This is a genomic window from Clostridium sp. AM42-4 (genome assembly GCF_003480105.1).
Classification (GTDB): Bacteria; Bacillota; Clostridia; order Lachnospirales; family Lachnospiraceae; genus Brotaphodocola.
This window is the reverse complement of record NZ_QUIK01000017.1, coordinates 8,950-66,620: the sequence shown is the minus strand read 5'-3', so window position 1 is coordinate 66,620 and position 57,671 is coordinate 8,950. Positions and strand designations below refer to the sequence as shown.

Sequence of the window (57,671 nt, the reverse complement as noted above, 5' to 3'; positions counted from 1 at the left end):
TATGCGTACCGATTGTCCTTTGCATTGCAGAACTTTGTAATATGCCACGTGCAATGTGGGCTGGTATTGCGGCCATGTCCACGATTTTGCCGTTTATGGAAGATATGCACTACAGAGTCCGTAAAAGGATTGTCGGAAATATTGCAGGTGTTATATGTTTTACCGTATTATATTTTCTGCTTCCTTCGTCAATCTATGCATATATAGGAATTCTTGGTGGAATCGGTGTAGGATTTTCAGCACAATATGGCTGGCAGGCAGTATTTAACACATTTGGTGCTTTAGCCATTGCTGCAGAGACTTATGGACTACAAGGAGCGGTTAGTCTTAGAGTGATTCAAAATGTTTTTGGTGTTGTGTTTGCTTTAGCATTTTGTGTTATATTTTATTGGTTTATGTCTAAAAAAAACGGTTCATGCGGGACTCAATGTACGCTTTAATGAAGAAAAACAGATTACTTCTGATAACGAAATTCAAAAGTGGGCGAAACAGATTGTAAAATAGTACTCTTAGCAGAACTAATCAGGTGATAGGTAACATTTACTTCAGGATCAGTTAAGGGAATCCGTTTCCGTCCTTTCAGAGTCTGCTCTGAGCCGGGTGCTTTACTGCTGGAAAAACATAATAATGTGGAAGTCCTGACCAATTCTTCAAACTCAAATTCATCTGTCTGTATCAGAAAGCGGGATGCTGGCATTTTGCTTTTTACCAGATTTGTCCAGAAACCGATTTCATCACGAAGAAGGCAGTTAAAACCGTTAAGCTGTGAAAGACTCAGCTGTGAATGTTCTGCCAGTTTGTGTTCTTTCGGGATACAGACATAGAGCTGCTCCTTAAGATAAGGGATGCAGAGAAGATTTTTATCTGAACAGGCCTGTGGCAGAATACCGATATCAGCATTGCCGGAACTGGCATTTTGAAGGATTTCATCCATATTTGTCAGTTTTGAGGAAATAATATTATCAGGAAATCTGCGTGACAGTTCAGGCAATAATGACCATAGAGGTACGGGAGCGCAGGAATGAATGGTAATCGTATGCTGATTGCGTTCAAATGTCTGTACGGTCTGAACTGCTTTTTCAGACTCGGAAAGCAGAGACCTGGCCTGCTCTACCGCAACTTTACCGGTGGCAGTTAATTCGATACGGTTTTTACCACGATGAAAGAGTGGAACCCCAAAAGCATCTTCCACATCATGCATGGTTCTGGTAAGTGTCGGCTGGGAAATATGAAGTTTATCTGCAGCAGCAGATAAGGTACCACAGTCTGCGTAGGTTACAAACTGGTAAAGATCGGATAAATCTAACATTTAGATACTCCTTTTAAAGCAGGCAAGGCACGTGCAATCGGCGTTTCAAACTTCTATCCGGATCGTTATATCGACATTGCACATTTCGCAGAAGTTGTTCCTGCGGTAAATCAGGTGGAAACACATGTGTTCCAGCAGCAAAAAGTGGCTCGTGAATATCTTGCAAAACATAATACACAGATTATGAGTTGGGGACCGTTTGCAGAAGGAAAAAATGATTTCTTCAATACTCCGGTACTGAAAGAAATCGGAGCAAAATATGGAAAGAGTGTAGCTCAGGTGGCACTTCGTTTCTTGCTTCAGAATGGCATTGTTGTGATTCCAAAATCAACGCACGAAGAACGAATGCAGGAGAATTTCAATGTATTTGATTTTGTGCTGACAGATGAGGAAATGAAGCAGATGGAAGTGCTTGATACTGGAAAGAGTTTGTTCTTTTCTCATTATTCACCAGAAACGGTGGAATGGTTTATGAGTATTGTGTAACAAAGTAGCTTCATAAAGGCAAAAGCGTATTGTGGTTTATACGACCGGCAATACGCTTTTGCCGTATAATAGGATAAGAAAATTGTTATACGGAAAGGATAAGAAAATGAAGGAACAGAATCATCCGAATGTGATTAAAATTCGAAATGCACATGTTCATAACCTGAAACATATTAATGTGGATATTCCGCTAAATAAGGCGGAGCATATATCCCGCACTGGTATAAACATCAATGCTGTTGCATTGTGGATTGTATTCTGCAAATATTGTTCTCATCGTATCCCATCTCCTTATCATTTAATCAATCATTAGTAGCAAAAATTAAGAAGCATTTCAATCAGTCCACCATGTCACTTTTATTTTATGTTATACTGTTTTATATAATTTTTTGCCCTTGTATTTGCCCTTATCAGAGTTCATAAACACTGATGGGACGATATAACACAAGGGAAACAATAAGGGAAAGCTCACCTGTGACAAATCCAGTGTTTTCAAGGGTTTACAGAGAATTTAATAACAAAATATAACAGTTATTAAATCTCTTAAAACAGGTGAAATCTCAATCGGAATTTATGGAGGTAAAATAAAATGATGAAACTTGATAATTTTATTGGTATGATGACGGGACATTTTGATAACAAAGAGCAGTTTAATATGATGCAGGCAACAGGAAAAATATATCCTTATGCTAAGCATGTAAATACAGTCTGCAATGACAAAATAAATAATATTCCTCAAGATTTCAATGGAAAATTTGTTGTTGAAGAAAGTTACTATGAGACCAATGGTAACCGTCATGCATCACCGCACCTTTTCCTTATTACAGAAAATGAAGATGGAATTTTACTTTCCTCCTATGAGATTCCGGAAGGAGAAGACAAAAATACATTCTCATATGATTCTATGAAAAATGTTGATTATAGTGAACTGAAAAAATCTAAAAAGTTTACTCCTGCACTTTATCATGAAAATGATGGCATCTGGGAGGGAGGCAGCACAAGTCAGTTTTCACCAGTAATGACATTTAAGCTTTGGGAAAAGTTTTCTGATAGTTGTTTGGAAGTATCTGAAATTATAGAAGTTAACGGAAAGCGGACTTTTGGATACGATGATCCCATTATTTACAAACGTGTATAAATAAGTGATGAACATGGTGACAACTTCAAGTTTTTGAAACTGAGAAATCGGAATTCACTTCTACTTAGACATACAAACTGTTGACAGTAAAACTCCTATATAGTATTATTTGATAAAATACTATATAGGAGTTTTTGCGTGAAAATGAATGGCGGATTTCTTGTTACCAAAATAAAACAACTTGGAGATCGAATCTTTGAGAAGATTCTCAGCGAAAAGAATATTGATGCGTTTAACGGAGCCCAAGGGCGTATTCTTTATGTACTGTGGCAGGAAGATGGAATCTCAATCAGGTCACTCTCGATTAAATGTGGATTAGCGATAACTTCTCTTACTACGATGCTGGAAAGAATGGAAAATCAAGGGCTGATAAGACGTGTTCAGTCTGAAACGGACAAAAGGAAAACACTCCTGTTTCTGACTGAAAAAGCACATGCCTTAAAGGACAAATACGATTCTGTATCTGATAAAATGGGCAGTATTTACTACAAAGGTTTTTCGGAGGAAGAAATTACCCAGTTTGAGGAATGCCTCGACCGTATCAGAAAGAATCTTGAGGAGTGGCAGAAATCATGAGTATTTGTATCAAAGATCAGATTCAAAACATGAATATCGTCATCGGATGTACAGTGGGGTGTGCATATTGCTATGCCCGCAATAATGTGAAACGCTGGCATATGATTGATGACTTTGCTGACCCTGAATTCTTTCCGGGTAAGCTCAAGATGATGGAAAAGAAACGTCCGCAGAACTTTCTTCTTACCGGCATGAGCGATCTTTCCGGCTGGAAGTCAGAATGGAGAGACGAGGTATTTGAAAAAATCCGTGAAAATCCACAGCATCAGTTCCTGTTCCTTACAAAGCGACCAGATCTGCTGGATTTTGATACAGATTTGGAAAACGCATGGTTTGGTGTTACGGTGACGAGAAAAGCAGAACTGTGGCGTATTGACGCACTACGGGAAAATGTCAGAGCAAAACACTATCATGTTACCTTTGAGCCGTTATTCGACAATCCAGGTTCAGTTGATCTTTCCGGGATCAACTGGATCGTTGTCGGCACCATGACTGGAGTTCAGAGCAGGAAGGTTCATACGGAGCCGGAGTGGGCATGGTCTCTGACAGATCAGGCGCATGTGCTTGACATTCCGGTATTTATGAAGGAAGATCTTGTCCCTATCATAGGGACTGAAAATATGATTCAGGAAATGCCGGATGAATTCAATAAAGTGTTGGAGGTACAGAGATCATGGCAGAAGTAATAAATGGAATCCTCATTAATGAGGCGGAAACAAAGAACATCATGACCAAGTCCAGTCTGCCTGTAGGCGGTTACTCGGTCAATCCATATGTAGGCTGTACACACGCCTGCAAGTATTGCTATGCTTCTTTTATGAAGCGCTTTACCGGACACAAGGAGGAATGGGGCACTTTCCTTGATGTGAAGCATTGGCCGGAAATTAAGAATCCGAAGAAATATGCCGGACAGCGGGTGGTCATCGGTTCTGTGACAGATGGCTACAATCCACAGGAGGAGCAATTCGGGAATACCAGAAAACTTCTGGAGCAGCTGATCGGCAGTGACGCAGATATTCTGATCTGCACAAAGTCGGATCTTGTGGTACGAGATATTGATCTGCTGAAGAAGCTTGGACGAGTAACCGTTTCATGGTCGATCAACACACTAGATGAAAATTTCAAGAACGATATGGACTCTGCTTCTAGCATTGAGCGCCGTATCGCTGCTATGAAGCAGGTATATGAAGCAGGTATCCGTACAGTCTGTTTCGTATCTCCGGTATTCCCCGGTATCACGAATTTTGAAGCAATCTTTGAGCGGGTAAAGGATCAGTGCGATCTGTTCTGGCTTGAAAATCTCAATCTTCGAGGCGGTTTCAAAAAGACAATTATGGCTTATATCGCCGGAAATTATCCTGATCTTGTACCACTTTATGACGAGATCTATAACAAGCATAACCGCAGCTACTTTGAAGCACTTGAAGTAAAAGCTGAGGAAATGGCTAAGAAGTATGATTGTCCCTTTGTGGATAATGAAATGCCTTATGGCAGAGTCCCGCAGGGACATCCGGTGATCGTAGATTATTTCTATCATGAGGAAATCCGAGGGACAGAGAATACAGGAAAAAGAAATCGTTAATCTAAACGAAAATTAAACTGATGATGGTGGAGAGATTTATTTATCGCCATTTGAAATCGAGAAGTTCTTGTTTGAAAAATAGAGAAATTGTAAAATTAAAGAAAAAAGAAATGCACAGTTCTTAGCTTATCGGGAACTGTGCATTTTTGTAAATAAATACTTTTAATTAGCCGATTACGGCGTCCTCTGCTGTAAAATGTTCCAGAGAATTTTCTTTTACCTGTATGCAGATATAAGTAATTCCGGAAATATCGGATGCAAAAAACTGACGCTTTGCAGCAGGTGCGATTTTTAGCCAGTCTCCAGTTGAAAGGCTGATTTCTTCTCCATCAATTATGGCTTTGCCGTTACCTGAAAGAATTCCATAGATTTCCTCATTTTCTTTATGAGAATGAACAAATGGGACATTTGCTCCTGCAGGTAGTTCGTTTAAACTGATTTCTGCACCTGTTAAAGACAACTTTTCATGCAGTTCAATTCGGTTTTCCTTTCCAATAGTTGTTTTTGTGTAATTTGTCATAATAATACCTCCATAGTTGATTTGTAGTTTCTGGCTGCTTGGTATTAGTATAGTGTGAGACACATACAAAAACAAGTACGCACCTTTTTGTAACTGTACACTCAAAATTGAATGTGTTACAATAGACTCGGAGGTGAGAATTATGCGAGCAAAAGAAGAATTACCGGAATGCCCAGTTGCAACAGCGGTATCTCTCATCGGAGGAAAATGGAAACTGCTGATTTTGCGTAACTTGAAAGAGCGTCCATGGAGATTCAATGAGCTACAACGAAGTATAGATGGTATTTCACAAAAGGTTTTGACAGATAGTTTAAGACAAATGATGAGTGATGGACTGGCATATCGCCACGATTACCATGAGCAGCCACCGAGAGTCGAATACGGATTAACGGAACTCGGAACAAAAATGCTTCCAATTGTTAATTCACTTGCTGACTTTGGTAACTACTATAAATCACTTATTGAACAGAATTAAGTACGTTAGTATTTGAAAAGTTCGAACAATCGGAAGTTGTAGGAGAAAATTTTTAATGAATATAACAGTTTATCTTGGGGCAAACGAAGGAAATGACCCATGCTTACGAAAAGCAGTTGAGGAATTGGGGGCATGGATTGGAAACAGTGGAAATGCACTTGTTTACGGTGGTTCTAAAGGTGGTTTAATGGGAGCATTGGCAGACAGTGTATTGAAGGCAGGCGGTGATGTTACGGGTGTTGAGCCGAATTTTTTTATTGAAAATGAGTTTCAACATGATGGACTGACAAAACTGATTGTGACTAAGGATATGTCTGAGAGAAAAAACAAAATGATTGAGTTAGGAGAAGCCTTTATTGCCTTCCCGGGCGGCACGGGAACATTGGAGGAAATTACAGAGGTAATGTCGAAGGTGTCTTTGAAACATCTGGAGGCACCTTGCATTCTCTACAACCTGAACGGTTACTACGATGATTTGAAAGCACTTCTAAATCATATGATTGAAAAAGGATTATCTTCTAACGAGCGACAGGAGGGAATCTTTTTTGTTGAAAATCTGGATGATATAAAGCGAATCTTGAGACGGGCATAACTTATGTTTGCACAGTAAAATGGAGTTGCATTAGCGAAAGACAGAGCACGATCAATTTCCAGTTTTTGAAACGAAAGAATAGGTAGATTAGGAGATAGAAAATTGGTAAGACAATACAGCAATGGTGATATAGACGCAGTGATGCAGATCTGGCTTGATACGAATATTCGAGCACATCATTTCATACCGTCCGATTACTGGCGTACCAACTGCGACATGGTGAGAGAACTGCTTTCTCATGCAGAAATATATGTGCATGAAGATGAATGTGCAAAGCAGATAGATGGATTCATTGGATTGAATGATGATTATATTGAAGGTATTTTTGTAAAAGAAACAATGCAATCAAAAGGGATTGGGAAACAACTGCTAAATCATGTAAAGAAAGTCAAGCCTACATTAAAATTAAACGTCTATCAGAAAAATGAGAAAGCAATTAAATTTTATCTACGGGAGAAATTTAACATCAGATCCGAAAATATAGATGACAACACAGGAGAAAAAGAATTTGTAATGGTATGGAATTAGTAACTTCAAGGTTTGTGGAATTTATATGGTGCAAAGGATAATCTGACTTCAGGAGAAACCATGTATGCATTTGCAGAACAAACCGGAGCAATTCTTACAGTAATGAATGACGGAGACCACTGGTTTCATACAGATAAGCAGATGGAGTTCCTTGATGATTGGATTCGGAAATCAATATAACAACTTCCTAATGTACCTGGCAGTTCAAGACTTCCATCCGATCTTAAGCAGACAAAGGATACAGGCGAAATCTCAATTCCAATTTACGGATAAAATCGACTGGTTTACGCAGGCGTAGGCACCGGAGGTGGATAAAAAAGAAAAATAAGCAGATACTATACCATGGAGGGATTTTCCATGAAAAAGTATAGGATCTGTTTATTTTTGTTTTTGGGAGTGAGTGTGATCTGCATTCTAATCGCGTTTTTTGTCCGGCGCAGTCAGGAAGGTGCAGGTCTGGAAAATAGAAACGAGACCGGAATCGAACAGCTGGAAACAGAAGAGACACAGGAAACGGTCGTAGAGGATCAGATGGCGGCAAACCAGGAGCGGGTACAGGCGCATCCTGTCCAGGAAGAGTATTATCTGGTGGCGGAGGATGGGATGCTTCTGATCTTTTTAAAGGATCAGAAAACGATCTGTCTTTATACACATATGCCGCTCATGGATTTTCCACCAAAGGAGCGGACAAAGCTGCGGGAAGGGATCTGGTTTTCGTCTATGGCAGAAGTGTTTCATTATCTGGAATCGTATACTAGCTGATATGTTATAAAATCTGCTTGAAAAGAGCGTGCAAACTGGATACAATAGAACGCAAATGGTTACTGCATACGTATGAACGGTAGCCACAAATGGGAACTGGGCAGATACAGCTATCTGTGAACCGTTCCTAAAATGATCTTGAGAAACAGCGGAGGAACAACGTGGAAAACGTGAAGAGAAAAGTACTGATCATCGGAGGCGGGGCTTCCGGTCTGATGGCGGCCATCATGGCGGCCCGGGAAGGCGCAGAGGTAACCATTCTGGAGCATATGGACCGGGTGGGGAAAAAGATATTATCTACAGGAAACGGGCGCTGCAACCTGACGAACCTGTCTCTGAAGCCGGAGCATTACCGGAGCAGCCAGAAGCTGTTTCCCATGAAGGTGCTGGACCGCTTTTCTGTCTGGGATACGTTAAGTTTTTTTGACGGAATCGGGATCATCACCAGAAACCGGAATGGTTACATTTATCCAAACTCGGACCAGGCGGCATCGGTGTTGGATGCGCTGCGCTTTGAGACGGAGCATCTGGGTATCAAAACGGTTTTGTCCTGTCAGATCCGTTCCGCGAAGAAGACAAAAAATGGAAGATTTCTTGTGGAGAGTGACCAGGGAACTTATCAGGGTGACTGCCTGATCCTGGCGACCGGTTCCAAGGCGGCTTCGGTGTCCGGTTCGGACGGTAGCGGCTATGAGCTTGCAAAGGCGTTCGGTCACACGATCATCAAACCGCTTCCGGCGCTGGTACAGCTAAGATGCAAGGGAACGTTTTTCAAACAGCTGGCGGGAGTTCGCTGTGAGGCTGTGGTACGGCTTGTGAGTGACGGAAAAACACTGGCAGCAGATGAGGGCGAGGTCCAGCTGACGGATTATGGTATCTCCGGTATCCCGACCTTTCAGGTAAGCCGGTATGCTTCCCAGGCACTGGACGCAGGCAGGCGTGTAAACGCGGTGCTGGACTTCTTCCCGTCTAAGAGCATGGAAGATACCAGGGCAATGTTAAAACAGAGAAAATCGATGCTTGGTTACCGTCCATCCGGCGAGTTCTTAAATGGCGTTTTGAATAAAAAATTAGCAGCAGTGCTGTTAAAACAGGCAGGAATCCAGCCGGATCGTTCCTGTGCCCAGATCAAGGACAGCCAGCTGGAGGCACTGACAATGCAGATCAAGAAATTTGAAGTCCCGGTCACCGCGACCAACAGCTTTGAGCAGGCACAGGTCTGCTGCGGTGGTGTCGATACCAGGGAACTTCGTCCGGACACCATGGAATCGAAGCTGGTGAAGCATCTGTTTCTGGTGGGAGAGCTGACCGATGTGGATGGCATCTGCGGCGGGTATAACCTGCAGTGGGCCTGGAGCACCGGGGCAGTGGCCGGAACAACAGCAGGGAGAATATAGATTATGATACGATTAACACAGATCAAGCTTCCGGCAGACCATACACCGGAGGCACTGAAGAAGAAAATAGCAAAGCTTTTGCGGATAGCGCCGGAGGAAATCCTAAAGCTTCACATTCGGAAACGTTCCCTGGACGCGCGCAAAAAGCCAGAGCTTTTTTACAGTTACACCGTGGATGTTTCCGCCAGCAGGGAAAAGGAACTGTTACATAAAGGAAAAAATCCACAGATTAGCCTCTGCAAGGAGGAGCATTACCACTTCCCGGAGGCAGGAGAGGAGCGCTTAAGGGAGCGGCCACTCATCATCGGAACCGGTCCGGCGGGACTATTTTGTGGTCTGATGCTGGCCCGCCACGGTTATCGTCCGATTCTTCTGGAACGGGGCAGCTCGGTCGAAGAGCGCCAGAAAAAGGTGAATGCCTTCTGGCAGGGCGGAACCCTGGATCTCCAGACGAATGTACAGTTTGGAGAAGGCGGAGCAGGAACATTTTCCGACGGAAAGCTGAATACACTGGTGAAGGACCCGTTGAAGCGTGGACAGCTGGTGCTGGAACTTTTCACGGAATTTGGCGCAGATCCGTCGATCCTTTACGACCACAAGCCGCATATCGGCACGGATGTGCTCGCAGAGGTGGTAAAAGCCATGCGCCAGGAAATCATACGTCTGGGCGGTACCGTCCGTTTTGATACCCAGGTGACGGATCTTCTGGTGGAGCAGCAAAATGTAAGCGGTGTGAAGGTTTCGTTTGCGGATTCACAGACCGGGGTACAAACAGAAGAAACCATAAAGAGTAGCATTGTTGTTCTGGCGATCGGACACAGCGCGCGGGATACTTTTTCGATGCTGCTTGCGCATCAGGTTCCGATGGAAGAAAAGGCATTTGCGGTTGGACTGCGTATCCAGCATCCGCAGAATATGATCAATCTGTCCCAGTATGGCAGAGAAGATGCCGTGGCGCTTGGTGCAGCTAATTATAAGCTTACCAGGCAGACGAAGAGCGGTCGCGGCGTGTACACCTTCTGTATGTGTCCGGGCGGCTATGTGGTCAATGCTTCTTCCGAAGCAGGAAGGCTGGCAGTCAACGGCATGAGCTATCATGACCGGGCGGGAGAAAACGCAAACAGTGCCCTGATCGTCACCGTCACACCGGAGGATTTCCCGGAACGCGGAGCACTGGGCGGTGTGGCATTCCAGAGAAAGCTGGAGGAGGCTGCATACCAGGCTGGAGGAGGAAAAATCCCGGTACAGCTTTACGGGGATTTCTGCCAGAACAAGATCAGCAGCCAGCTTGGCGGCGTAAATCCGCAGATGCGCGGAGAATGGGCATTTGGAGATGTCCGTTCCATTATGCCGGAACCGTTAAACCTGGCCCTGATCGAGGCGATGGAGGGCTTTGGACATATGATCCATGGCTTCGACCGCCCGGATGCACTGCTTGCCGGAATCGAAAGCCGCACCTCTTCGCCGGTGCGCATCTGGCGCGATGAGCAGTTTGAAAGTGAAGTGCGGGGGCTGTACCCTTGTGGGGAAGGTGCCGGTTATGCAGGTGGAATTACCTCTGCGGCCATGGATGGCATAAAGGTGGCAGAAGCCATTGCAAAGCGTTATGCACCATGTCCGGCAGATCAGGAATAAATAGGAAATCGCTTTTGGGCTTGTCCGGGCAGACTGTATCGGAAACAGGTTTGCCGTAGCGGCATTCAGATAAGGAGGCTAAGAAGGATGAATAGCTTCAGGGAAAAACTGAAAGAGAAAAAGCGGATCGTCATCAAGATCGGTTCCTCTTCCCTGACCCACGAAAAGACAGGGGAGCTGAATTTATATAAGATCGAAAAGCTCATCCGCGTGATCTGTGACCTGAAGGGAGAGGGAAAGGACGTAGTCCTGGTTTCTTCCGGCGCGATCGCAGCGGGAAGACAGGCGCTTGGCGGTCAGAAGCGTCCGCAGACTATTTCAGAAAAACAGGCATATGCGGCTGTGGGCCAGGCCCGGCTGATGATGGTGTATCAGCGCATATTTTCCGAGTATAACCACATCACGGCACAGGTGCTTTTAACCAAGGATACCATGACCAATGAGACCTCCCGGATTAATGCGCAGAACACGTTTGAGGAGCTGCTGCGTTTAGGCGCAGTGCCGGTTGTCAATGAAAATGACACAGTGTCCACCCATGAGATCCAGTTTGGTGATAACGACCGCCTGTCTGCAATCGTAGCAGCGCTGATCGGTGCGGATCTTCTGATCTTAATGTCTGATATTGACGGACTGTATTCAGAGGACCCACATAAAAATCCGGATGCACGTTTTATTAGTCTGGTAGAGGAAATCACGCCGGAGCTGATCGGTATGGGCGGTGGTTCGAGAAGTGATGTCGGCACTGGCGGCATGGCAGCAAAGCTGGCAGCAGCACGCATCGCGACAGACAGCGGATCGGACATGATCATTGCCAACGCGGACGATGTGAATGTGATCCACGATCTGGTGAACGGAGAAGAAAAAGGAACCTTGTTCCTGGCACATCCGAACCGGGATTTTGATCTGATGGATTACATCAACACAAAATACGGGGACGTATAAAGAAAAGATAACATCGCTGGTGCGAAAGCCAGCAGGAAAACAAGAAACGGATACAAAACAGATAGAAACAAAAATAGATAGAAACAAAAACAAGTAGAAACAAAAACTGATAGAAACAGGACAACAAGAAAAAGGAGAATTTGTATGGACCAGAGCAGCATCGACAGAATCAACACCCTGTATCATAAATCACAGTCTGTAGGACTGACAGAGGAAGAGAAAGAGGAGCAGGCAAGACTGCGCAAGGAATATGTGGCTGCGATCAAAAACAACATGCGGGCACACTTAAACAATATTTCAATCAAGGAAAAAGACGGCAGCATTACCGATCTTGGCAAAAAATATGGCGGAATCAAAGACACTCAGTCATAAGGGACTTTGTTGCAAGGAACTCAGTCATGAGGAACCGGTTCATCAGACACTCGGTTCAAAAAAAGAAATCCGCAGTCAGATCCGGGCGCTGCGGGCAGAACTTGTAAAACCGGAGCATGCCGCGGAGAAAGCGGCAATGGATGAGAGAATCCGGGAAGCGGTACTGCAACTGTTACATACGCTGAAGGCAGAAGAAAGCATCCCGCAGACGGTGTACTGCTATGCTTCATTTGGCGGTGAGGTGGACACATTTGGGCTGATGGATGCCTTATGGCAGCAGGGCTTTTCGTTGGCACTGCCGCGGGTAACCGGAAACTGCATGGATTTTTATCTGGTGGAGGGAAAAAACGACCTGGTGCCGGGCTTTCGGAATATCCCGGAACCGGCAGAACATTGTAAGACAGTGCATTGTCCCAGCGCTGTGGTGATCACGCCGGGGACGGCATTTACCAGAGCTGGAGACCGGATGGGGTATGGAGGCGGCTTTTACGACCGGTTCTTTTCGGAGGAGCCGGAACACAGAAAAGTTGCGGTCTGTTACCCATTCCAGATTTTTTCAGAGCTTCCCACCGAGGAACACGACAGACAGATGGATGATATCATAACAGGAGAAGGCTGAGGTGCGATTCCGGCCAGACATGCAGGTGTGACTGGCAGAATTTAGGAGAACCACCAGGCCACACGACAGGAGGACACGGCATGGATTTAAGAGTGATCGGTGCCCGCGCAAAGGAAGCGGCATCCTATTTAAACAATCTTGGTGTCAACGAAAAAAATGAGGGACTGCGCCAGGCAGCTAAGGCGCTGTTAGACGGAGAGGAAGATATCCTGACGGCCAATCAGGAGGATGTGATCCGGGCAGCACAAAACGGCATGAGTCCGGCACTGATCGACCGGTTAGAATTGACCCCGGACCGGCTGGAAGCGATGGCAGACGGTCTGTTAAAAATTGCAGAGCTTCCGGATCCGGTCGGCGAAGTGCTTTCCATGAAGCCAAGGCCAAACGGACTTCTCATCGGGGAAAAGCGGGTGCCGCTGGGCGTGGTTGGCATGATCTATGAGGCACGTCCCAATGTTACCTCCGATGCCTTCGGTCTGTGCTTTAAGACGGGAAATGCAGTGATCTTAAAAGGCGGCAGCGATGCCATTGAATCCAACAAGGAGATCGTAAAGTGGCTGCAAACAGGGCTTTCCCGCGCAGGACTCCCGGAGTCTTCCCTGCAGCTTATCACGGATACAGACCGGGCGGTGACGCAGGAGCTGATGCGCTTAAATGAGTTTGTGGATGTGCTGATCCCGCGCGGCGGCGCAGGGCTGATCCGCAGTGTGGTACAAAACAGCACCGTGCCGGTCATTGAGACCGGAACCGGAAACTGCCATATCTATGTGGATGAGACCGCGGATTTTGACATGGCGTTAGATATCATCATGAATGCCAAAACCCAGCGGATCGGAGTCTGCAATGCCTGTGAATCCCTGGTAGTACATAGAAGCATTGCAGGGGAGTTCCTGCCGCTTCTGGCTGCGCGCCTGGCAGAAAAGTCTGTGGAGGTGCGTGCCGATGAGGCAGCGAAGCAGATCGTGCCGGAGTTTTCGGAAGCCTCCGAGGAGGACTGGGGAACCGAGTATCTGGATTACATCCTCTCCTTAAAGCTGGTGGACTCTTTGGACGAGGCAATCCGCCATATCAACCGCTACAATACCGGGCATTCCGAGGCCATTATCACGCAGGATTATAACCATGCGCAGGAGTTTTTAAACCGCATTGATGCAGCGGCAGTCTATGTCAACGCATCTACCCGCTTTACAGACGGCGGTGAATTCGGTTTTGGCGCAGAGATCGGCATCAGCACCCAGAAGCTTCACGCAAGGGGTCCGATGGGGTTAAAGGCTCTGACAACGACGAAATACATTATTTACGGAAACGGGCAGGTGAGACCATAATGCAGCTTTATATCATCCGCCACGGGGAGACACCGTGGAATGCAGAGGGACGTCTGCAGGGGCAGACCGATATCCCGTTAAATGAAAATGGCATCCGGCTTGCGAAGATTACCGGGGAGGCTTTAAAGGACGTTCCATTTGACTTTGCCATATCCAGTCCCTTAAAACGTGCCAGACAGACGGCAGAGCTGGTGCTTGCAGGGCGTGATATCCCGATCTTGGAAGATGCGCGGATCGAGGAGCTGGGGTTTGGTTCCTGGGAGGGACTCGGCTGCCGCAAGGCAAACTTTGAGATCCCTTCGGAGCACTTCCAGGACTTTTACAAAGACCCGTTCCATTTCCAGACAGCGGCAGACGGAGAGACCATTGAGCAGCTCTGCGCCCGCACAAAAGCTTTCTGGGAGGACCTGGTAGGGAATCCTGACTGGCAGGAGAAAACCATTCTTATCGCCAGTCATGGCTGCGCGTGCCGTGGAATCCTTCACAATGTTTATGAAGATAAAACCGATTTCTGGCATGGATGCGTGCCGCCAAACTGTGCGGTAAACATTGTTTCCGTGACAGACGGAAAGGCATTGCTCGAGGCAGCTGACCGGATCTACTATGACGCGTCGGAGTGTGTGGATTTCCGCACCGGGAAAAAGATCAATTCACATTGACGATATGCAGGCACAAACTGTAATAAAATTGATAAAAAAGGTTGGGCTGAAAGTGCCAGACGCGTTTGCGTGAACCGTAACAAAATTGACAAAAAGGCTGGAAATCGGAGCGTTTTGCTCTTTGCATCCCGGCCTTTTTATGTTATAATTTTTTATTTGTAACATCAAACGCAGATAACGAGGTAAGAATGAATACAAACATGAAAACATACACACAGAACGAAACACCAGATTTTGAAATGATCCGTGCTGCGGCGCCGGAAGAAGAGGGCGCACGCCAGTACTATTTTATAGAGCAGGCGAAAAAACTGTGGAAACAGCAGTTTGAACGTCTGGAAGACAGTGGGGAGGCAAAGGAGCGTTACGGCGAAGCAATGCTCTCTGAACTTCAGGCAGAAAACAAATATGGAACCTTTCATATTGCAACCTTTGGCTGCCAGATGAACGCCAGGGACTCCGAGAAGCTCTGCGGCATTCTGGAGCAGGTTGGTTTAAAAGAGGTCGAGTCTGAGAATGCGGACATCGTCCTTTACAATACCTGTACCGTGCGCGATAACGCAAACCAGAAGGTTTACGGCCGTCTTGGCTATCTGCAGACCTTAAAAAAGAAACGTCCGGGCATGATGATCTCTCTTTGTGGCTGCATGATGCAGGAGCCGTCTGTCATTGAGAAGATCCAGAAGAGCTACTCTTATGTCGATCTGATCTTTGGTACCCACAATATTTTCAAGCTGGCGGAGCTGCTGTGCTGCCGCATGATGAGCAAAAACCGCATGGTTGTGGATATCTGGAAGGATACCGACAAGATCGTGGAGGAGCTTCCGGTAGACCGCAAATATTCCTTTAAGTCCGGTGTCAACATTATGTTTGGCTGCAACAACTTCTGCAGCTACTGCATCGTGCCGTACGTGCGCGGACGGGAGCGCAGCAGAAAACCGGAAGATATCGTAAATGAGATTAAGAGACTGGTAGCAGACGGCGTTGTGGAGGTCATGCTGCTGGGACAGAACGTCAACTCCTACGGAAAGAACCTGGAGGAGCCGATGACATTTGCAGAGCTTCTCCGCGAGGTTAATAAGATTGAGGGACTGGAGCGCATCCGTTTCATGACATCCCACCCGAAGGATCTGTCCGATGACCTGATCGAGGCGATGCGTGACTGTGAGAAGGTCTGCGCACATCTGCACCTTCCGTTACAGTCCGGCAGCAGCCGTATCTTAAAGCTGATGAACCGTCATTATGACAAAGAGGGCTATTTGAAGCTGGTGGATAAGATCCGCGCAGCAATCCCGGATATCGCCCTGACGACCGATATTATCGTCGGATTCCCGGGAGAGACAGAAGAGGACTTTGAGGAAACCATGGATGTGGTGCGCCGTGTCCGCTATGACAGTGCATTTACCTTTATCTATTCCAAGCGTACCGGTACCCCGGCAGCAGCGATGGAGCAGGTTCCGGAGGACGTTGTGAAGGAGCGCTTCGACCGCCTGTTAAAAGAGGTCCAGAAGATTTCCTCTGAGGTTTGCGGACGTGACCTGCATACGACCCAGAAGGTTCTGGTGGAAACCCTCGATGACCACAAGGAAGGCTATGTGACCGGCCGTTTAAGCAACAATACCGTGGTACATTTTCCGGGAGACGAAAGCCTCATCGGAAAGATCGTGGATGTATGGCTGGAGGAGTCCAAGGGATTTTATTACATGGGAAAGCAAGTGGAAGGACAGGAGAAGTAAGACGTGGCTGGATTATCACCAATGATGGCCCAATACATGGAGACCAAAAAACAATATCATGACTGTATTTTATTCTATCGTCTGGGTGACTTTTATGAGATGTTTTTCGATGATGCGCTGACGGCATCCAAGGAATTAGAGATCACCCTGACCGGAAAGGAATGCGGACTGGAGGAACGCGCACCGATGTGTGGCGTTCCTTATCATGCTGTAGACAGCTATTTAAGCCGCCTGGTGCAGAAAGGTTATAAGGTAGCGATCGCGGAGCAGATGGAGGACCCGAAGCTTGCCAAGGGACTGGTAAAGCGTGAGGTCATCCGCGTGGTAACACCTGGTACGATTACCAGCGCCCAGGCTTTGGATGAGACAAAGAACAATTACCTGATGGGCATTGTGTACCTGGCAGATAAAATGGGTGTTTCCGTTGTAGACAATACCACCGGAGACTTTCTGGTAACCGAGGTTTCCACCGACCGTGCCCTGTTCGATGAGATCAATAAATTTTCCCCGGCGGAGGTCATCTGCAACGATGCCTTTTCCATGTCCGGGATCAGCCTGGAGGATTTAAAGGACCGGTATCACTTTACCGTTTCTACGCTGGATTCCCATTTCTTCCAGGATGAGAGCTGCAGAAAGCTTCTTCGGGAGCATTTCAAGGTAGGAAGCCTGGAGGGCTTAGGACTGGGAGATTATGACTGCGGCGTGATCGCGGCAGGTGCCGTGCTGCAGTATCTTTACGAGACCCAGAAGAGCACACTGGATCATCTGACGACCATTGTGCCTTATGCGACCGGAAACTATATGGTGCTGGATTCTTCTACCAGAAGAAATTTGGAGCTTTTGGAAACCATGCGCGAGAAGCAGAAGCGCGGAAGTCTTCTGTGGGTGCTTGACAAGACCAGAACGGCCATGGGTGCCAGACTCTTGCGTGCCTGGATCGAGCAGCCGCTGATTCGCAAAGAAGAAATCTTAAAGCGCCAGAACGCCATTGAAGAACTGAATTTAAACTATATCAGCCGGGAAGAACTCGGGGAGTATTTAAACCCCGTCTATGACCTGGAGCGCCTGATCGGCCGCATCAGCTACAAGACCGCAAACCCGAGAGATCTTCTGGCATTCCGCAATTCCATTGCCATGGTGCCGCACATCAAGCAGCTGCTTGGCGAGTTTACCTCGGACGCGTTAAAAGAACTGACGAAGGAACTGGATCCGCTGGAGGACTTAAATGACCTGATCAGCCGGGCAATCGTGGAAGAACCGCCGATCACCGTGCGTGAGGGCGGCATGATCAAAGACGGCTACAACGAAGAGGCAGACCGTCTGCGCCATGCCAAGACCGAGGGCAAGACCTGGCTGGCAGAGCTGGAGGCGAGAGAGCGCGACAGCACCGGGATCAAGAATTTAAAAGTCAAATACAACAAGGTGTTTGGCTATTATTTTGAGGTAACCAATTCCTTTAAGGATCTGGTGCCGGAATATTTCATCCGCAAACAGACGCTGACAAACGCCGAACGCTACACGACTGACGAACTGAAAAACCTAGAAGATGTGATCATGGGGGCAGAGGACAAGCTTTTCTCACTGGAATACGACTTATTCTGTGAAGTGCGCGATGCGATCGCGGCTGAGGTGGTGCGCATCCAGAAAACCGCCCGCGCGATTGCAGCGGTGGATGTATTTGTATCTCTGTCTACGGTAGCGACCAGAAACAACTATGTGAAGCCGCAGATCAATGAGAAGGGAAGCATCCAGATCAAGGGCGGCCGTCATCCGGTTGTCGAGAAGATGATGCGGGACGACATGTTTGTCTCAAACGATACGACGCTGGATAATTCCAAAAATCGCATTTCCATTATTACCGGACCGAACATGGCCGGAAAGTCCACCTATATGCGCCAGACCGCGCTGATTGTTTTGATGGCACAGATTGGAAGTTTTGTCCCGGCAGACCAGGCAAACATCGGTATCTGCGACCGGATCTTTACCCGTGTGGGCGCATCCGATGACCTCGCAAGCGGTCAGAGTACCTTCATGGTGGAGATGACGGAGGTTGCCAACATCCTCAGAAATGCCACCCGAAACAGCCTGCTGATCTTAGATGAGATTGGCCGCGGTACCAGTACCTTTGACGGACTGAGCATCGCCTGGGCGGTGGTAGAACACATCAGCAATACCCGTCTGCTTGGTGCGAAGACTCTGTTTGCGACCCATTACCATGAGCTGACAGAGCTGGAGGGCCTGATGAGCGGTGTCACGAATTACTGCATCGCCGTAAAAGAGCAGGGCGATGACATCGTGTTCCTTAGAAAGATCGTAAAGGGCGGAGCCGACAAGAGTTACGGCATTCAGGTGGCAAAGCTGGCCGGAGTGCCGGATTCCGTCATCAACCGTGCAAAAGAGCTGGTGGAGCAGCTGGTGGATTCTGACCTGGCAGCCAGAACCCGCGAGATCGCGGAGGGAAGCGCACCGGCAGGTCACAAGCCGGTCCCGAAGCCGGACGATGTGGAAATGAGCCAGCTGACCTTATTTGATACGGTCCGCGAGGATGATATCATCGAAGAATTAAAGAATCTGGAGCTGGGAAATATGACGCCAATCGACGCCTTAAATACCCTGTACCGGATGCAGACAAAGTTAAAGAACCGCTGGAGCGGGGAGGAAAAATAAAACATGCCAAACATTCATGTACTGGATCAGAATACGATCAACAAGATCGCGGCCGGTGAGGTGATCGAGCGGCCGGCATCGGTGGTGAAGGAACTTTTGGAGAATGCCATCGACGCAAAGGCAACTGCGGTCACTGTAGAGATCCGCGAGGGCGGAATCTCGTTTATCCGGGTGACGGACAATGGCTGCGGAATCGAAAAGGACGAGATCCCGCTTGCTTTTCTGCGCCATTCCACCAGCAAGATCCAGTCCGTGGAGGATCTGTTTACGGTGTCTTCCCTGGGCTTTCGCGGGGAGGCGCTTTCCAGTATCGCGGCGGTCGGGCAGGTGGAGCTGATCACCAAGACCGGTCGTTCCTTAACCGGAAATCGTTATCAGATCGAGGGCGGTGTGGAGCGCGGCATGGAAGAGATCGGAGCGCCGGACGGAACCACGTTTATCGTGCGCAATCTCTTTTACAACACACCGGTCCGCCGGAAATTTTTGAAAACGCCGATGACTGAGGGTGCTCATGTGGCGGACCTGGTCGAAAAAATCGCCCTGTCTCATCCGGAGATTTCAATCCGGTTTATTCAGAACAACCAGAATAAGCTGCACACATCCGGAAACCATAATTTAAAGGACATCATCTACACGGTGTATGGACGGGAGATCACGGCAAATCTGCTCCCGGTTTCCGTGGCTGGGGAAGCGTTCAGCGTAGAAGGCTTTATTGGGAAGCCGACGATCGCCCGAAGCAACCGGAATTTTGAAAACTACTATATTAATGGAAGATACATCAAAAGCAATATCATCAATAAGGCCATCGAGGAGGCTTATAAGCCGTTTATGATGCAGCACAAATATCCGTTCACCATGCTGCATTTTAAAATCGAACCGGAATTTCTGGATGTCAATGTCCACCCGACTAAGATGGAACTGCGTTTCCAGAACGGCGAGCAGGTATTCCGTATGGTACGGGATACCGTGGCAGAGGCACTGCGCCACAAGGAGCTGATCCCAAAGGTGGCGTTGGAGGAAGAACGGGAGCGAAAACCGGTTCTGGAAAAGAAGATCCCGATCCCGGAGCCTTTCGAGCAGAAGCGCATGATGCAGGAACGGGCGGGACTTTTTGACACAAAATCCGCTGCGCAGGGAAATGACGGAAATTTTGTGCTGCGGGAGACGCCGGAGGAATACCGGTTAAAAAACCGCCCGGGAGAGCGTCCGGCCTTAAAGAATACCTCCCAGATCCGTAAAGAACGGGAAGAACTGCTTTCCACGCAGCAGCGGGTGGAAGCACTTAAGCGGGAGACGGAAGGACAGCAGACAGGGGCGAGAACTGGACAAAGCATCGGGACAGGAACATTGCGCCAGACCATAGACAGGGCTGGAAAATGTCTGGACGAATCCGGGCAACAGGCAGCGAAAGCATCCGACCAGAGGGGGGCAGCAACAGCCGGGCAGCCAGCGACAACCGTGTTTAGCCAGTCAGCAGTGGCATCCGAACAGCATTTCCAGGTCAACCAGGCTTTGACGGAGCTTCTCATGCGGGCACCGGGGACAACACCTGCGGATGAACTGGAAAAAATCGAAGAAGCAGGGAAAGCGGAAGAAGCAAAGTACACAGAAGCAACAACGAATATAGAAGCAACAAGGCATATGCCGGACCTGACTGAGGAAGCATCTGCAGCGCAGCAGGAAACAAATGTGCAGCGAAACGCGGAGCAATCGGAAGCAGTCCCGAATGCGTCTGGGACTGCCATGGAAAAGACCGCAACCGCCGTGCAGATGGACCTCTTCGAGGAAAAACTGTTAGAACCGCAGTCCCGCAGCCGCCACAAGCTGATCGGCCAGCTTTTTGCCACATACTGGCTGGTGGAGTTCAATGACCAGCTTTACATCATCGACCAGCATGCGGCGCACGAGAAGGTGTTGTATGAGAAAACCATGAATTCCTTAAAAACCAGGGAATACACCTGCCAGCAGATCCATCCGCCGATCATTTTAACTCTGGGAAGCCGCGAGGCACTGATGCTGGAGAAAAATATGCAGATCTTTACCGATATCGGTTTTGAGATCGAACCGTTTGGCGGAAAGGAATATGCGGTGCGCGGAGTGCCGGATAACCTGTTTTCCATCGCGAAGAGGGATCTTTTGATGGAAATGCTGGATACGCTTTCCGAGGATACGCAGGCACGCGGGGCAGACCTGATCTATGAAAAAGTTGCTTCCATGTCCTGTAAGGCTGCGGTAAAAGGCCATGATGTCTTAAGTGCCGCGGAAGCGGATGCACTGATCGACCAGCTTTTGGGTCTGGAAAACCCGTATGCCTGCCCGCATGGAAGACCAACCATCATTTCCATGAGCAAATATGAGCTGGAGAAGAAGTTTAAACGAATTGTATGATGAGGGGAGAAGCTATGAAACAGCCACTGATCGTGCTTACCGGTCCGACCGCGGTGGGAAAAACCGCGCTGTCGATCGAGCTTGCAAAGGCGCTGAACGGAGAGATCATCAGCGCAGATTCCATGCAGGTGTACCGGCACATGGATATTGGGTCAGCCAAGATCACAAAGAAAGAGATGGATGGTGTCCCGCATCACCTGATCGATGTGCTGGAGCCGTGGGAAGAATTTAATGTGACCCGGTTTCAGTCGATGGCGAAGGAAGCCATGAAAGGAATCTACAGCCGCGGACACGTTCCGATCGTGACGGGCGGTACCGGGTTTTACATCCAGGCACTGGCTTACGATATTGATTTTACGGAAAATGAAGACCATAGCGGGCTCCGGGCAGAACTGGAGCAGCTGGCAGAGGAAAAGGGCGAAGCTTTCCTGCACCAGATGTTAGCAGAAATTGACCCGGAGTCTGCAGAGGCGATCCATGCAAACAATGCAAAGCGGGTGATCCGCGCGATCGAGTATTACCGCCTTACCGGTGAAAAGATTTCCGAGCATAACAAGAGGGAGCGCGAAAAGCAATCCCCGTATGATCTGTATTATTATGTGTTAAACCGTGACCGCAAGACGCTTTATGAGCGGATCGACCAGCGTGTGGATATCATGATGGAGCAGGGACTGCCGGATGAGGTGAACCGCTTAAAAGCCATGGGCTGCACCCGGGACATGGTAGCCATGCAGGGGCTTGGTTATAAAGAAATGCTGGATTACCTGGATGGGAAGATCAGCCTGGAAGAGGCGGTCTACATCATCAAGCGTGATACCAGGCATTTTGCAAAACGCCAGCTGACTTGGTTTAAGCGGGAAAAAGAAGTCTGCTTTATTGAAATCGAACAGTTTGGGGCAGATCAGAAAAAAATCTTAAACTGGATCTGCAACGATTACTTTGGAGGAAGAAACGAACATGGAACTGAATGAAATGTACAAGGAACTGGGCATCAGCCAGAAGGTTCTGGAATTTGGAGAAGAGATTGAAAAAAGTTTAAAGGAACGCTTTGCAGGTATTGACCAGACTGCAGAATACAACCAGATGAAGGTGTTAAAGGCGATGCAGGAGTCCAGAGTCAGCGATATCCATTTCGCTGCAACGACCGGGTACGGTTACAACGATCTGGGCCGTGATACCCTGGAAGAGGTATACGCGAAAGCGTTCCACGGCGAGGATGCCCTGGTACGTCCGCAGCTGATCTCCGGTACCCATGCGCTGCACGTGGCATTATCCAGCAACCTGCGCCCGGGAGATGAGCTCCTTTCCCCGGTTGGAAAACCGTATGATACCTTAGAGGAAGTGATCGGCATCCGCGAATCTGCCGGCTCTTTAAAGGAATATGGTGTGGTATACCGTCAGGTGGACCTGTTAGAGGACGGAACTTTCGATTATGAAAATATCCGCAAGGCCATCAATGAGAAAACAAAACTGATCACGATCCAGCGTTCCAAGGGCTATGCGACACGCCCGACCTTTTCCGTGAGCCAGATTGGTGAGCTGATCGCATTCTGCAAGAGCGTGAAGCCGGATGTGATCTGCATGGTAGACAACTGCTACGGTGAGTTCGTAGAGCGGATCGAGCCGACGGATGTAGGCGCGGACATGATCGTCGGCTCCCTGATCAAGAACCCGGGCGGCGGCCTGGCACCGATCGGCGGCTATATCGTCGGAAAGAAATCCTGCATTGAGCAGGCTTCCTACCGTTTAAGCGCACCGGGACTTGGCAAAGAGGTCGGCGCAAGCCTGGGCTTAAACCAGTCCTTCTTCCAGGGATTGTTTTTATCCCCGACAGTCGTTGCTGGCGCATTAAAGGGTGCGATCTTTGCAGCAAATGTTTATGAGAAGCTTGGCTTTGCAGTCGTTCCGAACAGTACCGAATCCCGCCACGACATCATCCAGGCAGTTACCTTTGGCACGGCAGAGGGCATGATCGCATTCTGCCAGGGCATTCAGGCGGCGGCACCGGTAGACAGCTTCGTCTCCCCGGAACCGTGGGATATGCCGGGCTACGATGCGCCGGTCATCATGGCAGCAGGCGCTTTCGTCCAGGGCTCTTCGATCGAACTGAGCGCAGATGGCCCGATCAAGCCGCCGTATGCCGTGTATTTCCAGGGCGGACTGACCTGGTACCATGCAAAACTTGGTATTTTGATGTCCCTGCAGAAACTGGTTGAGGCAGGGATCGTAACCCTGTAATACCGAAGGAATACTTGGATTTTCATAGCCGAAAATCTTAACCATTTCTAAAGTTTTCCATTTTTTGTATACACGAAAATTAATTTGTGGTAAACTAAAATGCGGTGGTGTCACCTTCTGCTTCGTACTTGGAGAGAGAATGGAGGGTGAACAATATGATACACACTAAGATGAAAGAACTGCCCTGTGAGGAGCGGCCATATGAACGCTGCGTAAAATCCGGCCCGGAGCATTTAAGCGATGCACAGCTTCTTGCTGTGATCCTCCGGACCGGTAGTGCGCAGGAGAGCGTACTGGAGCTGGCAACCCGGATCCTGGAGCTTGGAGGTCCCGGAGAAGGAATTCTGGGACTTTTGCATTTGTCCCTTCCGGAGCTGATGGGCATCAAGGGCATCGGGCAGGTAAAGGCCATCCAGCTGCAGTGCATCGGAGAACTTTCCAGACGCATCTGGAAACGCAAAGCCATGAAAAGCCCGGTCCGTTATAACGAGCCGGCGCAGGTGGCAGAATACTATCAGGAAGATTTGCGTCATAAGGAACAGGAAGAGTTCCACATGATGCTTTTTAATACCAAACAGAACATGATCGGAGACGTAGCACTGTCGAAAGGGACGGTGAATGCGTCTCTTGCCACACCGAGGGAAATCTTTATCCAGGCACTCCGGTTTCAGGCAGTCAGCCTGATCCTGGTGCACAATCACCCGAGCGGCGACCCGGAACCAAGCAGGGAGGATATCCTGCTTACCAGACGGGTGGAGGAAGCCGGAAAGGTGATCGGGATCGCGGTGTTAGATCATATCATCATAGGTGACGGCACTTATGTCAGCATAAAAGAACGGGGATTATAACAGATGGAATCAAAACGCAGCAAATACATTCTGATCGGATTGTCGGTTTTCTGCATTCTGCTGATCGGCATTACTTCCTTTAAGGACGGGTTCTTGAACCCGCTCAGAAGCGGAGTCGGGTATGTGTTAAGCCCGATCCAGTCCGGGGTAAACCGGGTGGGAACCTCTTTGTATAACGGAATTAGCAATTACAGTACCCTGCACAGCGCTATGGCAGAAAAGCAGGCCCTGCAGGACCGCATCGATGCCCTGGTGGAGGAGAACAGCCGCCTGCAGTCAGAGCAGTTTGAACTACAGAGACTGCGTGAGCTGTACCAGCTGGACCAGGACTATATGCAGTATGAGAAGATCGGTGCCAGAGTCATTGCAAAAGATTCCGGTGACTGGTTCCAGGTATTCCGGATCAACAAGGGCTCCGCAGATGGCGTGCAGGTAGATGCCAACGTCATTGCCGGGGGCGGTCTGGTCGGCATTGTTACCGATGTGGGAGCGCATTATGCCACAGTCCGTTCCATCATAGACGATGTGAGCCGTGTCAGCGGCATGGCGCAGCAGTCCGGCGATACCTGCATCGTCTCCGGTGACCTGACCCTGTTTGGGGAAGGACGCCTGCGGATCAGCAATGTTGCCCAGAACGCAGATTTCAAAGACGGAGACCGGATCGTGACTTCGAACATCAGTTCCAAATTCCTTCCGGGAATCCTGATCGGTTATGCTGCGGATATCACCACAGATGAGACCCGGCTGACGAAATCCGGGTATCTGATCCCGGCAGCCCAGTTTGACAGCCTTCAGGAGGTCCTGGTCATAACTTCCCTGAAGGACGAAGCACAGCAGGAGAGTACAGAAGAAACAGAGGGGGCACAGACAGGCGCATGAAAAGGATCTTACTGAATGTCGTACTGATGATGCTGGCCTTTACGGTCCAGAACTGTGTATTTCCGCTGATCCCGTTTCTTACCGCAACGCCAAACCTGCTTTTAATCCTGACCTTTTCCTTTGGCTTTATTTATGGAAAAGGGGCGGGGCTTTTGTACGGCCTGTTTGCTGGTATCCTGCTGGATCTTTTTTATAGCGGGCCATTTGGCTTTTATACCCTGCTGTTTATCAATATCGGCTATTTCAATGGAATCTGTACCCAGTATTATTATGAGGATTACATCAACCTGCCGCTGTTGATGAGCCTGGTCAATGAGCTGGTCTATAACCTGTATATTTACGTTTTCCGCTTTCTGATCCGCAACCGTCTGGACTTCCTTTATTATGCAAAGGAGATCATCATCCCGGAGCTGATCTTTACCGTGGTGACGACACTTTTGATCTATCGCTTCTTCCTGTCGGCAAACCGCAGGCTGGATGAGCTGGATAACCGGCGGGACCGGGAACGCTAAAACGTAATACCATGACGTAATAGGAGTGACAAAACGCGTGCTGAACGATTACTTCCATAAAATATACGACTTTTTTAAGCGGGTCTTAAGCTCCCGCATCTTTGCACTGGCGCTGGTGTTTACCGGAATGTTTCTTGTACTTGCTGCGAAACTGTTTGAACTTCAGATCGTAAACGGGGAAGCTTATCTTGAGGATTATGTTCAGATGATCGAGAAGACGGTGACAACACCGGGTACCCGCGGCAATATTTATGACAGAAACGGAAATCTTCTGGCTTACAATGAGCTGGCTTACGCAGTGACTGTGCAGGATACCGGCGATTACCCGAGAAGTGCCGGCATGAACGACATGCTGCTGCGGCTGGTCCGTATTTTAAATAAGCACGGGTATGAGGCACAGGGAAAGCTGGAGATCGCGCTAAACGACGACGGCGAGATGATATACACCTCGTCCTCGGAGGCAGCGAGAAAACGTTTCCTGCGCGACTTTTACGGACGCAAGTCTGTGGATGAGCTGGACGATGAAAAGGGAAAATACCCGACAGCCGTCACAGCCAGGGAGCTGATTGAAAAGAAAAAATCCTCCTATGGTCTGGACAAAATGAAGGATGAAAAGGGCAATCCACTGATCCTTTCCGATGCAGAGCTGGTACAGCTTGTTAATATCCGGTATACGATGTCTCTTGTCGCATATAAAAAATATGAGGCAACAACCATCTGCGACCGCGTGGACGATGAGACTGTGGCAGACCTGATGGAGCATACGGCAGAGCTAAAGGGCGTGGAGGTGGCAGAGACTACCATCCGGCGCTATAACGATGCCGAGTATTTTGCACCGATCATCGGTTATACCGGAAAAGTGCAGGAGGACCAGCTCGAGGAATTAAAAAAGACAAATCCGGAGTATGAGCTCAGTGACATTGTCGGGCGTACCGGTATTGAGGCATCCATGGAGCTGGAGCTTCAGGGTCACAAGGGGTATAAGAATCTGGTGGTGAACAATGTGGGAAATGTCATGCAGGTGGTATCGGAAACACAGGCATCCACCGGAAACGACATTTACTTAACCATTGACCGGGACCTGCAGATCGGTATTTACCATCTGATCGAGCAGCAGCTGGCAGGTATCGTAGCCAAGGCGCTGGTAAACCAGGACGTAGATACCTCCACGATCACGGATTCTTCTAAGATCAGCATTCCGGTAAAGGATGCCTATTACCAGCTGGTCAACAACAATGTACTTTCCTTAAGCCATATGGCATCGGAGGATGCCACGGATATTGAACGCCAGATCCAGTCTGTCTACACCTCCTCCAGGGAGCAGATCTTAGAGCGCCTGCGTTATGAGCTGATGAGTGACCATGCCACGGTCATGAAGGACCTGCCGCAGGATATGATGGCGTACATGGCTTATATTTACAACTGGTTGTCCGATGCGACTGTTGGCATTGTACAGAAGGACCGAATCGACCAGAACGGTGAGAGCTACCAGGCCTGGAAAAACGATGAGATCAGCCTGCGCGATTATATTTACGCCGGAATCTCCGAAAACTGGATTGACACGACAAAGCTGGATGTGACCAGCAAATACTCCAGCGCAGATGATATTTACCAGGTTCTGGTGGATTATGTCTTAGACCAGCTAAAGGACGATGCGAAATTTACCAAGCGTATTTACCGTTACCTGATCAACGACCAGGTGATCACCGGCCGCCAGCTTTGCCTTGCTCTCTATGCACAGGGAGTCCTTCCCTACGATGCTAACGAGGTCCAGCTTCTGACGGCAAATGGTGAGGAATATGCATTCCAGTTTATCCGCCGCAAGATCCAGAATATTGAGCTGACACCAGCCCAGCTGGCCCTCGATCCCTGCACGGGAGGTGCCGTGATCACGGACGTCAATACGGGCGAGGTGCGGGCGCTGGTTACGTACCCGAGCTATGATAACAACCGCCTGTCGGGCAGCGCGGATCCGGCATACATGAGACAGCTTCAGGAGGATCTTTCCCTGCCGCTTTACAACAATGCCACACAGGCGAAAAAAGCACCGGGCTCCACCTTTAAGCCGATCACGGCGATTGCCGGCCTGGAGGAGAAGGTGATCGGTCTTTATGAGACGATCGACTGTACCGGTGAGTACAAGGAGGTAGACCCGTCCATCAAATGCTGGATCTATCCGGGACACCACGGACCATTAAATGTAGTGGGAGGAATCCAGAACTCCTGTAACTATTTCTTTGCAGAGGTAGCGCACCGCCTGTCCACGAACCGTGACACGCTGGTTTATTCTACCGACATGGGAGTCGAAACGATCCGCCGCTACGCAAGTATGTTTGGCCTGAATCGCCCATCTGGGATTGAGATCCCGGAGACAACACCAGAGCTTACCACAGAGGACCCGGAGCGTTCTGCCATGGGACAGGGAACCAATTCCTACTCCAATGTGCAGCTTTCCCGCTACGTTGCGGCGATCGCAAACAGCGGAACCGTGTTCGATTTAAGTCTTCTGGATAAGATGACGGATTCGGAAGGAAATCTGATCGAGGATTATACGCCGAAGGTAACCGGACATGTAGACATTGCAGATTCTACCTGGGATGCAGTGCACCAGGGCATGCGTGCCGTGGTCACCGATGGTTCGGTAAAGGCTATTTTCAGGGATCTTGAGGTAGAGATCGCCGGAAAAACCGGTACCGCACAGGAGTCAAAAAGCCGTGGTAACCATGCATTCTTTATTTCCTACGGACCGTATACCAACCCGGAGATCTGCGTGACCGTCAATATCCCGTACGGATATTCTTCCTCCAACGCAGCAGCAGTTGCAAAAAATATTTACCGCTTTTACTACGGATATACCGATCTGGATTCCATTCTCGGCAATGGAGCACTGGAAGTTTCCAATGTACGGGTCGGAGACTGATAAAAAAGGGAGCGGATGAAAGCTATGAAAAACAGGATTGTGATCAAAAGCAGCAAGGCTGGCATGACGGTGATCCTGGATCCGGAGTGCAGCTTTGAAGACCTGATCGGGGAGCTTGCTGCAAAATTTAAGGATTCAGCCAGGTTCTGGGGAAATGCCCAGATGGCCCTGCTTCTGCAGGGCCGTGAACTGACAGCGGCACAGGAAATGCAGATCGTCAATACCATTACGGAAAATTCCGGGATCGAAGTGCTCTGCCTTCTGGACCAGGATTTAGACCGCGTGGAGCGGTGCGAGAAGGCACTCAACCAGAAGCTGATGGAGCTTTCCGAACGGACCGGCCAGTTTTACCGTGGGGATCTGCACCGCGGGGAGTCCATAGAGTCGGAAGCCAGCATCGTCATCATCGGGGATGTGCGCCATGGGGCCCGGGTAACGGCAAAGGGCAATATCATTGTGCTTGGGGAGCTGCGCGGGTCGGTGCATGCCGGGGCAGCCGGAAACCAGGAAGCAGTGGTAGCTGCCATGGAAATGGCCCCGCTTCAGATCCGTATTGCGGATGTTTCCTGCCATTATGGGGATAAAGGGCGGAAGCTTGGCAAGGGTCCCATGCTTGCTACTGTAGAAAATTGTAGTATTTGTACGAAAGTAATAAAAAAATCCTTCTTAAATATGTTAAATTTCAATTAATACTGGAAATATTTAAGAATATAGGTTAAAATAGAATTTGTAAAATTTTTCAGGAGGCGTTTCTATGAGCGAGGTCATGGTAATTACTTCTGGAAAAGGCGGGGTCGGCAAAACCACTACCACCGCAAACATCGGAACAGGTCTGGCACTGTTAGGCTACAGCGTTGTGCTGATCGATACAGACATCGGCCTGCGGAACTTAGATGTTGTGATGGGACTGGAAAACCGGATCATTTATAATCTGGTTGACGTGGTGGAAGGCAATTGCCGTATGAAGCAGGCCCTGATAAGAGACAAAAGATACCCAAACCTTTACCTGCTCCCATCAGCCCAGACCCGGGACAAGTCCTCTGTGAATCCCGGCCAGATGGTAAAGCTGGTGGATGAGCTGCGAGGAGAGTTTGACTATATCCTGCTAGACTGTCCTGCGGGGATTGAGCAGGGATTCCAGAACGCCATTGCGGGTGCTGACCGGGCACTTGTGGTCACCACACCGGAGGTATCTGCCATCCGGGATGCCGACCGCATCATTGGTCTGTTAGAGGCGGCCCGCATGGAGGACATTCATCTGATCGTGAACCGTATCCGCATGGATATGGTACGCCGGGGTGACATGATGTCCGTGGACGATGTGGCAGATATCCTGGCTGTTCCCGTGATTGGTGTAGTCCCGGACGATGAAGATATTGTTGTATCCGCAAACCAGGGAGAACCGCTGGTGGACACCAGCTCTCTGGCGGGAGAAGCATACTTGAATATCTGCAGGAGGATTTCCGGGGAATCTGTTCCGTTTATGGATCTGGACCCGCACAAGGGAATTCTGGTCCGTATTTCCGGCTTTTTAAAGAGGGCATAGGAGGTGATCGGATGAGAATACCGGGAAGATCCACAAGGAGCAATTCCGGGAAGATCGCAAGGAGCAGGTTAAAGCTGCTTCTTGTTTCGGACCAGTCTGGCATAAGCCCTGGGACCATCGGAATGATCCGCGATGACCTGGCCAGTATCTTATCCAGATATGTCCAGATCGATGCAGGATCTGTGGAAGTAAAGCTGGTCCGGCCGGATGCGGAAAGCCTGCAGACAGCCTGGATCACAGCGGCATTTCCAATCCGGAATGCTATTACCGCAAAGAATAAAGCGTTACTGTTTACACAATGTGTGAACAGTAGCAGTAAAACCGTTTCATGATGAGGAATGAAGAATGCTTCTAGATTATAACTTCAGAAATTACAATTACCGTTTATTCCTTTATGTGTTGCTATTAAATATTACCGGCGTCCTGATCATACGGAGCGCCTCAAACCAGGATATCTCCATGGTCGTAAAGCAGATCGTGGGAATCCTGGCCGGACTGACAGCAGTTATTATCCTGTCTCTTGTAGATTACCACAAAGTGGTTTCCTTTGCACCGCTTATCTATGGTGCCAGCCTGGCCTTCCTTCTGGCTGTGCTGGTATTTGGCGTAAGCAGAGGTGTGGCACGGCGCTGGCTGGTGCTTCCGGTGATCGGACAGATCCAGCCATCCGAGTTTGTAAAGATCGGCCTCATTGTATTTTTTGCCTGGTATTTATCCAAGTACCAGGAGCGGGTGAACCAGTTTAGAATCCTGTTTTTTGCAGGACTTTTATTTCTGGCAGCCTTTGGCCTTATCTTTTTACAGCCGAACCTGTCCACCAGTCTGGTCACCATGGTAATCTTTCTCTGTATGCTGTTTGCAGCCGGGTTAAGCTACCGCTGGATCCTAGGGGCGCTTGCAGTTGTGGTTCCGTGCGGGGCATTGTTTATTTATCTGCTCCAGTATAACATGGTACCGTTTCTGCAGGATTATCAGGTGCGCCGTATCATGGCATTCATCGATCCTGCGAACTATGCAGAAGCCAACCTCCAGCAGAATAACTCCATTATGGCGATCGGCTCTGGCATGCTGCAGGGAAAAGGACTCAATAACAATACTCTGGCATCCGTGAAGAACGGAAATTTCCTGTCCGAGGAGCAGACAGATTTTATCTTCGCTGTTATCGGGGAGGAGCTTGGCTTTATTGGCTGCATGGCCGTGATCTTTCTGATCGCTCTGACTGTCTATGAGTGTCTGATCATGGCAGCGCGGGCAAAGGATCTGATGGGAAGCCTGCTCTGTGTGGGGCTGGCATCCCTTCTGGCATTCCAGAGTTTTGCTAATATAGCTGTTGCTACAGGAATCCTGCCGAATACAGGCCTGCCGCTTCCCTTCATCAGCTACGGCGTAAGCTCGCTGCTGAGTGTTTATCTGGGAGTCGGCGTAGTGATGAATGTAGGACTTCAGAGAAAAGTAAGTAACTAATAAAGGAGGGTTCTGTTATGAACATCGGTTTAATCGCACATGATTCCAAAAAGAAGCTGATGCAGAATTTCTGCATTGCATACAGAGGGATTTTGAATAAACATGAGCTGTATGCAACCGGCACTACCGGACGCCTCATTGAAGAGGTGACGAACTTAAATGTACACAAATACCTGGCTGGCCATCTTGGGGGACAGCAGCAGCTGGCATCCCAGATCGAACACAATGATATGGATATGGTGATCTATCTGCGTGATCCCCTGCATCCGAAAAAGCATGAGCCGGATGTAAACGATGTAGTCCGCCTCTGTGATATCTATAATATTCCGTTCGCGACCAATCTGGCAACGGCAGAGCTTCTGATCAAGGCATTAGACCGTGGCGACCTGGAGTGGCGCGAGGTATATCGCTAGAGGTGCATGGTTTGAGAAGGATAAAAAGCTTAGCAGCAGTCTGTCTGCTTACCGGCCTGATCCTTACGGGCTGCGGCGGACAGACACAGATCACATACGATGGCTCCCGTCTGGAAAGCATGACAGCAGATCTTTCAGAGCACGCACAGGCAGATTCTTTCGCAAAGAACCTGTGTGTGGTAACGGGAACCGAAAACGAGGCGGATGCTTCTGTTACGGCGGAAGCAGCGGCTGTTTTTGGTGTGGATACAAAAGACGTGGTCTTCCAGAAAAACCCGTTTGAACGTCTCTATCCGGCCAGTATCACTAAGATCATGACAGCCCTCATTGCGATCAGGGATGGCGATTTAAACGACACAGTCACGGTAGGACCGGAGGCAGTCATCACGGAGACGGGTGCTTCTCTGGCCCATATAAATCCCGGTGACACCCTCACGATGGAGCAGCTTTTATATGGCCTTATGCTTCCCTCTGGAAACGATGCGGGAGCAGCCATTGCAGTCCACATGGCAGGAAGCACGGAGGCCTTTGCGGAAAAAATGAATGAGACTGCGCATGCCCTCGGGGCAACTGACACGCATTTTGTAAATCCGCATGGCCTGAGTGATGAAAACCATTATACGACAGCCTACGATCTTTACCTGATCTTTCAGGAGGCCATGAAATACGAGGAGTTCCGGAAAATCGTTGGAACGGTATCCTATCAGGCAGAGTATACCGATGCAGCTGGCCAGACAAAAACCCAGGAATGGAAAAACAGCAACCAGTATTTAAACGGCAAGAGCAAGGCCCCGGACGGGATTACGGTTCTGGGCGGAAAGACCGGCACTACCAGGGCGGCAGGATCCTGCCTGATCCTGGGGTGTGAGGATGAAAACAGCAACGAATATGTATCCGTAGTACTGAAAGCGCAAAGCCGGGATGTCCTCTACGAGAATATGACAAATATTATTGGTAAAATTGTCAATTAGTGATTGCACATTCCATATATTTGTACTATAATTACTTTAATAATAAAAGAATTTTTATACAGATTCAATAAACCCAAGGAGGACACGACTATGGTTCAGATCATTGCAGGCAGAAAAGGCAAAGGAAAAACAAAACATCTGTTGGATATGGCAAACAACGGTATTAAGGCAGCTACCGGTTCCATCGTCTATCTCGACAAGAGTTCCAAACACATGTATGAGCTCAATAACCGGATCCGTCTCATCAACGTAAACGAATACCCGGTTGCAAGCAGCCAGGGCTTCATCGGCTTTATCTGCGGTATCATTTCCCAGGATCACGACATTGAGACAATGTTTTTAGACAGCTTTTTGAAGCTTGCAGGTTTAGAGGGAGAAGACATCAGCGAAACAATCACCACATTAGAGGGCATTAGCGAAAAATACAATGTGAACTTTGTATTAAGCATTTCCATGGATGCAGCAGAAATGCCGGAGAATGCACAGAAGGACGTAGTGGTTTCCCTGTAATACATAATCAAAAACATCTTTACAGCCGGGGCGGCAGGTTCTCCCCGGCTGTTTGTGTGACATGATAACAAACACTGCCAGGAGGAATAAAGGCATTGGCAAAAAAGAAAAAATCAAAGAAGATTATAAGATTCCCAAGATTATATCATATCAATGTAGGCATGATCGTTTTTGCGGTCATCTTCCTTTATCTGGCGTTCAGTGTTTATACTTATTTGAAGAAGGATAAGGTGCAGTTTTACGAGGTTGTAGAAGGAAATATCGTAAATGACCGCCAGTATACAGGAATCATCCTGCGGGATGAGCGGGTGGAAAATACAGACCGGGCCGGTTATATCAACTATTATATCCGTGAGGGAAAACGCGCAGCAATCGGCACCCGCATTTATTCGATCGACGAGACCGGCAATATGGCAGAGCTGATGCAGGAAAATCCCGATGCAAATGTCGGGCTGACGGACGCAAACTTAAGCGATGTAAAACGCCAGCTTTCTTCCTTTTCCATGAGCTACCGGGACCAGAAATTTGAGAACACCTATGACCTGCAGTATTCGCTGGAGGCGGCTGTGCTGGAGTATGCGAATTTTAATGCGCTCGGAAACCTGGACAGCATCATGCAGCAGGCAGGAGCTTCCTTTGTTCAGGTAACCGCCCCGGTATCCGGGGTTGTGTCCTACGCGGTCGACGGCTTTGAGGGCCTGACGGCAGACCAGGTGACGGAAGGCACCTTTGACCGTTCGGGCTATTCCAAGGCAATCACAAAGGCCGGACAGCTGATCGAGCAGTCTGCTCCGGTCTATAAGCTGATCACCTCCGATAACTGGAGCATTGTATTTCCGCTTGGGGATGAGGAAAAGGAGGAATACAAGGATCAGACACAGCTTCATGTTACATTTTCGGCCAACGACCTGGATGCGACCGGTAACTTTTCAGAAATTACCGGGGCAGACGGGGCCACCTATGGAAAGCTGGACTTTAACCAGTATATGGTACAGTTCGCTTCGGACCGTTATATCACCTTCGAGGTAGACAGTGAGAAGGCGGACGGCCTGAAGATCCCGGTTACGGCGGTAACGGAAAAGAACTTCTACCTGATCCCATTAGAGTATATGGCTCAGGGTGGGGACAGCAGTGACACCGGGTTTATGAAAGAGGTTTATTCGGAAAACGGCACTTCGGCGGAATTCGTCCCGGTTACGATCTATTACGCGAATGAGGAATACTACTATATTGAAACAGGAGACGATGCGCCTTTGAAGGCGGGAGACTATGTGGTGAAGCCGGATTCCCAGGACCGCTACCAGATCGGACAGACTGCATCCTTACAGGGTGTATATAATATCAATAAAGGCTATGCTGTCTTTAAGCAGATTGAGATCATAAAATCAAACGATGAATACTATTCGATCAAAAAGGGCACGAATTATGGACTGTCTGTGTATGACCACATTGTGCTGGATGCCAATACGGTCTATGAAGGACAGCTGATCTACCAGTAACCCCGCTCCACGGCTGGAAGGCGACGAAAGCAGTTATCTGGATTCTTAAGAACAGGAGGCGCAAGCTATGAATATCATACAGGAAAATTTAGAAGAGGTAAGGGAAAATATCCGGAAAGCCTGCGAAAAAGCAGGCCGTTCCCAAAAGGATGTTACCCTGATCGCAGTCAGCAAAACAAAGCCGCTGTTTATGCTGGAGGAGGCATACGAGGCGGGTGCCCGCGACTTTGGCGAGAACAAGGTTCAGGAAATCCTTGAAAAATGCCCAAAGATGCCGGAGGATGCGCGTTTTCATATGATCGGCCACCTGCAGCGCAATAAGGTGAAGCAGGTGCTTCCACATGCAGTGCTGATCCATTCGGTGGATTCCCTCCGCCTGGCAGAGCAGATCGACCAGGATGCACAAAAGCTTGGGATCACGGCAGATATCCTGCTGGAGGTGAACGTGGCAAAAGAGGAAAGCAAGTTCGGGATGATGCCGGAGAAGGTGCCGGAAATGGTAGAGCAAATTGCGGCATTTTCCCATCTTAGGATCAAAGGTCTCATGACGATTGCTCCTTTCGTGGATGATCCTGAAAAAAATCGTCCGGTTTTTCAAAAATTATATCAATTATCTGTTGACATCAAAAAGAAAAACATTGATAATGTTAGCATGAGTGTCCTTTCTATGGGTATGACCGGAGATTATCAGGTAGCTGTGGAGGAAGGGGCAACCATGATAAGAGTCGGCACCGGAATATTTGGTGCCAGATAAGATTGGAGAGAGAATAGGTTATGAGCATTTTGAGCAAACTGATGGATACCATGCGCTTTAGTCCGGAAGAGGACGAAGAATACTTTGGTCCGGATGACGATTATGAGGCAGAAAAGCCTGCCAAAAGGGGACGTTTCCCGGCACGTGATGATTCAGAAGGTTACGATGACGGGGGCGATGAAAAACCTAGATTTTTCTCTCGTTCTTCTAAAGTAGTTCCAATGAAGCGCGGCATGGAAGTATCCATGGTAAAGCCTACCTCCATTGAGGACGCAAGAGAAATTTGTGATTATCTGCTGGCCGGCAAGGCAGTAGTTCTGAATATGGAAGGAATCCACACAGAGGTTGCACAGCGTATCATCGATTTTACGTCCGGTGCAACTTACTCTATGAACGGAAACCTCCAGAAGATTTCCAGCTATATCTTTATTGCTACACCGGAATCCGTAGAGCTTTCCGGCGATTTCCAGGAAATAATCGGAAACGGCGCGCTGGATGTATCAGGACTGAATATCCGTTTATAACAAGCAGACAAGAGCAGGTTACATACCTTTTGAGAAGAAGGAACAGGGGTACAGACAATTTTCCGACGGACTGGAAGGAAAATTGTCTGTATTTCTTTATATAAATTCTATATTACAGATTCAACAATGTGAAGAGGAGTACAGACACCATGAGCGATCGTATGACAGTACACCGGGATGGAAAGCCCATTTATGATATTGTAATGGAAGAAAATTATGACAAGCTGGGGAAGGAGGTTGCAGCTCTTTCCGTGCAGGAGAGAAGACTCTGTGTGGTGACAGACAGCACTGTGGCAGAGCTTTACAGTGAGACGGTGATCCGCCAGCTGGAGCCGGTCTGCAAGGAGGTGCATCTCTTTGTGTTTGAGGCCGGGGAAAAGAACAAGAACCTGGATACCGTGCGCAAGCTGTATGAGTTCCTGATCCAGAATCATTATGACCGGAATGATATGCTGGTGGCACTCGGCGGTGGTGTGGTAGGAGACCTTTGCGGCTTTACGGCTGCCACTTATTTAAGAGGAATCCGCTTTATCCAGGTGCCGACCACGCTGCTCTCCCAGGTGGATTCCAGCATTGGCGGAAAAACAGGGGTAGATTTTGATGCCTACAAAAATATGGTAGGGGCCTTCCATATGCCGCAGCTTGTATACACGGCGGCAGCCAGTCTTTTGACGCTGACAGAGGAGCAGTTTGCCTGCGGTATGGGCGAGGTCATCAAGCACGGTCTGATCATGGATGCCGGTTACTACGAATGGCTGCAGGAGCACCGGGAAGAAATTCTTGCAAGAGACCTGTCGATCTGCGAGCAGATGATCCTCATCAGCTGCCGGATCAAGCGCGATGTGGTTGAGCAGGATCCGACCGAGCAGGGAATCCGCGGAATCTTAAACTTTGGGCATACGCTGGGACATGCCATCGAAAAGCTGATGGATTTTAAACTGCTTCATGGACAATGTGTAGCTCTTGGCAGTATAGCTGCAGCGTATCTTTCTGCCGGGCGTGGAGAGATCACCATGGATGAGGCAGTACAGATCCGGAATGTATTTGAAGAATTCGGGCTTCCGGTTTCTATCAAGGATTTCGGACTTGCAAAAGAGGCGGTGATCGCTGCAACAAAGAACGATAAAAAGATGGATTCCGGAAAAATCAAGTTTATCCTGCTCCACCGGATCGGTGAAGCGTTCATTGACCGCACGGTAACCGATGAGCAGATGGAACAGAGTCTGGATCTTCTGATGGGAGGAGCTTTATGAAGACAAAGGGATTTAACCTGCTTTCCTGGGCAGCACTAAGCCTGGCATTGGTGCTTTTAGACCAGTATACCAAGCTTCTGGCGGTGGCTCACTTAAAAGGCAAGACTCCTTTCGTGATCCTGGACGGAGTCTTCGAGCTTTTGTATTCGGAAAACCGCGGCGCTGCGTTCGGCATGCTGCAGGGAAAGCAGGGCTTCTTCTTCCTGATCGGGGCAGTTGTGCTGGCTGCCGCTATTTATGTGATGTGGCGCATGCCGGGCTGGAGTAATCTGCGCTATACTGCTCTTAGGATCTGTACGATCCTGATCACAGCAGGGGCACTGGGAAACATGGTAGACCGCACAAGCCAGGGGTATGTCGTGGACTTTTTGTATTTTAAGCTGATCGATTTCCCGATCTTTAATGTGGCAGATATCTATGTGACCACAGCAACCGCAGCTTTGCTGGTTTTCCTTTGCTTCTATTATAAAGAGGAGGATCTGGCAATCTTTGAGTGGAAGAAAGGGGAACGCCGGTGACCTACGAACTGACAGTGCAGTCCGGTGCAGGACAGCGGATCGATAAATATTTAAGTGAACAGCTTGCAGACCTGACTCGTTCCTATCTCCAGAAGCTTTTAAAAGATGGCGGCGTTACGGTGAATGGAAAAACAGTCAAGAGTAACTATAAGCTTTCTGAAAATGACCAGATTTTCCTGGAGGTTCCGGACGCAGTAGAGCCGGAGATCGAGGCAGAGCCTATGGATCTGGATATCCTGTACGAGGATAAAGACATTATTCTGGTCAATAAGCCAAAAGGGATGGTAGTGCACCCGGCAGCCGGCCACTATACCGGAACTTTGGTAAATGGGTTGATGTATCACTGCAAAGATGAGCTTTCCGGGATCAACGGCGTGATGCGTCCGGGAATTGTTCACCGCATCGATATGGACACCACCGGCGTCCTGATCGTCTGCAAAAATGACAAAGCGCACAATGCGATCGCCGAACAGCTGAAGGTACACTCCATTACCCGCAAATATTATGCGATCGTCCATGGTGTGATCAAAGAGGACGAGGGTACGGTCAATGCCCCGATCGGACGTCACCCAGTGGACCGCAAGAAGATGAGCATTAACCAGAAAAACGGAAAAGAGGCAGTCACGCACTACCATGTGCTGAAGCGTTTCCGGCGTTTTACGTTTGTGGAATGTCAGCTGGAGACGGGACGGACGCATCAGATCCGGGTACACATGGCGAGTATCGGGCATCCGCTTCTTGGCGATCAGGTGTATGGACCGGCGAAGGTACCATTTTCCGGACTTCAGGGCCAGACACTGCATGCAGGAGTTCTTGGAATCATTCATCCGTCCACAGGAGAATACATGGAATTTCAGGCACCGCTTCCGGAATACTTTGAAAAGCTTTTGCGGAAGCTGGAAAATGATTAAAAAATATTCTGAAAATAGACAAAAAGCCTCAAAATGTTCCTATACTATTTACGATTTTTGTGCTATAATCTAATTAATGAAAAGAATTACATCATGTGTATGATGAAAGGAGAAGATCGTATGAAGGGAAATCTTGTTATTACAATCGGAAGACAGTGTGGAAGCGGCGGTAAAATGATCGGTCAGAAAATTGCCGAGAAGCTTGGTGTAAAGTGCTACGATAAAGAACTTCTGACCAGAGCGGCAAAGGAAAGCGGTTTATGTGAGGAACTGTTCGAGACACATGACGAAAAACCGACCAGCAGCTTTTTATATTCCCTGGTCATGGATACATACTCTCTCGGGTATACGACTTCATCGTATATGGATATGCCGATCAATCACAAAATCTTTCTGGCGCAGTTTGAAACGATCAAGAAGCTGGCGAAGGAAGAATCCTGTGTTATTGTAGGCCGGTGTGCCGATTATGCATTGGCAGACGATCCGAACACCGTATCTGTTTTTATCACCGGAAACGATGAAGACAAATTAAAGAGCATCAAGGAGCTGTACAACGTGGACGATGCAAAGGCAAAGGACATCATGGTGAAGACCGATAAAAAGCGTTCCAGCTATTACAATTACTATTCCAGTAAAAAATGGGGCGATTCCAGAAGCTACGATATGTGCATCAACAGCTCCGTACTTGGACCAGACGCTACAGCTGACATGATCATCACATTTGCGAAGGCGAAAGCAGCACAGAACGAGGCTGATTCCTAAAGCTGTAACAGATATGGTAACAACTGTGATAGAAAATTAATACTTTTTTCACATCTATCACTTAAAATATCAGGCAAGGTATGTTATACTGAAATACAGTTTAAATGAGGAGAAATACCATGTCTGAAGAAAAGAAAGACTATAACCAGATCTTAAAAAGAGCCAGAATGCGCAGAAAGAGAGCGAAGTACCTGCATTATGCAGGCATCGGGGTTCTCCTGCTCCTTCTGGCTTTGTGTATCGTAATCTTCGCAAAGAAAGGGGGCTTTCCGGTTCCGGCCGGAAATTCCGGTGATGCGGCAGCGGGTGCCACTGCATCCAATGCAAGGCAGGCGGATGCCGGTGGGGAAGAGGCGCTGTCCATTGACGCAGAAGCACAGGCAGCCAGTGAAGAGCTGGCCCAGAAGCAAGCAGTTGTGGATTCCTACCAGAATCTTGGGCTGGTGCAGGTTTCTGGCTATTTAAATGTCCGTGAAACGCCGGGCTCCGATGGCAATATCATTGGAAAACTGGAGCAGAACAGTGCCTGCGAGATCTTAGGTACGGAAGGTGACTGGGACCATATCACATCCGGCGGCATTGAGGGTTATATTCATAACCAGTATGTGATCAGCGGGGAGGAAGCCCGCACGAAGGCACTGGATTACGTTACGAAAATGGCCATCATCCAGACCGATAAGCTGAATATCCGCCAGGAGCCAGTGTTAGATCCGGCTAATGTAGTAGGACAGGCACTTGTGGATGAACGCTATCCGGTTGAAGACGAGCAGGATGGCTGGGTGAAAATTGAGGAAGGCTATATTTCCGCAGATTATGTCACCGTGGAATATGCCTTAAATGAAGCCCGCAAGCTGGACTTAAAGACAATGGCACTGAACCAGTACGACAATCTGGTCATTTCTAAGGTCAATAACTACTTAAACATCCGCAAGGAACCGAGTACCGATTCCTCTGCAAACATTATCGGTAAATTCCCGGGGCAGGCAGCAGGTGAAATCCTGGAGACGCTGGATGGCTGGTACAAGATCAAGTCCGGCTCCATTACTGGCTATATCACGGCAGATCCGCAGTATGTAGCAGTAGGGCAGGAGGCAAAGGACCTGGCAGTCGGGGCAGCTTCCTTAATGGCGATCGTAACCACTGACCGCTTAAATGTCCGGGCAGAGCCGAACACCGATGCGAAGATCTGGACCCAGATTTCCAAGGAAGAGCGCTACAATGTAGTTTCCCAGCTGGACGGCTGGGTCGAAATCGAGCTGGACACCGGCGACGGTGATAGCGGCGAGTCAGCCGATAATGCGTATATTTCCACACGCGATAATAACGTCGAGGTGCGTTATGCGTTAAACGAAGCGATCAAATTCTCACCGCTTGAGGAAAAAGCAAACCAGTCTGCATCCCTGCGCAGCCAGGTAGTCAACTATGCACTGCAGTTTGTGGGCGGACGGTACGTCTGGGGCGGCAATGACCCGCATACCGGTGCAGACTGTTCTGGATTTGTGAAGTATGTGCTGAGCCATGTGGCAGGCGTGGGCCTTCCGCGGACCTCCAGGGAGCAGGCAAAGACAGGCCGCTCCGTTAAGTCCAGCGAGATGCGCCCGGGAGACCTGATCTTCTATACCAACAGCAAAGGAACCGTCAATCATGTAGCCATGTATATCGGAAACGGCCAGATCGTTCATGCGGCAAGCCGCCGGAGCGGAATCAAGATTTCCACCTGGAACTACCGTACACCGAAGACCATCCGGTCCTTCCTGGATTAAAATAAAAAGAATTCTTCCCAATGGCAGGATATAATGGGAAGAATTCTTTTTTTGATTTACAAAATTCACTTGGTATCAGAAAACACAGTTCCATGCAGGAATGGTTTTTCTACTTCGGTCAGAATATGGATGAAATCGCGCATATATTTTGTGAGATATAAGTCTTTCCGGTGGCAAAGGTAAAAGCTCCGCTGGTTCTCAATGCCCTTGATCGGGTAAACGGTACAGTACGGATACAGCTCCGGGGACATTTTGATGTAGTTGATCGGACAGATCATCACAGCGTCACAGGCGATGGCGGTACGTTTACCGACTTCAATGCTTGTAGTTTTTAAGAGGATTTTGGGCTGTATGTCGTAGGTGGCGAAAAGTTGCTTTTGGACTGTGCTGACATTATGTCCTTCCTTGCTGGAGATAAAATTCTCATTTTTTGCTTCGCTGATCTCAATCGGAGTTCCGGAGGGAATTCGCTTAGCTAGGTCGGTATTACGGCTGGTCAGAAGAACCAGGTCTTCATCCTCGATCAGGATATAATTCAATTCTTCATGTTTGGGATAAGTAGTAATGCAGGCAAGATCAATAGCGCCTTCCAGAAGCATGGATTCTGTGATGGAAGAGCCGTGTTCGTGCAGATCGATGTCCACATAAGGGTACCGTTTCATGAAGCGGGGCAATACATAAGGAAGTACCTGCATGGCACGCTGCACCGGAATTCCAAGCTTTAAGGAACCATGATCTTCGTGATTGATTTCATCGATCTCTTTTTGCAGGTTGTTGTTGATAGTAAGGATCTGCTTAGCTGCTTCGATATATTTCTCACCGGCATAGGTCAGGGTAATGGAATCAGTGGAACGGTTAAAGATCGCGGTTCCAAGGTTGGTCTCCACAAGCTTGATCATCTGGCTTAAAGATGGCTGTGAAATATAAAGTTTTTTGGCTGCTGCGGTGATGCTGCCTTCCTGCATGACCGTCAGCATATACTGGGCGTGCTTGATATTCATAGGAAAGACTCCGTTTCTGTGCCTGTCTGCACATAAGATCGTGAGCGACAGGAGTGGTAATATTTCTATCTATCATAGCATAAAAAGGGCTTTGATTCAATTGCGTGACCTTGTTTGAATTGATATAACTTTTTTATTAGTGCGCTATAGGTTAAAAATTATCAAAAACAAAAAAGCCATAGAGTGAAAATTATATCCACTATAATAATTTAAGTATTTGAAAGATTGTACTTCAAGTGATACACTGTGGAAGAACAAAAAATCGGTGTGTGATAGCAAAAACATACGGCGAATCAAGTATTGATTGTCTTCGGACAAAAGGAGGAAAAAAATGGAAGTAAAGAAAGCTGCCATGGCAGGTACCCTGGAATCCAGCGATGCCCAGGTTACCGTAGAGCCGGGAAATGGTACTGTTGAGCTTTCCATCGAGAGCAGTGTGATCCATCAGTTTGGAAAGCAGATCAAAGCAACCGTCCTTGAGACCTTAAACCGTCTGGACGTAACAAACGCAAAGATAACCGTTGTGGACAAGGGTGCTTTGGACTGCACCTTAAAGGCACGTGTTGAGTGTGCAGTATACCGTTCCAACGATATCACTGAAAATCTTCCATGGGGAGGTGTAATTAAATAATGAGCCATCCGAATAAGAAAAGACTGAGACGTTCCATGATGTTCTTAAACTGCCAGAAGCCGGGTCTCATTAAGGATCCATACATCTACAAACCGGATTCTATTATGCTGGATCTGGAGGATGCAGTAGCAGAGAACCAGAAAGATGCTGCAAGATACTCTCTGTATCATGCACTGCAGGAGATCGACTACCGCGGAGTTGAGCGTGTTGTCCGCATCAATGGACTGGACACCCCGCACTGGAAGGAAGATATCCGTGTCTGCGTAGCAGGCGGCGCTGATACCATCCGTATCGCAAAGACTGAGACCGCGCAGGATGTTCACACCGTAGAGGAGCATGTACTGGCAGCCGAGAGAGAGTTCGGAAGACCGGAAGGTTCTACCCTGTTAATGGCAGCTCTGGAGTCCTGCAAAGGCGTCTTAAATGCACTTGAGGTTTGTAAGTCTTCTGACCGTCTGATCGGTATCGCACTTTCAGGTGGTGACTACACCAAAGATCTGCAGACCGTGATCACCGGAACCGGTGTAGAGCTGCAGGGCGCAAGACAGCAGATGATCATCGCTGCAAGAGCAGCTGGTGTACAGTGCTGGGATACCGTATTCACTAACCTCGATGCGATGGATGTGTTTGAGGAAGAAGTAAGAATGATCAAGATGATGGGCTTTGACGGAAAATCTCTGGTAAACCCGCGTCAGATCGATGTGGTACATAGAGTCTTTACTCCAACCCAGAAGGAAATCATCTTCGCAGAGAAGGTTGTCAAAGAAATCGATGAGAAGAAGGCACAGGGTATCGGCGTATTTACCGTAGACGGTAAGATGATCGATATCGCATTCTACGACGGCGCAAAGAGAACAATTGCCCTGGCAAAAGCATCAGGTGTATATGAGGGGGATTTATAAGATGATCAATGCAGTAGGAAGAGAAATCCCGGAAGAGGTATTAAAAGCAACCGGTAAGGAAGCATTCAAGGGTGCTTACGCTTACGACAATTACGAGTATAAGAAAGCAGCTCCGAAGGCACACACCATGATGGACCCGAAGAGAAGCAAGATCGTAGAGAACATTCACGATGCACTGGTAAAATGTGAGATCAAAGACGGCATGACCATTTCCTTCCACCATCACTTCCGTGAGGGTGACTATGTGGTAAACATGGTAATGGAAGAGATCCACAACATGGGCATTAAGGGAATCACCATCTGCGCAAGTTCTTTGGGTAAGGCAAACGATGCAATCGTTCCTTACATTGAAGATGGCACCATTGTTGGCATCCAGTCTTCTGGTGTGCGCGGTAAGATTGGTGAGGCTATCTCCACCGGTAAATTAAGAGATATCGCGATCATGCGTTCCCATGGTGGACGTGTCAGAGCTATCGAGTCCGGCGAAGTTCATATCGACATCGCATTCATCGGTGCTCCGACCTGTGACGAATACGGCAACATGAGAGCTAATGGCGGAAAGAGTGACTGCGGCGTTTTATCTTACGCAATGGTAGACGCACAGTATGCAGACCGTGTGGTAGCAATCACCGACTGCCTCGTTCCGTTCCCGAACATTCCGGCAAGCATCTCCATGACCCAGGTAGACTTTGTCTGCGTGGTAGACGAAATCGGTAACCCGGCTAAGATCGCAACCGGTGCAGCAAAACCGACCACCGATGTCCGTAAGATCATGATGGCAGATTACTGCACCCAGTTCGTGATCAACACTCCGTACTTCAAGGATGGCTTCTCTTACCAGACCGGTGTTGGCGGCGCATCCATCGCATCCACGATCTCCCTTGGAAAGATCATGGAAGAGCGTGGCATTAAGATGGGCCTTGGCCTTGGCGGTATCACCACCCCGATGTGCAACCTGCTTGCAAAGGGCCTGATCGACAAGATCGTAGATACTCAGGATTTCGATATGGGCGCAATTGAGTCCATCAAGACCAACCCGAACCACATCGAGATCTCTGCATCCGAGTATGCAGATCCGTTCAATAAGGGCGCTTACGTCAACAAACTTGACTTTGTTATCCTGGCTTCCCTGGAGGTCGATGTAAACTTCAACTGTAACGTAGTCGTAGGTTCCGACGGTATGATCACCGGTGCCCAGGGCGGACATCCGGATACTGCAGCAGGCGCAAAGTGCACCATTGTCATCGCACCGCTCCTGCAGGGTAGAATCCCGGCAATCTGCACCAACGTTACTACCGTAACAACTCCGGGTGAGACCGTAGATGTTGTCATCACGGATTACGGTATTGCCATCAACCCGCGCAGACAGGACCTGATCGAGTGCATGAAGGATGTCAAGCTTCCGTTCTGCACCATTGAGGAACTGCGTGATAAGGCATATGCGATCGTAGGCGAGCCGGATCCGGTACAGTTTGGTGACCGTGTAGTTGGTATCATCGAGAGCCGTGACGGCACTGTACTTGATGTAGTACGTGAGATCAAAGAGTATGAGTTTCAGGATTAATTGATGGTATAAATATAATTTGGACTGGCTGAGGCCGGGAATCCCCAGTCAGTCCGGTAACTAAAATCACACATGTACTGTTCACGCGTGCGTGCCCAGTAACAATGACACATACACATACATAAGGGAAAGAATATATGTCAGAATTAGTAGTAGGTATTTTAGGCTTTGCGTGTATCGTTGCTCTGGTTGTAACCTTATTTAAGAGCAAAACCATGCCGAGTATGGCATTCATCATTTTTCCGTCCATTCTGGGTCTGATCCTGGTAATCGGCGGATACTATTCCATTGAGCAGATCGGTGAACTGATCAAGGGCGGTTTCAAGAGTACCGGTCCGACTGCAGCATTGTTTGTATTCTCAGTCCTGTTCTTCGGTATCATGACCGATGCAGGCATGTTTGATGTGATCATCAACAAGCTGATGAAGCATGTTGGTGACAATGTAATCGGTGTAACGGTAATGACCGCACTGATCGCGCTGATCGGTCACTTAGACGGCGGCGGCGCTTCCACCTTCCTGATCGTCGTTCCGGCTATGCTCCCGGTTTACAAGAAAATGCACATGAGACCGAGCACTCTGCTTCGTGTAGCAGTCCTGGCAATGGGCGTATTAAACCTGATGCCGTGGGCAGGTCCGACCATGCGAGCAGCATCCGTACTTGGTATGGAGGCTGGCCAGCTCTGGGGCAGACTGATCCCGATCCAGATTTTTGGTATCGTTCTCTGCCTGGCACATGCAGTATTTGCAGGTATCCAGGAGAAGAAGAGAGGCGCAGGCTTAAATGGTAAGCTGGCACAGGAGTCCAGCGCTGAAGAGGCAGCAGAAGAGGCTCAGCACGCTGCAGACGAAAACGAGTATGCAAGACCGAAGCTGTTTGCATTCAACATCTGCTTAACCATCGCTGTTATCGCAATGTTAGTATGGGATCAGTTCCCGAGCTACTTCCCGTTCATGCTTGGTGTGGCAGCAGCTCTGCTTGTTAACTACACCCCGATCAAACTTCAGAAGAAGATGATCAACCGTCATGCAGGCCCGGCCCTGATGATGTGCTCTACCCTGATGGGTGCAGCAGTTTTAATGGGTATTCTGGTTTACGGTTTCAACGCAGATGGCGCAGCAGTGATCGCAAAACCTGGTGTTGAGATGATGAAAACTTCGGTTGTATCCAATATGGCTGGAATTATCTCCATGATCCTCCCTGCATCCCTGGGACAGCATCTGCCGCTTGTAATCGGTATCCTGTCTGTACCGTTAGCACTTTGCTTCGATACCGACTCTTACTTCTACGGAATGCTTCCGGTTATGATCGCAATTGGCGCTTCCTTCGGAGTCGAAGCATTCCCGATCGCAGTTGCCATGGTTGTATGCCGTAACTGTGCAACCTTCATCAGCCCGATGGTACCGGCAACCCTGCTTGGTATTGGTCTGGCAGATGTAGATATCAAGGATCATATCAAAGCATCCTTCGGCTATGTATGGATCTTCTCCATTCTCTGCATGCTGTTTGCAGTTGTACTGGGAATCCTTCCGTTATAATTTCATATCGAAAAGAGCAATCAGCGGACGTGGTTTTGACCTCTCCATGATGTACCAGAGAAAAAGATCTGCAGGTAGTGCATACGCATTGCCGCGCAGGTCTTTTTTGTTGCCTGGCATATCGAGGAGGCGCCAGTGGCGCGTCCGCTGATTTCAGAGAAAATGGTGTCCTATGAAACAAAAAGCGCTCCGCTGGGAGGTGTCTGTTGATTTTACAGGAAATTACACCTCTGAAGCAAAAAGGCTCTGCAAGATGAAAGTCGAATTTTGCGATAGAAAATAGTGGCGCTTTGTGGTATCTCCCGGTATATTCGAGTCAAAAAAACGAAAGGAGTCTATTTTTGTTCAGTAAAGTATACAGCGGAGGACTGCGCGGCATTGACGGCTATGTGGTCCAGGTAGAGGCAGACGTCAGTGACGGCCTGCCTGGTTTTTATATGGTGGGGTCACTGGCTTCTGAGGTGAAGGAAGCGGAGGAGCGCGTGCGGACAGCCCTGCGCAATGCAGGGTTCCGCCTTTCGTCGAAGAAGATTACGGTGAATCTGTCTCCGGCTAACGTGCGCAAGGAGGGAACGGCGTGTGACCTTCCGGTGGCGGTGGCAGTGCTGGCAGCTTATGGAATTTTAGAACCTTCTTCTTTGAAAGAAACAGGCTTTTTGGGAGAACTTGGTCTGGATGGAAGCATCAAGCCGGTGCGCGGTGTACTTTCCATGGTGCTTGCCATGGCAGAAAGCGGGATCAAACGCTGTTTCCTGGCAGAAGAAAATGTTGCGGAGGGGATCGCAGCAGACTGTCTGGACATTGTCCGTATCCGGAGTCTTCAGGAAATTATCGAATTATTAAATGGAACGGGGAAACTCCGGATTGAAAAAGACCAGGGTTTCTGTGCGGCAGATACAAACTATTCGGTAGATTTTAGCGAGGTAAATGGACAACGCCTGATGCGGCGTGCAACAGAGGTGGCGGTGGCAGGAGGACATAATCTTCTTTATATCGGTCCGCCCGGAAGCGGAAAAAGTATGATGGCCAGACGGATCCCGACCATTATGCCGGCACTTTCCAGGGAAGAACAGCTGGAGGTTTCTAAGGTTTACAGCATTTGTGGGATGCTGCCAAAAGATCATGCTCTGATCGGGACAAGACCGTATCGGGCACCGCACCATACGATCAGCGCCCAGGCCCTGACTGGTGGAGGGTTATGGCCAAAACCAGGCGAAATATCGCTGGCTTCCCGTGGCGTACTGTTTTTGGATGAACTGGCAGAGTTTGAGAAGCGAACCCTGGAAATATTGCGTCAGCCATTGGAAGAACATCAGGTTACGGTATCCCGCGTCAATGGCAGCTTTTCGTTTCCGGCGCATTTCATGCTGGCGGCGGCATTAAATCCGTGTCCTTGCGGTTATTATCCAGACCGTTCCAAATGCAGCTGTACAGAACATCAGGTGCGGCGGTATCTGGGAAAGATCTCCAGGCCATTGTTAGACCGCATCGATATCTGTGTCGAGGCGGCTCCGGTTACCTACCGGGATATCCGCACGGAGCAGGTAAATGAATCATCGGAGGAAATCCGCATACGTATTGAAGCTGCCAGAAAGATCCAGTCAGAGCGCTATGCCGGGAGCGGCATTTATACCAACAGTGAGATGGGAATCCGGCAGATCCGTAAATTCTGTAATTTGAAGGAAGAGGACGAGGCTTTTCTGCAGCAGATCTTTTCGAGACTGGGATTAAGTGCCAGAGGGTGTCATAAGATATTGAAGGTGGCTCGAACTTTGGCGGACATGGATGGAAAAGAGCAGATCGAGCGGGCACATCTTAGAGAGGCGGCAGGTTACCGGGATCTGCAGGAGCGTTACTGGGGGAAAGAAGGAGAGGCATGAGAACGATGGAGAAAAGGAGAGAAAGCGAAGAAGGAGCAGAAAGACCAGAAGAAATCTTGGGAGAACATTCTGGAAAAGATGAAAGAATTTGCCAGCAGCCCTTTTGGAGCGAAAATTTGGCAGAAACAGAAAAACTGGAACAGGAACGGCAGGCGCTGTTTTACCTGACCCAGATTCCGAACGTGGGTGCTGTTTCTATCCGAAAACTGGGAGAGTATTTTGGCAGCTTTTCCTGCCTATATAATATAGAAGAAACAGATTTGCGGGAGTCGGGAATTCTACGGGAAAAACAGATTCTGGCATTTTTAAAAGCCGTAGAGCAGAGAGAAAGCATCATGGAGCAGTATGGAAAGCTGGCAGAAAGAGAAATCCGCTTTGTCACACCACTGGACAAAGAGTATCCGTGCCAGCTTTTGCAGATTTACGACTATCCCATGGGACTGTATGTCCGGGGCAAGCTTCCGACACCGGAGAAGCCGGTGGTGGCGATTGTCGGAGCCAGGGGCTGCTCAGAGTATGGCCAGAGTCTGGCAGCGATGTTTGCCCAGATGCTGTCAGAAGAAGGAACGCAGATCATCAGTGGTCTGGCCCTTGGAATCGACGGGGCGGCACACCGGGGGGCTTTAAAGGCGGGAGCAGACACCTATGGAGTGATGGGCTGTGGTGTGAATATCTGTTATCCGTCTGCACATTATAAGCTATACGGACAGATGATCGAACACGGTGGGATTATTTCTGAGTTTCCTTTGGATACCAGGCCGGACCGGATGCATTTTCCGATGCGCAACCGGATCATCAGCGGGCTTGCGGATGCCATTCTGGTGGTCGAAGCAAAAGAAAAGAGTGGTTCTTTGATCACTGCAGAATTTGGGCTGGATCAGGGAAAAGAGATCTTTGCCATTCCGGGTCGTATCACTGATCATTTAAGCGGAGGCTGTAACCGCCTGATCCAGCAGGGGGCGCATATGGCAATTTCACCAAATGATATCCTGGAATACCTCGGTGTAAAGTGCCGAAAAAGGTTAATTATTCATGAAAAAAATGTAAATGCACTTGCAAAGCCTGAAAAAATGGTGTATGCTTGCCTAGATTTCAAGGCGAAACATCTGGAAGAAATTTCATGGAAGTGTGGCATGAGCATCAGCGAGTGTATGGGGATCTTGCTGGAGCTGGAATTGCAGGGATACGTGTTTCGCGCGGCGAATCATTATTATGGAAAAAAGATCTGAAAGCCGCATGCCGGTTTTCTAAGATCCGGTATTAGGAGTAGCTATGGCAAATAATTTAGTGATTGTGGAGTCTCCTGCAAAGGTGAAGACCATCAAAAAATTCCTTGGTTCCACCTACGAGGTGGATGCTTCCAACGGACATGTGAGAGATTTACCAAAGAGCAGCCTCGGATTTGACGCTGAACATGATTACGAACCGAAATATATTACGATTCGCGGAAAAGGCGATATTCTGGCAAAGCTTCGCAAAGAAGTGAAGAAAGCAGATAAGATTTATCTTGCAACGGACCCGGACCGCGAGGGAGAAGCCATTTCCTGGCATCTTATGAAGGCTTTAAAGCTGGATGAGGCAAAGGACAAAAAGGTTTACCGGATCAGCTTTAACGAGATCACCAAGAACGCGGTAAAAGCATCTTTGAAGGCTCCGCGATCGATCGATATGAACCTGGTCGACGCCCAGCAGACCAGACGTATGCTGGACCGTATGGTAGGTTACCGCATCAGCCCGCTTTTATGGGCAAAGGTCAAACGTGGCTTGAGCGCCGGACGCGTACAGTCCGTGGCTCTGCGCATGATCTGCGACCGGGAAGAGGAGATTGAAGCCTTCATCCCGGAGGAATACTGGAACCTGGAGGCAGAATTTTCCCAGAAGGGCAGCAAAAAAACTTTAAATGCCAAATTTTATGGCACACGGGATGAGAAGATTGCCATTCACAAAAAAGGAGAGCTGGACCAGATCTTAAAAGCCCTGGAAGGAAAAGAGTATGTTGTGGAGGACGTGAAATACGGCGAGCGCAGCAAAAAGCCACCGATCCCGTTTACCACCAGTACCCTGCAGCAGGAAGCATCCAAGGTGTTAAATTTCTCTACCCAGAAAACGATGCGGATTGCACAGCAGCTTTATGAAGGCGTAGATGTGAAGGGACACGGCACCATTGGCTTGATCACCTACCTGCGTACCGATTCTACCCGAATCGCGGAGGAGGCAGATGCAGCAGCACGCACTTATGTAGAGCACACCTTTGGCGGTGACTATGTGTTAAAACAGGATCAGGCAAAGAAAACCACTGGTAAGATCCAGGATGCGCACGAGGCCATCCGTCCGACCGATATCACCCTGACACCGACCATTGTGAAGGAGTCTTTGCAGCGCGACCAGTTCCGTCTGTACCAGCTGATCTGGAAGCGTTTCACCGCAAGCCGTATGCAGCCGGCTGTTTACACCACCACATCCGTGAAGGTGGCAGCAGGCGATTATCTCTTTACCCTGGCGGCATCCAAATTGTCGTTTGATGGTTTTATGTCTGTTTATGTGCAGGAGGATGACAAAGAAGCAGGCAATGCACTCCTTGGCAAGCTGGAGACCGGAGATATCCTGAACCTGGCAGAGTTAAAGCCGAGCCAGCATTTCACCCAGCCTCCTGCCCATTATACCGAGGCTTCCCTGGTTAAGGCCATGGAGGAGCAGGGCATCGGCCGTCCGAGTACCTACGCGCCGACCATTACCACGATCCTGGCAAGACGCTACGTGACAAAGGAAAACAAGAACCTTTACGTGACAGAGCTTGGCGAGGCTGTAAACGGCATCATGAAGAAATGCTTCCCAAGTATTGTGGATCTGAGCTTTACCGCAAATATGGAGCTGCTTCTCGATAAAGTGGCAGATGGAACCGTAAAATGGAAGACCATCGTGGAAAACTTCTACCCGGATCTGGACCAGGCAGTTACCACAGCAGAAAAAACACTGGAGTCCGTCAAGATCGCCGATGAAGTGTCCGATGTGATCTGCGATGTCTGCGGACGGAACATGGTAGTAAAGTATGGACCGCATGGAAAATTCTTAGCCTGTCCGGGCTTTCCGGACTGCAAAAATACCAAGCCGTATCTGGAAAAGACCGGCGTGGCCTGCCCGCAGTGCGGAAAAGACATTGTCATCAAGAAAACCAAGAAGGGAAGACGTTATTACGGCTGCGAAAACAATCCGGAATGCGACTTCATGTCCTGGCAGAAGCCATCTGCAGAGCGTTGTCCGAAATGCGGCAGCTATATGGTAGAGAAGGGGAGCAAGCTTCTCTGTGCCAATGAACAGTGCGGGTACACTGCAAATATCAAAGAAAAACAGTCCAATGATTAAATTAATTGAAAATTTCAAAAAACTCTTGTTATTTGTTTAAAGTCGTGCTAATATTTAGATATTGGAGAAGACATTTGAAACGAATATCGATGAATTGAGGAGGTTTTTTGAAATGAGTGTACAGCTTCTTGATAAGACGAGAAAAATCAATAAGTTACTGCATAACAACAATTCCCATAAAGTGGTATTCAACGACATCTGCAAAGTCCTGAGTGAGATCCTTCTTTCCAATATTCTGGTGATCAGTAAGAAAGGAAAAGTTCTTGGCGTAGGTCTTTGCCCCGGTGTAGATGAAATTGAGGAATTGATTGAAGACCAGGTTGGCGGCTTTGTAGACCGCATGCTGAATGAACGGCTGCTCAGCATCCTTTCCACAAAAGAAAACGTAAACCTCGCAACACTTGGCTTTGCAGAAGAGAATGTCAAGAAATATCAGGCCATCATCACCCCGATCGATATTGCGGGAGAACGTCTTGGTACCCTGTTCATTTACAAGTGTGACGAGCAGTACGACATCGACGATATCATCTTAAGTGAGTACGGCACCACCGTAGTCGGTCTGGAAATGATGCGTTCCGTGAATGAAGAAAACGCAGAAGAGACCAGAAAAGTGCAGATCGTAAAATCTGCCATCAGTACCTTATCCTTCTCCGAACTGGAAGCCATCACCCATATCTTTGAAGAGCTCGACGGAAACGAGGGAATCCTGGTAGCCAGCAAGATCGCAGACCGTGTCGGCATTACCCGTTCCGTGATCGTCAATGCGCTGCGCAAGTTTGAGAGTGCAGGTGTTATTGAATCCCGATCCTCCGGCATGAAGGGAACCTACATTAAGGTCTTAAACGATGTGGTATTCGATGAACTGAAAAATATTAAAATGTCAAAATAAACCGGTATCAGAAAACCAGAAAGGATAAAAGGAACGGAATTTCTCTGTTCTTTTTATCCTTTTTTTGCGAAAAAGTCCTTGTCAAACCATGGCAGTTATGATATCATAGTGGGGCTGACAAAAAACACGTCTGCTGATTCTGACGGTGGTGCCGTATGGTCCCGGAGGAAGCACAAGACGCAGGCGGAAGTAAAAAACCAAATGGAGGAAACAAACATGAGCGTTATTTCTATGAAGCAGCTGTTAGAAGCTGGTGTTCATTTCGGACATCAGACCAGAAGATGGAACCCGAAAATGGCTCCGTACATCTACACCGAGCGTAACGGTATTTACATCATCGACTTACAGAAGTCTGTAGGCAAGGTAGACGAGGCTTACAACGCAGTATCCGAGATCGCTGCAAACGGCGGCACCATCCTTTTCGTTGGTACCAAAAAGCAGGCTCAGGACGCTATCAAGACTGAGGCAGAGCGTTGCGGAATGTTCTATGTAAACGAGAGATGGTTAGGCGGTATGCTGACCAACTTCAAGACCATCCAGAGCCGTATCGCAAGACTGAAAGCAATCGAGACCATGGCTGAGGACGGTACTTTCGATGTACTGCCGAAGAAGGAAGTTATCGAGATCAAGAAAGAGTGGGAGAAGCTGGAGAAGAACCTTGGCGGTATCAAAGAGATGAAGAAACTGCCAGACGCTATCTTCATCGTAGATCCGAAGAAGGAGAGAATCTGCGTACAGGAGGCTCATACTCTGGGTATTCCGTTAATCGGTATCGCTGATACCAACTGTGATCCGGAAGAGCTTGACTACGTAATCCCGGGTAACGACGATGCAATCAGAGCCGTTAAATTAATCGTGGCTAAGATGGCAGATGCAGTAATCGAGGCAAACCAGGGTGAGGCTCAGGCTGACTTTGCTGAGGCATTCGAGGCAGAGGAAACTACCGAGGCTTAATCGAGAAATAAGGTGCTTCGACCTGCAGGATATGCAGGCCGGAGCATTTTAAGTTTCATGGGAAATTCGTCCTGTGAAAGAAGACGCTCCGCTGAATGCGCATTTGGCGCAAAGGCACATTTTCGCGTTACGAAACAAAATTTTTAAAATATAAAATGGAGGGAATTAACAATGGCAGTTACTGCAGCAATGGTAAAAGAGTTAAGAGAAATGACCGGTGCAGGTATGATGGATTGCAAGAAGGCACTTGCAGCTACCGACGGTGATATGGACAAGGCAGTAGAGTTCTTAAGAGAGAAAGGACTTGCTGGCGCAGAGAAGAAGGCTGGCCGTATCGCAGCAGAGGGTATCGTAGCAACCGCTATGACCGACGACGAGAAGAAGGCAGTTGTTGTTGAGGTTAACGCTGAGACCGACTTCGTTGCAAAGAATGCAAAATTCCAGGCTTACGTTGCACAGGTTGCAGCACAGGCTCTGACCACTACCGCAGCAGACATGGATACCTTCATGGCTGAGAAGTGGGCAGCAGACGAGACCCTGACCGTAAAAGAGGCTCTGTCTTCCCAGATCTCCATCATCGGTGAGAACATGAACATCCGCCGCTTCAAACAGGTTGTAGAGGAGAACGGTGTTGTTGTATCCTACATCCATGCTGGCGGCAGAATCGGCGTTTTAGTTGACGTTGAGACCGATGTTGTTAACGATGCTGTAAAAGAGATGGGCAAGAACATCGCTATGCAGATCGCAGCTCTGAATCCGAAGTATACCAGCCGTGACGAGGTTAGCGCAGAGTTCATCGAGCACGAGAAAGGCATCCTGATGGCTCAGATCCAGAACGATCCGAAGGAAGCTTCCAAGCCGGAGAAAGTAATCCAGGGCATGATCCAGGGTCGTATCAACAAAGAGATGAAAGAGATCTGCCTGTTAGACCAGACCTACGTAAAGGCAGAGGATGGCAAGCAGTCCGTAGCTCAGTACGTTGCTCAGGTAGCAAAAGAGAACGGCGCTAAGATCACTGTTAAGGGCTTCGTTCGTTTCGAGACCGGTGAGGGCCTTGAGAAGAAAGAGGAGAACTTTGCAGAGGAAGTTGCAAAACAGATGGGTAACTAATGCGAATTTCGCATTTGATTCGCTTCTAAAATTGACAGCTTAGTACAATTTAATAGAAGACGATATAAGTCCGGGAATCCAGCGTTTATGCGGGTTTCCGGACTTTTTCTTTGCGTTTTTATTGTGGCAGATGTTATAGAGTAGATAGCATAAGTTGTTACCAGATTTTGCACCCTCGTATACAAATTTGTACAGTCGTTGTACAAAACTTGTATAGAGGGAAAAATTACTAATTTTATAGAAGAGATGCTGTCTGGTTTATAGGACATCTAAGCTCTTTTCGAAAAAATGATTACTATACAAAAATTTGTACACTAAAATAGGTGTACAAAAATAGATTTGTACACCATCGAAAAATGGCTTAAATATGCGGTTTGTAAGAGTTGGCGTTGATACAAAAATGCTTGCTTGTGTGTGAAATTTGTATAGTAAAGGATAACAGAAGCCGCCAGCGGAAGAGATGCTGACGGCTTTCCTATATAATAAAGATACATCCAACCAATTCCACAAAATCACATTTCCTATCTTTACGATCCCTGCTATTCTATATACAAGATACAAAACAAGGACGTGATACTTAATGAAACCAGGCGATATAGCATGCTGCGGAATGGAGAGGTGAATACAACCTATAATGATGATGCGATCTACACACCAGATGTTGTGGTTTTTAAGGATGATCACCGAATGCAGATGCTCCCGGAAAGTCAGCGAATGAGTCTGGATGTAATTACGATTGCAGCCCCAAATCTCCGCCCGAATCCAAACAACAAGTGGAACTCGGAGCCATCCAAGGCAATTGCAGTTAAGCCGATGGAACTGCTTGCAATTCATAAAAAGCGTGCAAAGCGTCTATTTTCCATCGCAAAGGCGAATGGGGCAGAGGTGCTGATACTCGGAGCCTTTGGATGCGGGGCATTTCAGAATCCGCCGGAGGTTGTGGCACGAGCTTATAAGGAAGTACTGGCAGAGTTTGAATACGATTTTGATACCGTGGAATTTGCCGTGTACTGTCCGAAGCGGGAGCAAACAGTAAATCCGAGTGGAAACAATTATGCGGTGTTTAAGCGGGTACTTGGAAACAGAAAATAGATAGGTGAGAAAAGAAAGAAAAATAATGTTTGGTTTTGTCCCAGATTTTCTCTGAATTTTCTATGAGACAGCACGTATGTGTGGTAGAATAGAAACAGAAAATCCCCCTTGCTGTATGTGTATGGCTGAAAAGCTACAAGGGTGGACAGATGGCGTAACCTGCAACCATGCGCGGGCGATTGCAAAGCGGGGATCATTCCCCGCCGCCATACGAATAAGGTAGAATAGAAGCTGCAAATCGGAAGTTACAGGAGGAGAGTTTATGAATATGATGTTTGATTTATTTGATTTGATTTTTCCAGTTATGTTTTTACTGATATTTGGGATGATCCTATTTACCTTCATAAGTGGAATAAGAACTTGGAATAAAAATAATAATTCTCCCCGTTTAACGGTGGAAGCCAGGGTGGCTGCCAAGCGACAGAATACGACACATCACAACGAGCCGGTTGGAGGAGACACTTCAGGAACTCACGGGTATCATACTACCACCAGCACCTCTTATTATGTTACTTTTGAGGTGGAAAGCGGTGATCGGATGGAATTTTCTGTATATGGAAAAGAGTATGGAATGCTGGCAGAAGGAGACGAAGGAAAGCTGACATTCCAGGGAAGTCGTTATCTGGGATTCGAGAGGGCTATTGAAAAATAGAAGTAGAATTTCAAGTTTGTAGAATTAAGAAAATCGGAACTTGACAAGGAGTTTTGATAGCGTGAAAAAAATATTTCTTAAAATTGTGGTAGGGGTTGTTCTTGT

The 57,671-nt window shown here is 48.3% G+C and carries 54 protein-coding genes and 3 pseudogenes (1 of these 57 running past the window's edge); 53 read left to right on the top strand and 4 right to left on the bottom strand.

The window, feature by feature from the left end; genetic code table 11:
• Positions 1-440 carry the end of an FUSC family protein gene (locus tag DW922_RS13300; protein WP_118726828.1) on the top strand. It extends 625 nt beyond the left edge of the window, so 440 of the gene's 1,065 nt are visible here — the last part of the coding sequence; the start codon falls outside the window, past its left edge; it ends in the stop codon at positions 438-440.
• 14 nt (positions 441-454) lie between these two features.
• On the opposite strand, the gene DW922_RS13295 is transcribed toward DW922_RS13300, so the two are convergent.
• Positions 455-1,309, bottom strand: a complete 855-nt coding sequence (locus tag DW922_RS13295) for a LysR family transcriptional regulator (protein WP_118143185.1) — start codon at positions 1,307-1,309, stop codon at positions 455-457.
• A 24-nt stretch (positions 1,310-1,333) separates the two neighbouring features.
• On the opposite strand from DW922_RS13295, the pseudogene DW922_RS13290 reads away from it, so the two are divergent.
• Positions 1,334-1,795 (top strand): annotated as a pseudogene (locus DW922_RS13290) (aldo/keto reductase); the annotation flags it as partial.
• Between the two features lie 196 nt (positions 1,796-1,991).
• Here the strand turns inward: DW922_RS13290 and DW922_RS17725 are convergent.
• A pseudogene (locus tag DW922_RS17725) lies at positions 1,992-2,072 on the bottom strand (toxin-antitoxin system protein); the annotation flags it as partial.
• Between the two features lie 312 nt (positions 2,073-2,384).
• Between DW922_RS17725 and DW922_RS13285 the strand changes: the two are divergent.
• The 4 genes from DW922_RS13285 (at position 2,385) to DW922_RS13270 (ending at position 5,091) form a co-directional block, all read left to right on the top strand.
• Positions 2,385-2,933, top strand: coding sequence for a hypothetical protein (locus DW922_RS13285; protein ID WP_118544328.1), 549 nt, complete (start codon positions 2,385-2,387; stop codon positions 2,931-2,933).
• 138 nt (positions 2,934-3,071) lie between these two features.
• Positions 3,072-3,509 (top strand): radical SAM mobile pair system MarR family transcriptional regulator, encoded by a 438-nt coding sequence (locus tag DW922_RS13280; RefSeq protein WP_118041147.1) that lies wholly within the window; start codon positions 3,072-3,074, stop codon positions 3,507-3,509.
• Positions 3,506-4,195 (top strand): radical SAM mobile pair protein A, encoded by a 690-nt coding sequence (locus tag DW922_RS13275; protein WP_118705700.1) that lies wholly within the window; start codon positions 3,506-3,508, stop codon positions 4,193-4,195. Before DW922_RS13280 ends, DW922_RS13275 begins: the two co-directional genes overlap by 4 nt.
• The gene (locus DW922_RS13270) at positions 4,183-5,091 is read left to right on the top strand and encodes a radical SAM mobile pair protein B (RefSeq protein WP_118544331.1); all 909 of its coding nucleotides are present in this window, start codon (positions 4,183-4,185) and stop codon (positions 5,089-5,091) included. Before DW922_RS13275 ends, DW922_RS13270 begins: the two co-directional genes overlap by 13 nt.
• A gap of 166 nt (positions 5,092-5,257) precedes the next feature.
• Here the strand turns inward: DW922_RS13270 and DW922_RS13265 are convergent, their stop codons facing one another.
• Entirely contained in the window at positions 5,258-5,611 is a 354-nt protein-coding gene (locus tag DW922_RS13265; protein WP_117495883.1) for a cupin domain-containing protein, read from the bottom strand.
• Positions 5,612-5,753: 142 nt separating this feature from the next.
• On the opposite strand from DW922_RS13265, the gene DW922_RS13260 reads away from it, so the two are divergent.
• From DW922_RS13260 to DW922_RS13090, 35 genes and pseudogenes are all read left to right on the top strand, one after another.
• Positions 5,754-6,086: a helix-turn-helix domain-containing protein gene (locus tag DW922_RS13260; RefSeq protein WP_072522465.1), complete on the top strand. Its 333-nt coding sequence runs from the start codon at positions 5,754-5,756 to the stop codon at positions 6,084-6,086.
• Between the two features lie 55 nt (positions 6,087-6,141).
• The gene (locus tag DW922_RS13255) at positions 6,142-6,678 is read left to right on the top strand and encodes a TIGR00730 family Rossman fold protein (RefSeq protein WP_118726827.1); all 537 of its coding nucleotides are present in this window, start codon (positions 6,142-6,144) and stop codon (positions 6,676-6,678) included.
• A gap of 102 nt (positions 6,679-6,780) precedes the next feature.
• Positions 6,781-7,206 carry a GNAT family N-acetyltransferase gene (locus DW922_RS13250; RefSeq protein WP_118544191.1) on the top strand — a complete coding sequence of 142 codons (426 nt, stop codon included), beginning with the start codon at positions 6,781-6,783 and terminating at the stop codon, positions 7,204-7,206.
• Positions 7,207-7,563: 357 nt separating this feature from the next.
• Positions 7,564-7,968, top strand: a complete 405-nt coding sequence (locus DW922_RS13245) for a hypothetical protein (RefSeq protein WP_118544222.1) — start codon at positions 7,564-7,566, stop codon at positions 7,966-7,968.
• A gap of 155 nt (positions 7,969-8,123) precedes the next feature.
• A pseudogene (locus DW922_RS13240) lies at positions 8,124-9,365 on the top strand (NAD(P)/FAD-dependent oxidoreductase); the annotation flags it as partial.
• Positions 9,366-9,368: 3 nt separating this feature from the next.
• Positions 9,369-11,000 carry an FAD-dependent protein gene (locus DW922_RS13235; protein WP_118726826.1) on the top strand — a complete coding sequence of 544 codons (1,632 nt, stop codon included), beginning with the start codon at positions 9,369-9,371 and terminating at the stop codon, positions 10,998-11,000.
• Positions 11,001-11,087: 87 nt separating this feature from the next.
• Entirely contained in the window at positions 11,088-11,942 is an 855-nt protein-coding gene (gene proB, locus DW922_RS13230; protein ID WP_118726825.1) for a glutamate 5-kinase, read from the top strand.
• 144 nt (positions 11,943-12,086) lie between these two features.
• Complete coding sequence (locus tag DW922_RS13225) at positions 12,087-12,314, top strand: DUF896 domain-containing protein (RefSeq protein WP_118544194.1); 228 nt, start codon at positions 12,087-12,089, stop codon at positions 12,312-12,314.
• On the top strand, positions 12,286-12,933 hold the full coding sequence (locus DW922_RS13220; RefSeq protein ID WP_118726824.1) for a 5-formyltetrahydrofolate cyclo-ligase: 648 nt from the start codon (positions 12,286-12,288) through the stop codon (positions 12,931-12,933). Before DW922_RS13225 ends, DW922_RS13220 begins: the two co-directional genes overlap by 29 nt.
• A gap of 80 nt (positions 12,934-13,013) precedes the next feature.
• A complete protein-coding gene (locus DW922_RS13215) occupies positions 13,014-14,258 on the top strand; it encodes a glutamate-5-semialdehyde dehydrogenase (protein ID WP_118726823.1) in 1,245 nt (414 codons plus the stop codon).
• Positions 14,258-14,917, top strand: a complete 660-nt coding sequence (locus DW922_RS13210; RefSeq protein ID WP_195715072.1) for a histidine phosphatase family protein — start codon at positions 14,258-14,260, stop codon at positions 14,915-14,917. Before DW922_RS13215 ends, DW922_RS13210 begins: the two co-directional genes overlap by 1 nt.
• 200 nt (positions 14,918-15,117) lie before the next feature.
• The gene (miaB, locus tag DW922_RS13205; RefSeq protein ID WP_195715071.1) at positions 15,118-16,650 is read left to right on the top strand and encodes a tRNA (N6-isopentenyl adenosine(37)-C2)-methylthiotransferase MiaB; all 1,533 of its coding nucleotides are present in this window, start codon (positions 15,118-15,120) and stop codon (positions 16,648-16,650) included.
• A 21-nt stretch (positions 16,651-16,671) separates the two neighbouring features.
• Positions 16,672-19,317, top strand: a complete 2,646-nt coding sequence (mutS, locus tag DW922_RS13200) for a DNA mismatch repair protein MutS (protein ID WP_118726821.1) — start codon at positions 16,672-16,674, stop codon at positions 19,315-19,317.
• A 3-nt stretch (positions 19,318-19,320) separates the two neighbouring features.
• Positions 19,321-21,705, top strand: a complete 2,385-nt coding sequence (mutL, locus tag DW922_RS13195; RefSeq protein WP_118726820.1) for a DNA mismatch repair endonuclease MutL — start codon at positions 19,321-19,323, stop codon at positions 21,703-21,705.
• 14 nt (positions 21,706-21,719) lie between these two features.
• Positions 21,720-22,676: a tRNA (adenosine(37)-N6)-dimethylallyltransferase MiaA gene (gene miaA, locus DW922_RS13190; RefSeq protein WP_118726819.1), complete on the top strand. Its 957-nt coding sequence runs from the start codon at positions 21,720-21,722 to the stop codon at positions 22,674-22,676.
• The gene (locus DW922_RS13185; RefSeq protein ID WP_118544202.1) at positions 22,663-23,943 is read left to right on the top strand and encodes a methionine gamma-lyase family protein; all 1,281 of its coding nucleotides are present in this window, start codon (positions 22,663-22,665) and stop codon (positions 23,941-23,943) included. Before miaA ends, DW922_RS13185 begins: the two co-directional genes overlap by 14 nt.
• Positions 23,944-24,098: 155 nt before the next feature.
• Positions 24,099-24,791 carry a DNA repair protein RadC gene (gene radC / locus DW922_RS13180; protein ID WP_118726818.1) on the top strand — a complete coding sequence of 231 codons (693 nt, stop codon included), beginning with the start codon at positions 24,099-24,101 and terminating at the stop codon, positions 24,789-24,791.
• Between the two features lie 3 nt (positions 24,792-24,794).
• On the top strand, positions 24,795-25,670 hold the full coding sequence (gene mreC, locus DW922_RS13175; protein ID WP_118726817.1) for a rod shape-determining protein MreC: 876 nt from the start codon (positions 24,795-24,797) through the stop codon (positions 25,668-25,670).
• A complete protein-coding gene (gene mreD / locus DW922_RS13170) occupies positions 25,667-26,182 on the top strand; it encodes a rod shape-determining protein MreD (protein WP_118720632.1) in 516 nt (171 codons plus the stop codon). The genes mreC and mreD overlap by 4 nt, the downstream gene beginning before the upstream one ends.
• Before the next feature lie 37 nt (positions 26,183-26,219).
• Positions 26,220-29,102 carry a penicillin-binding transpeptidase domain-containing protein gene (locus DW922_RS13165; RefSeq protein ID WP_243032232.1) on the top strand — a complete coding sequence of 961 codons (2,883 nt, stop codon included), beginning with the start codon at positions 26,220-26,222 and terminating at the stop codon, positions 29,100-29,102.
• A gap of 24 nt (positions 29,103-29,126) precedes the next feature.
• Positions 29,127-29,792 carry a septum site-determining protein MinC gene (locus tag DW922_RS13160; protein ID WP_118720676.1) on the top strand — a complete coding sequence of 222 codons (666 nt, stop codon included), beginning with the start codon at positions 29,127-29,129 and terminating at the stop codon, positions 29,790-29,792.
• Positions 29,793-29,856: 64 nt separating this feature from the next.
• Positions 29,857-30,648, top strand: coding sequence for a septum site-determining protein MinD (minD, locus tag DW922_RS13155; RefSeq protein WP_118720634.1), 792 nt, complete (start codon positions 29,857-29,859; stop codon positions 30,646-30,648).
• A gap of 11 nt (positions 30,649-30,659) precedes the next feature.
• On the top strand, positions 30,660-30,980 hold the full coding sequence (locus DW922_RS13150; RefSeq protein WP_118726816.1) for a cell division topological specificity factor MinE: 321 nt from the start codon (positions 30,660-30,662) through the stop codon (positions 30,978-30,980).
• Between the two features lie 13 nt (positions 30,981-30,993).
• Positions 30,994-32,112: an FtsW/RodA/SpoVE family cell cycle protein gene (locus DW922_RS13145; protein WP_118726815.1), complete on the top strand. Its 1,119-nt coding sequence runs from the start codon at positions 30,994-30,996 to the stop codon at positions 32,110-32,112.
• Between the two features lie 17 nt (positions 32,113-32,129).
• Positions 32,130-32,525, top strand: a complete 396-nt coding sequence (mgsA, locus tag DW922_RS13140; RefSeq protein WP_118726814.1) for a methylglyoxal synthase — start codon at positions 32,130-32,132, stop codon at positions 32,523-32,525.
• A gap of 2 nt (positions 32,526-32,527) precedes the next feature.
• A complete protein-coding gene (locus tag DW922_RS13135; protein WP_347560317.1) occupies positions 32,528-33,496 on the top strand; it encodes a D-alanyl-D-alanine carboxypeptidase in 969 nt (322 codons plus the stop codon).
• Positions 33,497-33,586: 90 nt separating this feature from the next.
• Entirely contained in the window at positions 33,587-34,006 is a 420-nt protein-coding gene (locus DW922_RS13130; protein WP_118720640.1) for a twitching motility protein PilT, read from the top strand.
• A gap of 95 nt (positions 34,007-34,101) precedes the next feature.
• The gene (locus tag DW922_RS13125) at positions 34,102-35,505 is read left to right on the top strand and encodes an HlyD family efflux transporter periplasmic adaptor subunit (RefSeq protein WP_279221175.1); all 1,404 of its coding nucleotides are present in this window, start codon (positions 34,102-34,104) and stop codon (positions 35,503-35,505) included.
• Positions 35,506-35,578: 73 nt separating this feature from the next.
• A complete protein-coding gene (locus DW922_RS13120) occupies positions 35,579-36,259 on the top strand; it encodes a YggS family pyridoxal phosphate-dependent enzyme (protein WP_118726837.1) in 681 nt (226 codons plus the stop codon).
• Positions 36,260-36,279: 20 nt separating this feature from the next.
• Positions 36,280-36,783, top strand: coding sequence for a cell division protein SepF (gene sepF, locus DW922_RS13115; RefSeq protein ID WP_118726813.1), 504 nt, complete (start codon positions 36,280-36,282; stop codon positions 36,781-36,783).
• 149 nt (positions 36,784-36,932) lie between these two features.
• On the top strand, positions 36,933-38,036 hold the full coding sequence (gene aroB, locus DW922_RS13110) for a 3-dehydroquinate synthase (protein ID WP_118720646.1): 1,104 nt from the start codon (positions 36,933-36,935) through the stop codon (positions 38,034-38,036).
• Positions 38,033-38,554 carry a signal peptidase II gene (gene lspA, locus DW922_RS13105; RefSeq protein ID WP_118720648.1) on the top strand — a complete coding sequence of 174 codons (522 nt, stop codon included), beginning with the start codon at positions 38,033-38,035 and terminating at the stop codon, positions 38,552-38,554. The genes aroB and lspA overlap by 4 nt, the downstream gene beginning before the upstream one ends.
• Positions 38,551-39,465 (top strand): RluA family pseudouridine synthase, encoded by a 915-nt coding sequence (locus DW922_RS13100; protein ID WP_118726836.1) that lies wholly within the window; start codon positions 38,551-38,553, stop codon positions 39,463-39,465. Before lspA ends, DW922_RS13100 begins: the two co-directional genes overlap by 4 nt.
• 99 nt (positions 39,466-39,564) lie before the next feature.
• Positions 39,565-40,227 (top strand): cytidylate kinase-like family protein, encoded by a 663-nt coding sequence (locus tag DW922_RS13095; RefSeq protein WP_347560316.1) that lies wholly within the window; start codon positions 39,565-39,567, stop codon positions 40,225-40,227.
• 119 nt (positions 40,228-40,346) lie between these two features.
• Positions 40,347-41,990, top strand: a complete 1,644-nt coding sequence (locus DW922_RS13090; protein WP_195715070.1) for a C40 family peptidase — start codon at positions 40,347-40,349, stop codon at positions 41,988-41,990.
• 65 nt (positions 41,991-42,055) lie between these two features.
• Here DW922_RS13090 and DW922_RS13085 read toward each other — a convergent pair whose 3' ends face one another.
• Positions 42,056-42,991, bottom strand: a complete 936-nt coding sequence (locus tag DW922_RS13085) for a LysR family transcriptional regulator (protein WP_118726811.1) — start codon at positions 42,989-42,991, stop codon at positions 42,056-42,058.
• Positions 42,992-43,322: 331 nt separating this feature from the next.
• Between DW922_RS13085 and citD the strand changes: the two genes are divergently transcribed.
• From citD to DW922_RS13025, 12 genes are all read left to right on the top strand, one after another.
• Complete coding sequence (gene citD, locus DW922_RS13080) at positions 43,323-43,622, top strand: citrate lyase acyl carrier protein (RefSeq protein ID WP_118720656.1); 300 nt, start codon at positions 43,323-43,325, stop codon at positions 43,620-43,622.
• Positions 43,622-44,524, top strand: coding sequence for an aldolase/citrate lyase family protein (locus DW922_RS13075; RefSeq protein WP_118705740.1), 903 nt, complete (start codon positions 43,622-43,624; stop codon positions 44,522-44,524). Before citD ends, DW922_RS13075 begins: the two co-directional genes overlap by 1 nt.
• Before the next feature lies 1 nt (position 44,525).
• The gene (gene citF / locus DW922_RS13070; protein ID WP_118720658.1) at positions 44,526-46,088 is read left to right on the top strand and encodes a citrate lyase subunit alpha; all 1,563 of its coding nucleotides are present in this window, start codon (positions 44,526-44,528) and stop codon (positions 46,086-46,088) included.
• A gap of 137 nt (positions 46,089-46,225) precedes the next feature.
• Positions 46,226-47,626, top strand: a complete 1,401-nt coding sequence (locus DW922_RS13065; RefSeq protein ID WP_118726810.1) for a citrate:proton symporter — start codon at positions 46,226-46,228, stop codon at positions 47,624-47,626.
• Between the two features lie 341 nt (positions 47,627-47,967).
• Positions 47,968-49,506 carry a YifB family Mg chelatase-like AAA ATPase gene (locus DW922_RS13060; protein WP_118726809.1) on the top strand — a complete coding sequence of 513 codons (1,539 nt, stop codon included), beginning with the start codon at positions 47,968-47,970 and terminating at the stop codon, positions 49,504-49,506.
• 116 nt (positions 49,507-49,622) lie between these two features.
• Positions 49,623-50,735, top strand: coding sequence for a DNA-processing protein DprA (dprA, locus tag DW922_RS13055; protein WP_243032229.1), 1,113 nt, complete (start codon positions 49,623-49,625; stop codon positions 50,733-50,735).
• Between the two features lie 43 nt (positions 50,736-50,778).
• Entirely contained in the window at positions 50,779-52,869 is a 2,091-nt protein-coding gene (topA, locus tag DW922_RS13050; protein ID WP_118720662.1) for a type I DNA topoisomerase, read from the top strand.
• 112 nt (positions 52,870-52,981) lie between these two features.
• Positions 52,982-53,758 (top strand): GTP-sensing pleiotropic transcriptional regulator CodY, encoded by a 777-nt coding sequence (codY, locus tag DW922_RS13045; RefSeq protein ID WP_118543079.1) that lies wholly within the window; start codon positions 52,982-52,984, stop codon positions 53,756-53,758.
• 216 nt (positions 53,759-53,974) lie between these two features.
• Positions 53,975-54,712 (top strand): 30S ribosomal protein S2, encoded by a 738-nt coding sequence (rpsB, locus tag DW922_RS13040; protein ID WP_147561182.1) that lies wholly within the window; start codon positions 53,975-53,977, stop codon positions 54,710-54,712.
• Positions 54,713-54,883: 171 nt separating this feature from the next.
• Complete coding sequence (tsf, locus tag DW922_RS13035) at positions 54,884-55,822, top strand: translation elongation factor Ts (protein ID WP_118543077.1); 939 nt, start codon at positions 54,884-54,886, stop codon at positions 55,820-55,822.
• A gap of 570 nt (positions 55,823-56,392) precedes the next feature.
• Positions 56,393-56,914, top strand: coding sequence for a TIGR02452 family protein (locus DW922_RS13030; protein WP_279221339.1), 522 nt, complete (start codon positions 56,393-56,395; stop codon positions 56,912-56,914).
• A 271-nt stretch (positions 56,915-57,185) separates the two neighbouring features.
• Positions 57,186-57,566, top strand: a complete 381-nt coding sequence (locus tag DW922_RS13025; protein WP_118543096.1) for a DUF2500 domain-containing protein — start codon at positions 57,186-57,188, stop codon at positions 57,564-57,566.
• The last annotated feature ends 105 nt before the right edge of the window (positions 57,567-57,671 follow it).

Coding starts and splice junctions, on each gene's coding strand:
- proB (WP_118726825.1), top strand. CDS start 11,088: ATGAATAGCTTCAGGGAAAAACTGAAAGAGAAAAAGCGGATCGTCATC.
- mreD (WP_118720632.1), top strand. CDS start 25,667: ATGAAAAGGATCTTACTGAATGTCGTACTGATGATGCTGGCCTTTACG.
- citD (WP_118720656.1), top strand. CDS start 43,323: ATGGAAGTAAAGAAAGCTGCCATGGCAGGTACCCTGGAATCCAGCGAT.
- DW922_RS13025 (WP_118543096.1), top strand. CDS start 57,186: ATGTTTGATTTATTTGATTTGATTTTTCCAGTTATGTTTTTACTGATA.
- miaA (WP_118726819.1), top strand. CDS start 21,720: ATGAAACAGCCACTGATCGTGCTTACCGGTCCGACCGCGGTGGGAAAA.
- topA (WP_118720662.1), top strand. CDS start 50,779: ATGGCAAATAATTTAGTGATTGTGGAGTCTCCTGCAAAGGTGAAGACC.
- DW922_RS13270 (WP_118544331.1), top strand. CDS start 4,183: ATGGCAGAAGTAATAAATGGAATCCTCATTAATGAGGCGGAAACAAAG.
- DW922_RS13095 (WP_347560316.1), top strand. CDS start 39,565: ATGATGAAAGGAGAAGATCGTATGAAGGGAAATCTTGTTATTACAATC.
- sepF (WP_118726813.1), top strand. CDS start 36,280: ATGAGCATTTTGAGCAAACTGATGGATACCATGCGCTTTAGTCCGGAA.
- minD (WP_118720634.1), top strand. CDS start 29,857: ATGAGCGAGGTCATGGTAATTACTTCTGGAAAAGGCGGGGTCGGCAAA.
- DW922_RS13085 (WP_118726811.1), bottom strand. CDS start 42,991: ATGAATATCAAGCACGCCCAGTATATGCTGACGGTCATGCAGGAAGGC.
- DW922_RS13075 (WP_118705740.1), top strand. CDS start 43,622: ATGAGCCATCCGAATAAGAAAAGACTGAGACGTTCCATGATGTTCTTA.
- aroB (WP_118720646.1), top strand. CDS start 36,933: ATGAGCGATCGTATGACAGTACACCGGGATGGAAAGCCCATTTATGAT.
- DW922_RS13275 (WP_118705700.1), top strand. CDS start 3,506: ATGAGTATTTGTATCAAAGATCAGATTCAAAACATGAATATCGTCATC.
- citF (WP_118720658.1), top strand. CDS start 44,526: ATGATCAATGCAGTAGGAAGAGAAATCCCGGAAGAGGTATTAAAAGCA.
- DW922_RS13260 (WP_072522465.1), top strand. CDS start 5,754: ATGCGAGCAAAAGAAGAATTACCGGAATGCCCAGTTGCAACAGCGGTA.
- DW922_RS13295 (WP_118143185.1), bottom strand. CDS start 1,309: ATGTTAGATTTATCCGATCTTTACCAGTTTGTAACCTACGCAGACTGT.
- DW922_RS13185 (WP_118544202.1), top strand. CDS start 22,663: ATGGAACTGAATGAAATGTACAAGGAACTGGGCATCAGCCAGAAGGTT.
- miaB (WP_195715071.1), top strand. CDS start 15,118: ATGAAAACATACACACAGAACGAAACACCAGATTTTGAAATGATCCGT.
- DW922_RS13130 (WP_118720640.1), top strand. CDS start 33,587: ATGGTTCAGATCATTGCAGGCAGAAAAGGCAAAGGAAAAACAAAACAT.
- DW922_RS13160 (WP_118720676.1), top strand. CDS start 29,127: ATGAAAAACAGGATTGTGATCAAAAGCAGCAAGGCTGGCATGACGGTG.
- rpsB (WP_147561182.1), top strand. CDS start 53,975: ATGAGCGTTATTTCTATGAAGCAGCTGTTAGAAGCTGGTGTTCATTTC.
- DW922_RS13150 (WP_118726816.1), top strand. CDS start 30,660: ATGAGAATACCGGGAAGATCCACAAGGAGCAATTCCGGGAAGATCGCA.
- DW922_RS13215 (WP_118726823.1), top strand. CDS start 13,014: ATGGATTTAAGAGTGATCGGTGCCCGCGCAAAGGAAGCGGCATCCTAT.
- tsf (WP_118543077.1), top strand. CDS start 54,884: ATGGCAGTTACTGCAGCAATGGTAAAAGAGTTAAGAGAAATGACCGGT.
- mutL (WP_118726820.1), top strand. CDS start 19,321: ATGCCAAACATTCATGTACTGGATCAGAATACGATCAACAAGATCGCG.
- radC (WP_118726818.1), top strand. CDS start 24,099: ATGATACACACTAAGATGAAAGAACTGCCCTGTGAGGAGCGGCCATAT.
- DW922_RS13255 (WP_118726827.1), top strand. CDS start 6,142: ATGAATATAACAGTTTATCTTGGGGCAAACGAAGGAAATGACCCATGC.
- DW922_RS13210 (WP_195715072.1), top strand. CDS start 14,258: ATGCAGCTTTATATCATCCGCCACGGGGAGACACCGTGGAATGCAGAG.
- DW922_RS13225 (WP_118544194.1), top strand. CDS start 12,087: ATGGACCAGAGCAGCATCGACAGAATCAACACCCTGTATCATAAATCA.
- DW922_RS13285 (WP_118544328.1), top strand. CDS start 2,385: ATGATGAAACTTGATAATTTTATTGGTATGATGACGGGACATTTTGAT.
- DW922_RS13145 (WP_118726815.1), top strand. CDS start 30,994: ATGCTTCTAGATTATAACTTCAGAAATTACAATTACCGTTTATTCCTT.
- DW922_RS13265 (WP_117495883.1), bottom strand. CDS start 5,611: ATGACAAATTACACAAAAACAACTATTGGAAAGGAAAACCGAATTGAA.
- DW922_RS13235 (WP_118726826.1), top strand. CDS start 9,369: ATGATACGATTAACACAGATCAAGCTTCCGGCAGACCATACACCGGAG.
- mgsA (WP_118726814.1), top strand. CDS start 32,130: ATGAACATCGGTTTAATCGCACATGATTCCAAAAAGAAGCTGATGCAG.
- DW922_RS13220 (WP_118726824.1), top strand. CDS start 12,286: ATGGCGGAATCAAAGACACTCAGTCATAAGGGACTTTGTTGCAAGGAA.
- DW922_RS13090 (WP_195715070.1), top strand. CDS start 40,347: ATGTCTGAAGAAAAGAAAGACTATAACCAGATCTTAAAAAGAGCCAGA.
- mreC (WP_118726817.1), top strand. CDS start 24,795: ATGGAATCAAAACGCAGCAAATACATTCTGATCGGATTGTCGGTTTTC.
- DW922_RS13065 (WP_118726810.1), top strand. CDS start 46,226: ATGTCAGAATTAGTAGTAGGTATTTTAGGCTTTGCGTGTATCGTTGCT.
- DW922_RS13245 (WP_118544222.1), top strand. CDS start 7,564: ATGAAAAAGTATAGGATCTGTTTATTTTTGTTTTTGGGAGTGAGTGTG.
- mutS (WP_118726821.1), top strand. CDS start 16,672: ATGATGGCCCAATACATGGAGACCAAAAAACAATATCATGACTGTATT.
- codY (WP_118543079.1), top strand. CDS start 52,982: ATGAGTGTACAGCTTCTTGATAAGACGAGAAAAATCAATAAGTTACTG.
- lspA (WP_118720648.1), top strand. CDS start 38,033: ATGAAGACAAAGGGATTTAACCTGCTTTCCTGGGCAGCACTAAGCCTG.